At 36.4% G+C, this 57,671-nt stretch carries 53 protein-coding genes, 25 tRNA genes, 3 rRNA genes, 1 pseudogene and 1 riboswitch (2 of these 83 running past the window's edge); of the genes and pseudogenes, 17 read left to right on the plus strand and 65 right to left on the minus strand.

The annotated features are described in order from the left end of the window. From fumC to KPF49_RS05650, 3 genes are all read right to left on the minus strand, one after another. A protein-coding gene (gene fumC, locus KPF49_RS05640) for a class II fumarate hydratase (RefSeq protein WP_183675503.1) crosses the window boundary here: on the minus strand, positions 1 to 644 show its 5' portion. The gene continues 745 nt to the left of window position 1, outside the view; 644 of the gene's 1,389 nt are visible here — the first part of the coding sequence; its start codon is at positions 642 to 644; its stop codon lies off the left edge, out of view. Between the two features lie 76 nt (positions 645 to 720). Next, on the minus strand, positions 721 to 918 hold the full coding sequence (locus KPF49_RS05645; RefSeq protein ID WP_183675505.1) for a hypothetical protein: 198 nt from the start codon (positions 916 to 918) through the stop codon (positions 721 to 723). A 12-nt stretch (positions 919 to 930) separates the two neighbouring features. Next, positions 931 to 1,518 (minus strand): hypothetical protein, encoded by a 588-nt coding sequence (locus KPF49_RS05650; protein WP_183675507.1) that lies wholly within the window; start codon positions 1,516 to 1,518, stop codon positions 931 to 933. Between the two features lie 157 nt (positions 1,519 to 1,675). Here KPF49_RS05650 and KPF49_RS08130 point away from each other — a divergent pair, with 157 nt between their 5' ends. Then, positions 1,676 to 1,798 (plus strand): hypothetical protein, encoded by a 123-nt coding sequence (locus KPF49_RS08130; protein WP_257713864.1) that lies wholly within the window; start codon positions 1,676 to 1,678, stop codon positions 1,796 to 1,798. A 41-nt stretch (positions 1,799 to 1,839) separates the two neighbouring features. Here KPF49_RS08130 and nfsA read toward each other — a convergent pair whose 3' ends face one another. Genes nfsA through KPF49_RS05670 form a run of 4 tightly spaced genes read right to left on the minus strand, consistent with a single transcriptional unit; the run spans position 1,840 to position 4,587 of the window. Continuing rightward, the gene (gene nfsA, locus KPF49_RS05655) at positions 1,840 to 2,583 is read right to left on the minus strand and encodes an oxygen-insensitive NADPH nitroreductase (protein ID WP_183675509.1); all 744 of its coding nucleotides are present in this window, start codon (positions 2,581 to 2,583) and stop codon (positions 1,840 to 1,842) included. 10 nt (positions 2,584 to 2,593) lie between these two features. Next, complete coding sequence (trmL, locus tag KPF49_RS05660; RefSeq protein ID WP_183675511.1) at positions 2,594 to 3,061, minus strand: tRNA (uridine(34)/cytosine(34)/5-carboxymethylaminomethyluridine(34)-2'-O)-methyltransferase TrmL; 468 nt, start codon at positions 3,059 to 3,061, stop codon at positions 2,594 to 2,596. Positions 3,062 to 3,064: 3 nt separating this feature from the next. After that, complete coding sequence (queG, locus tag KPF49_RS05665; protein ID WP_183675513.1) at positions 3,065 to 4,192, minus strand: tRNA epoxyqueuosine(34) reductase QueG; 1,128 nt, start codon at positions 4,190 to 4,192, stop codon at positions 3,065 to 3,067. 47 nt (positions 4,193 to 4,239) lie between these two features. Beyond that, positions 4,240 to 4,587, minus strand: a complete 348-nt coding sequence (locus KPF49_RS05670; RefSeq protein WP_183675515.1) for a DUF6176 family protein — start codon at positions 4,585 to 4,587, stop codon at positions 4,240 to 4,242. A 120-nt stretch (positions 4,588 to 4,707) separates the two neighbouring features. On the opposite strand from KPF49_RS05670, the gene KPF49_RS05675 reads away from it, so the two are divergent. Together KPF49_RS05675 and KPF49_RS05680 are read left to right on the plus strand one after the other, a co-directional pair. Further along, a complete protein-coding gene (locus KPF49_RS05675; RefSeq protein ID WP_183675517.1) occupies positions 4,708 to 5,250 on the plus strand; it encodes a Maf family protein in 543 nt (180 codons plus the stop codon). A gap of 491 nt (positions 5,251 to 5,741) precedes the next feature. Beyond that, the gene (locus KPF49_RS05680) at positions 5,742 to 6,665 is read left to right on the plus strand and encodes a nuclease-related domain-containing protein (protein WP_219490083.1); all 924 of its coding nucleotides are present in this window, start codon (positions 5,742 to 5,744) and stop codon (positions 6,663 to 6,665) included. A gap of 553 nt (positions 6,666 to 7,218) precedes the next feature. On the opposite strand, the pseudogene KPF49_RS05685 reads toward KPF49_RS05680, so the two are convergent. From KPF49_RS05685 to KPF49_RS05700, 4 genes and pseudogenes are all read right to left on the minus strand, one after another. Next, a pseudogene (locus KPF49_RS05685) lies at positions 7,219 to 8,109 on the minus strand (IS3 family transposase); the annotation flags it as partial. Next, a complete protein-coding gene (locus KPF49_RS05690) occupies positions 8,091 to 8,633 on the minus strand; it encodes a helix-turn-helix domain-containing protein (RefSeq protein WP_183672582.1) in 543 nt (180 codons plus the stop codon). The pseudogene KPF49_RS05685 and the gene KPF49_RS05690, both read right to left, overlap by 19 nt. A gap of 95 nt (positions 8,634 to 8,728) precedes the next feature. Next, positions 8,729 to 9,643, minus strand: a complete 915-nt coding sequence (locus tag KPF49_RS05695; RefSeq protein ID WP_183675499.1) for a pseudouridine-5'-phosphate glycosidase — start codon at positions 9,641 to 9,643, stop codon at positions 8,729 to 8,731. Then, on the minus strand, positions 9,627 to 10,736 hold the full coding sequence (locus KPF49_RS05700) for a PfkB family carbohydrate kinase (protein WP_183675497.1): 1,110 nt from the start codon (positions 10,734 to 10,736) through the stop codon (positions 9,627 to 9,629). Before KPF49_RS05700 ends, KPF49_RS05695 begins: the two co-directional genes overlap by 17 nt. Positions 10,737 to 10,958: 222 nt before the next feature. Then, positions 10,959 to 11,103, plus strand: a riboswitch (Lysine riboswitch). 63 nt (positions 11,104 to 11,166) lie between these two features. Here KPF49_RS05700 and lysA point away from each other — a divergent pair. The 6 genes from lysA to KPF49_RS05730 are packed head-to-tail and all read left to right on the plus strand — an operon-like array spanning position 11,167 to position 17,197. Next, on the plus strand, positions 11,167 to 12,453 hold the full coding sequence (gene lysA, locus KPF49_RS05705; protein ID WP_183675495.1) for a diaminopimelate decarboxylase: 1,287 nt from the start codon (positions 11,167 to 11,169) through the stop codon (positions 12,451 to 12,453). 1 nt (position 12,454) lies between these two features. Further along, positions 12,455 to 13,630: an aspartate kinase gene (locus tag KPF49_RS05710; protein WP_183675492.1), complete on the plus strand. Its 1,176-nt coding sequence runs from the start codon at positions 12,455 to 12,457 to the stop codon at positions 13,628 to 13,630. A 12-nt stretch (positions 13,631 to 13,642) separates the two neighbouring features. Further along, the gene (locus tag KPF49_RS05715) at positions 13,643 to 14,599 is read left to right on the plus strand and encodes an aspartate-semialdehyde dehydrogenase (RefSeq protein WP_183675490.1); all 957 of its coding nucleotides are present in this window, start codon (positions 13,643 to 13,645) and stop codon (positions 14,597 to 14,599) included. Between the two features lie 12 nt (positions 14,600 to 14,611). Then, complete coding sequence (gene dapA, locus KPF49_RS05720) at positions 14,612 to 15,490, plus strand: 4-hydroxy-tetrahydrodipicolinate synthase (protein ID WP_183675488.1); 879 nt, start codon at positions 14,612 to 14,614, stop codon at positions 15,488 to 15,490. Between the two features lie 11 nt (positions 15,491 to 15,501). Next, complete coding sequence (dapB, locus tag KPF49_RS05725; protein WP_183675486.1) at positions 15,502 to 16,239, plus strand: 4-hydroxy-tetrahydrodipicolinate reductase; 738 nt, start codon at positions 15,502 to 15,504, stop codon at positions 16,237 to 16,239. Beyond that, positions 16,232 to 17,197: a diaminopimelate dehydrogenase gene (locus KPF49_RS05730; RefSeq protein ID WP_221265280.1), complete on the plus strand. Its 966-nt coding sequence runs from the start codon at positions 16,232 to 16,234 to the stop codon at positions 17,195 to 17,197. Before dapB ends, KPF49_RS05730 begins: the two co-directional genes overlap by 8 nt. 88 nt (positions 17,198 to 17,285) lie before the next feature. Here the strand turns inward: KPF49_RS05730 and KPF49_RS05735 are convergent, their stop codons facing one another. From KPF49_RS05735 to KPF49_RS05875, 29 genes are all read right to left on the minus strand, one after another. Further along, entirely contained in the window at positions 17,286 to 22,859 is a 5,574-nt protein-coding gene (locus KPF49_RS05735; protein ID WP_219490085.1) for a YPDG domain-containing protein, read from the minus strand. Between the two features lie 284 nt (positions 22,860 to 23,143). Continuing rightward, positions 23,144 to 23,223: transfer RNA gene (locus KPF49_RS05740), tRNA-Leu, on the minus strand. Positions 23,224 to 23,278: 55 nt separating this feature from the next. Then, positions 23,279 to 23,353, minus strand: a tRNA-OTHER gene (locus KPF49_RS05745). 15 nt (positions 23,354 to 23,368) lie between these two features. Then, positions 23,369 to 23,439: transfer RNA gene (locus KPF49_RS05750), tRNA-Cys, on the minus strand. 5 nt (positions 23,440 to 23,444) lie between these two features. Beyond that, positions 23,445 to 23,516, minus strand: a tRNA-Gln gene (locus tag KPF49_RS05755). 6 nt (positions 23,517 to 23,522) lie between these two features. After that, a tRNA-His gene (locus KPF49_RS05760) sits at positions 23,523 to 23,595 on the minus strand. Positions 23,596 to 23,602: 7 nt separating this feature from the next. Further along, positions 23,603 to 23,673, minus strand: a tRNA-Trp gene (locus KPF49_RS05765). A 6-nt stretch (positions 23,674 to 23,679) separates the two neighbouring features. Continuing rightward, positions 23,680 to 23,760: transfer RNA gene (locus KPF49_RS05770), tRNA-Tyr, on the minus strand. 6 nt (positions 23,761 to 23,766) lie between these two features. Continuing rightward, positions 23,767 to 23,839: transfer RNA gene (locus KPF49_RS05775), tRNA-Thr, on the minus strand. 4 nt (positions 23,840 to 23,843) lie between these two features. Next, a tRNA-Phe gene (locus KPF49_RS05780) sits at positions 23,844 to 23,919 on the minus strand. Positions 23,920 to 23,930: 11 nt separating this feature from the next. After that, positions 23,931 to 24,006 (minus strand) — tRNA-Asp (locus KPF49_RS05785). 20 nt (positions 24,007 to 24,026) lie between these two features. Next, positions 24,027 to 24,099, minus strand: a tRNA-Met gene (locus tag KPF49_RS05790). Between the two features lie 12 nt (positions 24,100 to 24,111). Next, a tRNA-Ser gene (locus tag KPF49_RS05795) sits at positions 24,112 to 24,201 on the minus strand. Positions 24,202 to 24,225: 24 nt separating this feature from the next. Then, positions 24,226 to 24,299, minus strand: a tRNA-Ile gene (locus KPF49_RS05800). A gap of 7 nt (positions 24,300 to 24,306) precedes the next feature. Beyond that, positions 24,307 to 24,380, minus strand: a tRNA-Met gene (locus KPF49_RS05805). Positions 24,381 to 24,414: 34 nt separating this feature from the next. Continuing rightward, a tRNA-Ala gene (locus KPF49_RS05810) sits at positions 24,415 to 24,490 on the minus strand. A 6-nt stretch (positions 24,491 to 24,496) separates the two neighbouring features. Next, positions 24,497 to 24,570: transfer RNA gene (locus KPF49_RS05815), tRNA-Pro, on the minus strand. 11 nt (positions 24,571 to 24,581) lie between these two features. After that, positions 24,582 to 24,655 (minus strand) — tRNA-Arg (locus KPF49_RS05820). 8 nt (positions 24,656 to 24,663) lie between these two features. Next, positions 24,664 to 24,752 (minus strand) — tRNA-Leu (locus tag KPF49_RS05825). A 12-nt stretch (positions 24,753 to 24,764) separates the two neighbouring features. Next, positions 24,765 to 24,839 (minus strand) — tRNA-Gly (locus KPF49_RS05830). Between the two features lie 16 nt (positions 24,840 to 24,855). Next, positions 24,856 to 24,940: transfer RNA gene (locus KPF49_RS05835), tRNA-Leu, on the minus strand. Positions 24,941 to 24,946: 6 nt separating this feature from the next. Then, positions 24,947 to 25,019: transfer RNA gene (locus KPF49_RS05840), tRNA-Lys, on the minus strand. A gap of 4 nt (positions 25,020 to 25,023) precedes the next feature. Continuing rightward, positions 25,024 to 25,099 (minus strand) — tRNA-Thr (locus KPF49_RS05845). A 4-nt stretch (positions 25,100 to 25,103) separates the two neighbouring features. Continuing rightward, positions 25,104 to 25,179: transfer RNA gene (locus KPF49_RS05850), tRNA-Val, on the minus strand. Between the two features lie 59 nt (positions 25,180 to 25,238). Next, positions 25,239 to 25,352 (minus strand): 5S ribosomal RNA (gene rrf, locus KPF49_RS05855). A 52-nt stretch (positions 25,353 to 25,404) separates the two neighbouring features. Then, positions 25,405 to 28,274 (minus strand): 23S ribosomal RNA (locus tag KPF49_RS05860). A 144-nt stretch (positions 28,275 to 28,418) separates the two neighbouring features. Beyond that, positions 28,419 to 28,494: transfer RNA gene (locus KPF49_RS05865), tRNA-Ala, on the minus strand. Positions 28,495 to 28,507: 13 nt separating this feature from the next. Next, positions 28,508 to 28,584, minus strand: a tRNA-Ile gene (locus KPF49_RS05870). A gap of 116 nt (positions 28,585 to 28,700) precedes the next feature. Further along, positions 28,701 to 30,257, minus strand: a 16S ribosomal RNA gene (locus tag KPF49_RS05875). The 16S, 23S and 5S rRNA genes sit together here with 25 tRNA genes alongside, the layout of an rRNA operon. Positions 30,258 to 30,672: 415 nt before the next feature. Between KPF49_RS05875 and KPF49_RS05880 the strand changes: the two genes are divergently transcribed. Beyond that, the gene (locus KPF49_RS05880; RefSeq protein WP_183674979.1) at positions 30,673 to 31,068 is read left to right on the plus strand and encodes a DUF2614 family zinc ribbon-containing protein; all 396 of its coding nucleotides are present in this window, start codon (positions 30,673 to 30,675) and stop codon (positions 31,066 to 31,068) included. Between the two features lie 15 nt (positions 31,069 to 31,083). On the opposite strand, the gene KPF49_RS05885 is transcribed toward KPF49_RS05880, so the two are convergent. The 3 genes from KPF49_RS05885 to bcp form a co-directional block, all read right to left on the minus strand. Further along, on the minus strand, positions 31,084 to 31,518 hold the full coding sequence (locus KPF49_RS05885; RefSeq protein WP_183674982.1) for a Fur family transcriptional regulator: 435 nt from the start codon (positions 31,516 to 31,518) through the stop codon (positions 31,084 to 31,086). Between the two features lie 72 nt (positions 31,519 to 31,590). Next, the gene (locus tag KPF49_RS05890) at positions 31,591 to 32,532 is read right to left on the minus strand and encodes an NAD(P)-dependent oxidoreductase (RefSeq protein WP_183674984.1); all 942 of its coding nucleotides are present in this window, start codon (positions 32,530 to 32,532) and stop codon (positions 31,591 to 31,593) included. A 9-nt stretch (positions 32,533 to 32,541) separates the two neighbouring features. Further along, a complete protein-coding gene (gene bcp / locus KPF49_RS05895; RefSeq protein ID WP_183674987.1) occupies positions 32,542 to 32,988 on the minus strand; it encodes a thioredoxin-dependent thiol peroxidase in 447 nt (148 codons plus the stop codon). Between the two features lie 137 nt (positions 32,989 to 33,125). On the opposite strand from bcp, the gene KPF49_RS05900 reads away from it, so the two are divergent. Beyond that, positions 33,126 to 34,418 (plus strand): glutamate-1-semialdehyde 2,1-aminomutase, encoded by a 1,293-nt coding sequence (locus KPF49_RS05900; protein ID WP_183674990.1) that lies wholly within the window; start codon positions 33,126 to 33,128, stop codon positions 34,416 to 34,418. Positions 34,419 to 34,429: 11 nt separating this feature from the next. Next, positions 34,430 to 35,536, plus strand: coding sequence for an FUSC family protein (locus KPF49_RS05905; protein ID WP_183674993.1), 1,107 nt, complete (start codon positions 34,430 to 34,432; stop codon positions 35,534 to 35,536). Positions 35,537 to 35,568: 32 nt separating this feature from the next. Here the strand turns inward: KPF49_RS05905 and KPF49_RS05910 are convergent, their stop codons facing one another. From KPF49_RS05910 to mutY, 4 genes are read right to left on the minus strand one after another with little or no spacing between them, the layout of a single operon-like run. Then, positions 35,569 to 36,177 carry a DNA-3-methyladenine glycosylase gene (locus KPF49_RS05910; RefSeq protein ID WP_183674997.1) on the minus strand — a complete coding sequence of 203 codons (609 nt, stop codon included), beginning with the start codon at positions 36,175 to 36,177 and terminating at the stop codon, positions 35,569 to 35,571. Continuing rightward, a complete protein-coding gene (locus KPF49_RS05915; RefSeq protein ID WP_183675000.1) occupies positions 36,174 to 37,916 on the minus strand; it encodes an ABC transporter ATP-binding protein in 1,743 nt (580 codons plus the stop codon). Before KPF49_RS05915 ends, KPF49_RS05910 begins: the two co-directional genes overlap by 4 nt. 33 nt (positions 37,917 to 37,949) lie before the next feature. Then, positions 37,950 to 38,492 (minus strand): nucleoside tri-diphosphate phosphatase, encoded by a 543-nt coding sequence (ntdP, locus tag KPF49_RS05920; RefSeq protein WP_183675003.1) that lies wholly within the window; start codon positions 38,490 to 38,492, stop codon positions 37,950 to 37,952. Between the two features lie 54 nt (positions 38,493 to 38,546). After that, positions 38,547 to 39,578 (minus strand): A/G-specific adenine glycosylase, encoded by a 1,032-nt coding sequence (gene mutY / locus KPF49_RS05925; protein ID WP_183675006.1) that lies wholly within the window; start codon positions 39,576 to 39,578, stop codon positions 38,547 to 38,549. Between the two features lie 31 nt (positions 39,579 to 39,609). On the opposite strand from mutY, the gene KPF49_RS05930 reads away from it, so the two are divergent. Continuing rightward, positions 39,610 to 40,581, plus strand: a complete 972-nt coding sequence (locus tag KPF49_RS05930) for a metal-dependent hydrolase (RefSeq protein WP_183675009.1) — start codon at positions 39,610 to 39,612, stop codon at positions 40,579 to 40,581. 25 nt (positions 40,582 to 40,606) lie between these two features. Here the strand turns inward: KPF49_RS05930 and KPF49_RS05935 are convergent, their stop codons facing one another. The 8 genes from KPF49_RS05935 to KPF49_RS05970 form a co-directional block, all read right to left on the minus strand. Further along, the gene (locus tag KPF49_RS05935) at positions 40,607 to 41,356 is read right to left on the minus strand and encodes a hypothetical protein (RefSeq protein WP_183675012.1); all 750 of its coding nucleotides are present in this window, start codon (positions 41,354 to 41,356) and stop codon (positions 40,607 to 40,609) included. Positions 41,357 to 41,364: 8 nt separating this feature from the next. Next, the gene (locus KPF49_RS05940) at positions 41,365 to 42,858 is read right to left on the minus strand and encodes a P-loop NTPase family protein (RefSeq protein WP_183675015.1); all 1,494 of its coding nucleotides are present in this window, start codon (positions 42,856 to 42,858) and stop codon (positions 41,365 to 41,367) included. Further along, positions 42,858 to 43,172 (minus strand): YfhH family protein, encoded by a 315-nt coding sequence (locus KPF49_RS05945; RefSeq protein ID WP_246562704.1) that lies wholly within the window; start codon positions 43,170 to 43,172, stop codon positions 42,858 to 42,860. Before KPF49_RS05945 ends, KPF49_RS05940 begins: the two co-directional genes overlap by 1 nt. Next, a complete protein-coding gene (locus tag KPF49_RS05950; protein ID WP_183675019.1) occupies positions 43,162 to 43,935 on the minus strand; it encodes a regulatory protein RecX in 774 nt (257 codons plus the stop codon). Before KPF49_RS05950 ends, KPF49_RS05945 begins: the two co-directional genes overlap by 11 nt. Before the next feature lie 9 nt (positions 43,936 to 43,944). Further along, on the minus strand, positions 43,945 to 44,448 hold the full coding sequence (locus tag KPF49_RS05955; RefSeq protein WP_183675022.1) for an acyl-CoA thioesterase: 504 nt from the start codon (positions 44,446 to 44,448) through the stop codon (positions 43,945 to 43,947). Between the two features lie 76 nt (positions 44,449 to 44,524). Next, on the minus strand, positions 44,525 to 44,701 hold the full coding sequence (locus tag KPF49_RS05960; RefSeq protein ID WP_168162127.1) for a hypothetical protein: 177 nt from the start codon (positions 44,699 to 44,701) through the stop codon (positions 44,525 to 44,527). A 76-nt stretch (positions 44,702 to 44,777) separates the two neighbouring features. Continuing rightward, complete coding sequence (locus KPF49_RS05965) at positions 44,778 to 46,010, minus strand: aminopeptidase (protein WP_183675175.1); 1,233 nt, start codon at positions 46,008 to 46,010, stop codon at positions 44,778 to 44,780. 10 nt (positions 46,011 to 46,020) lie between these two features. Next, entirely contained in the window at positions 46,021 to 46,218 is a 198-nt protein-coding gene (locus KPF49_RS05970) for a DUF1128 family protein (protein ID WP_183675025.1), read from the minus strand. Positions 46,219 to 46,361: 143 nt separating this feature from the next. Between KPF49_RS05970 and KPF49_RS05975 the strand changes: the two genes are divergently transcribed. The 3 genes from KPF49_RS05975 to KPF49_RS05985 are packed head-to-tail and all read left to right on the plus strand — an operon-like array spanning position 46,362 to position 48,496. Next, a complete protein-coding gene (locus KPF49_RS05975) occupies positions 46,362 to 46,682 on the plus strand; it encodes a YtxH domain-containing protein (RefSeq protein ID WP_183675027.1) in 321 nt (106 codons plus the stop codon). Between the two features lie 51 nt (positions 46,683 to 46,733). Then, positions 46,734 to 47,942, plus strand: coding sequence for a YihY/virulence factor BrkB family protein (locus KPF49_RS05980; RefSeq protein WP_246562707.1), 1,209 nt, complete (start codon positions 46,734 to 46,736; stop codon positions 47,940 to 47,942). Beyond that, a complete protein-coding gene (locus KPF49_RS05985; RefSeq protein WP_183675033.1) occupies positions 47,939 to 48,496 on the plus strand; it encodes a beta-class carbonic anhydrase in 558 nt (185 codons plus the stop codon). Before KPF49_RS05980 ends, KPF49_RS05985 begins: the two co-directional genes overlap by 4 nt. Positions 48,497 to 48,568: 72 nt before the next feature. Here the strand turns inward: KPF49_RS05985 and map are convergent, their stop codons facing one another. Together map and dinB are read right to left on the minus strand one after the other, a co-directional pair. Beyond that, positions 48,569 to 49,321 (minus strand): type I methionyl aminopeptidase, encoded by a 753-nt coding sequence (gene map / locus KPF49_RS05990; RefSeq protein ID WP_183675035.1) that lies wholly within the window; start codon positions 49,319 to 49,321, stop codon positions 48,569 to 48,571. A gap of 49 nt (positions 49,322 to 49,370) precedes the next feature. Continuing rightward, positions 49,371 to 50,441 carry a DNA polymerase IV gene (gene dinB / locus KPF49_RS05995; protein WP_183675038.1) on the minus strand — a complete coding sequence of 357 codons (1,071 nt, stop codon included), beginning with the start codon at positions 50,439 to 50,441 and terminating at the stop codon, positions 49,371 to 49,373. A 94-nt stretch (positions 50,442 to 50,535) separates the two neighbouring features. On the opposite strand from dinB, the gene KPF49_RS06000 reads away from it, so the two are divergent. Next, a complete protein-coding gene (locus KPF49_RS06000) occupies positions 50,536 to 51,534 on the plus strand; it encodes an NAD(P)/FAD-dependent oxidoreductase (protein WP_183675041.1) in 999 nt (332 codons plus the stop codon). Positions 51,535 to 51,558: 24 nt separating this feature from the next. Here the strand turns inward: KPF49_RS06000 and KPF49_RS06005 are convergent, their stop codons facing one another. From KPF49_RS06005 to rlmD (KPF49_RS06040), 8 genes are all read right to left on the minus strand, one after another. Then, positions 51,559 to 51,792, minus strand: coding sequence for a hypothetical protein (locus KPF49_RS06005; RefSeq protein ID WP_183675044.1), 234 nt, complete (start codon positions 51,790 to 51,792; stop codon positions 51,559 to 51,561). Positions 51,793 to 51,802: 10 nt separating this feature from the next. Then, positions 51,803 to 52,312, minus strand: coding sequence for a hypothetical protein (locus KPF49_RS06010; RefSeq protein WP_183675047.1), 510 nt, complete (start codon positions 52,310 to 52,312; stop codon positions 51,803 to 51,805). Positions 52,313 to 52,349: 37 nt separating this feature from the next. Further along, positions 52,350 to 52,649: a DUF4298 domain-containing protein gene (locus tag KPF49_RS06015; protein ID WP_183675050.1), complete on the minus strand. Its 300-nt coding sequence runs from the start codon at positions 52,647 to 52,649 to the stop codon at positions 52,350 to 52,352. Between the two features lie 542 nt (positions 52,650 to 53,191). Continuing rightward, entirely contained in the window at positions 53,192 to 54,103 is a 912-nt protein-coding gene (locus KPF49_RS06020) for a nuclease-related domain-containing protein (RefSeq protein WP_183675054.1), read from the minus strand. A gap of 387 nt (positions 54,104 to 54,490) precedes the next feature. Continuing rightward, positions 54,491 to 54,682: a hypothetical protein gene (locus KPF49_RS06025; RefSeq protein WP_183675057.1), complete on the minus strand. Its 192-nt coding sequence runs from the start codon at positions 54,680 to 54,682 to the stop codon at positions 54,491 to 54,493. 155 nt (positions 54,683 to 54,837) lie between these two features. Beyond that, a complete protein-coding gene (locus tag KPF49_RS06030) occupies positions 54,838 to 55,269 on the minus strand; it encodes a gamma-glutamylcyclotransferase family protein (RefSeq protein WP_246562709.1) in 432 nt (143 codons plus the stop codon). 195 nt (positions 55,270 to 55,464) lie between these two features. After that, entirely contained in the window at positions 55,465 to 56,853 is a 1,389-nt protein-coding gene (gene rlmD, locus KPF49_RS06035) for a 23S rRNA (uracil(1939)-C(5))-methyltransferase RlmD (protein ID WP_183675063.1), read from the minus strand. Between the two features lie 12 nt (positions 56,854 to 56,865). Further along, positions 56,866 to 57,671: the 3' portion of a 23S rRNA (uracil(1939)-C(5))-methyltransferase RlmD gene (gene rlmD / locus KPF49_RS06040; protein WP_183675067.1), read on the minus strand. It continues 520 nt past the right edge of the window; the window shows 806 of its 1,326 coding nt (coding positions 521–1,326); its start codon lies beyond the right edge, outside the window; the stop codon is at positions 56,866 to 56,868.

The raw sequence follows: 57,671 nt of genomic DNA on the forward strand, positions 1-57,671 counted from the left end.
TCATTAATCATTTCTAATGCTTTGTCTAAACTATATCTCCAACCACTGACTTCTTGACCGAGTGATAACGGTGTTGCGTCTTGTAAATGTGTACGACCAATTTTAATGCTGTCTTGGAATTTTTCCTCTTTTTCTTTGAACGTATCACGTAATTTTTTTAGTGCTGGAAGTAAAGTAACTTCAGCTTCAGTCATTAACGCCACATACATTGCTGTTGGGAACGTATCGTTAGAACTTTGTGATTTATTAACGTCATCATTAGGGTGTACGACTTCGTCAATTCCTTTTTCTTTTAAATAATCGTTCGCAACATGCGCGACGACTTCGTTTACGTTCATATTACTCTGTGTACCGCTTCCAGTTTGCCAAACAACTAATGGGAAATGTTCGTCTAACTCTCTTTTAATAATTTTATCAGTTGCGTATACAATCGCATCTTTTTTCGCTTCAGATAATTTACCTAAATCAAAGTTTACAATGGCTGCTGCACGTTTAAGTTGAGCGAACGCAACGATTACTTCAATTGGCATTTTTTCTTTACCCACTGGGAAGTTTTGACGACTTCTCTCTGTTTGAGCAGCCCAAAACTTATCCGCTGGAACTTTAATTTCACCAAACGTATCATGTTCTATTCTGTAAGACATTAAAAAAATTCCTCCTGAATTTCAATTTCGTATTTATACTAAGTATAACTGAAATTTCAGGAGGATTCACTTAAAATTAGTTATCATTTTCTTCATGATATTTGTCGAGATCTTTATCTTCTAAATCTGCACCGTGATTTGTGTGGTCAATAGAAGCAGTCTCTCCTTCTGAGATAGCTTCCATCTCCTCACCAAGTGCTTCGACGTCTTCTTCGTTAAATGTCATCGAGTTTTCGTCTGTATAATCGTCATATTTCTTATCTTTTTTAGTCATATTATCCCTCACTTATGCGAACTTATATGTGTAGAATTCACGAATATCTTTATCGAGTTTACTTGCTGCATCCTCATCTAAAATAACTGTCACCATTCGGTGATTTTTAACTTTTGATAATACTGAGTCTCTACTCATATCTGCATCGTATAATTTACGTACAGTTTCACTCGCATCTACACCACTCGCATAGATGAATAGCTCTTTAGCTCCAAATAATAAGTCGCTACTCTCTCCACTTTTAAACCCTTTAAAATCATGATCTAAATTTAATACTGCAACGTTTAGTTTTTCTTTTTTATCAAGATGTCTGTCTAAATCTTCATCTGATTTAACGTTACGAATTTGTTGATCTGGTAGGTCGAGTTGGTTAAATTTCGCTCCACCTTCAGAATTTGCTAAAAAGAGTTTAACGTTTGATAGACTTACTGGATGATTGTTAATTTCTCCAATTAAAAAGTCATATGCATCATCTAATTTTTCATTTAAATCTAACACTAACGTAGAATCAGTGTTTAAAGATAGTTGTTTTCTAATTTGATCTGCTAAAAATAAGTCTGCGTCGTGTTTTGTTTCATAAATTTTAAAATTTAAAGCCATAATCGTCGTCTCCTATCAAGAACAGTTTATTAATAATAGATTACCCTAATATATGTCTTTTAAACAATCATTATCCTAAAATTAAAATACTCTTTGTTTCAAAGACAAAATAGTTTATAATAATAATAACAACTAAATGCACTGGAGGATATTATAGATGAAGGCAATTCTTATCTTTATGGTATGTGCAAGTTTCCTAGTAGCAATCTTAACTGCAGGAAGAGAAAACAAACCTGGTTATGTAGATAACGGACCAGACCAAAGAAACGATGTTAGATAATAAAAACGCAAACTTATAAAAGTTTGCGTTTTTTGTTTCTGTTAATCTTTTAAATATCCTTGTTCGTTTAGGACATCTTTAATATCTGCACGTACTTCTCCCATTTTCGATAATTTTCGAATGACTTGTTCTGACCAGTTGTCTTCACGTTTGTTTTTATCGCGGTTTTTGTAGTACTGATTGATTGTTTCATCGTATTCATTTAATGATTCTTCAACCGCTTCAAACTCTGGATAAGAGTTTTCAAAGTAAACTGTGTCAAGTGGAAGTCTTTCTTTAAAGCTACCATTACTATTTTTGTAACCAACTGCCATACCAATTACTGGGAATGTGCCTTCAGGTAAGTCTAAAATTTCAATGATTTTTTTCGTGTTGTTACGAATTGATCCTAAATAACAAATTCCTAAATCAAGTGACTCTGCTGCAACCGCTAAGTTTTGTGCTGCAAGTGCTGCGTCTACAACACCGACGAGTAAACTTTCTGTCGTTTCAAAATTTACGTCGTATCCTTTACGTTTTGCGAGTTGTAAATGACGGTTATAATCCGCTACGAAAATGAATAAATGGCCGTTATCTTTAACATACGGCTGCGTACTTACTTCCATAATTGCTTGTTTTTTATCTTCATCAGTAACTCCGATAATTGAATACGCTTGAACGTAGCTTGATGTCGATGCTTGTTGTGCTGATTTAACAAGTGTTTCTACGACATCCTTTTCAAGTGGTCGATCTTCAAAATCTCGAATTGAGCGGTGGTTTTGTAGTAATTTAATTGTTTCGTTCATAATAATCCTCCTATATTAATCCTTTAAATCCTTGTTGACGAATCGCTTCATAAAGCACCATCGCAACTGTATTTGCAAGGTTTAAACTTCTAAAATCTTTATGCATCGGAATACGCATTAAGCGGTCCTTATATTTTTCTTTAATATAATCCGGGAGTCCTGCAGTTTCTTTACCAAAGATAAAATAATGGTTTTCTTCAGTATTACTGTAGTCCTCTTCATGATAATAATTTTCTCCAAATTTAGATATAAAGTACAGCATTCCGTCTGCTTGTTCTAAAAATTCTTCAATACTGTCGTAATATGTCACGTCTAACTGATACCAGTAGTCCATACCTGCACGTTTTAAATGCTTATCTGTAATTTCAAACCCGAGCGGTTTAATTAAATGTAATTTTGTTTTTGTTGCTGCACATGTGCGTCCGATATTTCCAGTATTTTGCGGAATATCTGGCTGAAATAATACGATATGATTCATAGTTTACCCCTCTTGAATACCTTTTAACATTTCTATTTTAACATCTTCGTCAGTTTCTTGTTTATATCTCTCACTAATATATTCAAGTGCCTCGTCGCCTAATATTTGACCGATCGCCCAGTATGCTGTTCCTTTAATCACAGGTCGAACATCGTTTTCAGCAACATCTTTCAATGTTGGAATCGCACTTTCTTCTTTAAAATGTGCGAGTGCGATAATCGCATTTCGTTGTAGTGGATTTTTACCACGCCATACACCAGCTAAATGTCCATATGTTTCTTTAAATTCTCGATTTGATACCTTTAATAGACTCGTTAATTCTGGCTTTAAAATTTCTGGCTCTAAAATGATATCGTCTTGCTGTGTGTTAATTCCAACATTTAACGGACATACTTGCTGACATGTATCACAGCCGTAAATTCTGTTACCAATCGATTTTCTAAATTCATCTGGTACAAAAGTTTTCGTTTGTGTTAAAAATGAAATACACTTTTTAGAGTCGAGTTGTCCGTTACCAACGAGTGCACCTGTTGGACATCTGTCAATACAAATTGTACAGTCACCACACGTTCCAACGAGTGGTTTATCTGGAGGAAAAGGTATGTTGATCAGCATTTCACCTAAGTACGTCCATGTCCCGAGTTCTGGATTGATTATAAATCCATTTTTACCTATAAATCCGAGACCACTTCTAAGTGCGACTTCTCTATCGGATAATACTCCCGTATCGACCATCGACATCATCTCTGCACCGTCGACTCTTTCTTTAATAAATGCTTCTAACTTATCGAGTCTTTTTCTTAAAAGCTGATGATAATCTACTCCCCAAGACGCACGAGCAAATATCCCGCGGCGCTCACCTTTACGTGATTTTGGGGCATCTTTAGGTAATCTGTTCGGGTACCCAACAGCAATCGCAATAATCGATTTCGCACTCGGTAGTGATAGTTTTGGATCTACACGCTCTTCTATCGTCCCTTTTTCGAAACCAGACTCATAATTGTTTTCATAATATGAGATGAGTTTATCTCTAAACTCATGAAACGGTTCAGCTGTTGTAAATCCGATTTCGTCGATACCAATTGAATGTGCGTACTCTATAATCTCTTCTTTTAACGCTTGATAGTCCATAAGACACCTTCTTTCCAGATTAAAAAAGAAGCCAATTAGGCTTCTAATTAATACTGCATTGCTTGTTTTATACGTTCAGGAATAATGAGTGCCTCTGCAACCATATCTTCCGGATGGAATGTGTGATCAATACAGTCTTCAAAAAAGTCTATATGTGTCTGATCGATATATGAAACTGTGTCGCTCTCAGCAGCTTCTTTATCTTGTATTGTATACCAATATAAATATTCGACATCGTTAAACGCTTCGCGGAAGATTGTTTCAACGTAAACTTTTTCTCCTTCAACGTTACGAATAACACCTTCCATATTGTTATGTATATACTCCATCCAACGATCGACTTTTTTAGTTTTTCCAGGTTTAACTCTAAATTTAGTTAACTCCACTTTGTACATTTATTTCACCTCTTGCGATATGCAAATAAACATTCTAAAATGATACTCAATACATTATTAGATTATACACTTATTTTTAAATAACTCCACACCTATATAAAGAAAGGTTTGAGACAATTTATGCTTATTTTAGCATCTGGTTCACCAAGACGGCAAGACCTACTAAAACAAGTTGAGATAAACTTTTTAACGATTATCCCAAATGTTGACGAATCATCTGTGACTGAGACAGACCCTAAAGAAAAAGCGATGACACTCGCACGCTTAAAATCTCACGCGATTGATAACGACGAAGACATTATTTTATCTTGTGACACACTGATCCACTATAACGGTGAAATTTTAGAAAAACCAAAAGACAAAAATGACGCACGACGCATGCTTAAAATGCTATCAGGAAATACGCATACTGTGATTTCAGCAGCATTACTCCGTAAAGGCGACGCTGAAATACCAATCGTTAGAGAAACAGAAGTCGAGTTTTTTGATTTAGACGATAAAACAATCGACCACTACTTAAACACAGACGAACCATATGATAAGGCAGCAGCCTATGGCATCCAAGGACTCGGCGCGATGTTTGTAAAACATATTTCCGGTGATTATAACGCTGTCGTCGGGCTTCCACTCGGAGATATATGTAGAGAACTAAGAGAATTGTAGGTGGTGTAGCGAGCACTTGTCATTTTATCGTAAGTGATAGTGTGATGTTACACTATCTTTTTGGTTAGAGTGCCTTTTATCATAAGTGATAGTATCCTTTTACACTATCTCTTCGGTTAAATCGCCTTTTATCGCAAGAGATAGTGTTCTTTTACACTATCTCTTCAGTTAGAGTGCCTTTTATCATAAGTGATAGTATCTTATTACACTATCACTTCGGTTAGAGCGTCTTTTATCATAAGTGATAGTATCCTTTTACACTATCTCTCCAGTTTGTAGTATCACCTACCTGTTATTTTTTCTATTTCATTATTATCAATCAATTCTTCTTTTTAAAATCTGTTGATCAAAAACACAGTATTTAAATTTCTTACTTCTATTTTTATCAGTTTTTTAATCATGTATTACAATTCATTAATTATTGTATTTTTACTCCTTTTAAGAATTTTATGTTGTATAATCATAATCAAATACTTATTATTGGAGGATATATGCAGATTAAAAAATCTCTTGTTCATCGTCAATTGATTGCCTTAAAGAAACGTGGCCATTTATCTTTTAAAACAATCAACTATTTGAAGCAATTAAATTTAGGTCACAACGGAGAAGTATCTTTTGCAAATATTTTCGATAGTGTGATGACAGATTACTGCGAGACGATTCATGATTTTCGATTTATTTTGGATGGTTCCGAACGTCAAATCGATACAGTGGCGATTTTTAATAATGCTATCCTAATTTTTGAAATTAAAAACCATCAGAGAAATCAAGTTTTTCATAATGGTAGTTTTTATAGCTACAAGACTAAAAAAGAAATAAAGTCTCCGCTTCATCAAATTAATGACACTGCTAATAAATTCTCAGAACTACTCTATTCTATAGATCAAAGAATTCCTATTCATAGCTACGTCGTCTATATAAACCGAAATTTCCAGCTCTATAACTTACCATTAAAAGAGCCAATTATCATGTATTCACAGCTCAGTAATTTTTTGAATGATCTAAAAAACCAACACACTCTCGTTAAACCGCATGTTCAAATGCTTAAAGATCAAATTATTCATTTAAATGATGAAATACCGCGATATTGTGATGTCGATTATACATTTGAATCATTAAATAAAGGGATATTTTGTGAAAATGATGGTAGTGAATTACTTTCTAATGGTTTAGAAAAATATATCTGTGGAAATTGTGGCACATTTTATCAGCAAAAAGATGTCGTGTTTCAGCTTGTTGAAGATTTTCGAGCATTATTTCCAGATGAAAAAATCACGTTAAACAAGTTATATGAATTTAGTGGAAAGAAAATCTCTCACTATAAGCTTCAGAAAGTATTGAACGCATACTATGAAAAGATTGGTGTGCGTCGTGGAGCATATTATGTAGATAAAAAGCCTTATAACGATAATTAAAAGAATTAAACGGCAGTTTAATAGAAGAGATATCATATTATTACACTTTATTTGCGGTTAGCATGTTCTTATCGTAAGTGATAGTGTGATGTTACACTATCTCTTTGGTTAAATCATCTTTTATCGTAAGTGATAGTATCTTATTACACTATCTCTTCAGTTAGAGCGGCTTTTATCACAAGTGATAGTACCCTTTTACACTATCTCTTCGGTTAGAGTGCTTTTTATCGTAAGTAATAGAGTCCTTTTACACTATCTCTTTAGTTAGAGTGCCTTTTATCATAAGTGATAGTATCCTTTTACACTATCTCTTCAGTTAGAGCGCCTTTTATCATAAGTGATAGTGTTCTTTTACACTATCTCTTCGGTTAGATCGCCTTTTATCATAAGTGATAGTATCCTTTTACACTATCTCTTCAGTTGCCCACAATTTATCACCACTCATAGTTACTTATTATACTATCTTTAACGATAAAAAGCCTAAAATACTCTTCCATATCAAAAAAGACTCCTACTTCTCTTGATGTGCTACCCAAAAGTTGGACTTTTGGAATTAAGCAGATTGTAAGGTATGTTTCCTGAATTCTTCAGGAGACATGCCTTTTAATTTTAGCTTAATTCTATCTTTATTATAGTATCTAATATATTCATGTACTGCGATTTCTAATGCTTCATATGTTTTGAAAACTTCTCCATAAAACATTTCTTGCTTTAATAAGCCAAAGAAGTTCTCCATCGGTGAATTATCTAAACAGTTTCCTTTACGTGACATACTCATTGTTGCACCAAATTCTGTTATGGTATTTCCCCAACTACTATGTTGATAATGAAATCCTTGATCCGAGTGAACAACTAATTGTTTTAGATTGTGATGGTGTTCCTCAAGTGCTTTATTTAAAGGATTTAGAGCGATTGCTAGGTTCGGTGAACGACTGACCTTATATGCGATAATTTCAGAGTTATAACAATCCATAATTGTTGATAGATATAGTTTCTTTCCTTTGATAGGTAACGCAAACTCTGTGACATCTGTGACCCATAGTTGATTAAATGTTTTCGGCTTAAAGTTACGCTTTACCTTATTTGGAGCGACTGTTCCAACTTGTCCTTTATATGAACTATAACGCGTTCTCGATTTGTTTTTGAATTTTTGACACAGTAAATTATAGGTCTTCATAATGCGTAACAAGCGCTTATGATTCACCACAATTTGTTCTCTGCTTTCGAGTATCGCTTTGATTCTTCTGTAACCATATCTACCTTTATGTTTTGAGACGATTTCTTTAATTTTTTCTACTAGCCATCGATCTTTCTGTTTCTGATCATCCATATGTTTTATCCAGTAGTAATATACAGACTTTGGTAGCTTCAACACTGTTAAAATCTCTTTTAGTGTATAAGTCGTTTCTTGCCTTACCTCAAGCGCTACTTTCGTTTTTTGTCTGTTGGATCTGTCGGTAAGGCGTTTAACTTTTTTAGAATGATATTTTCCAGTTCTTTCATTCTGAGTTCTTCTCTTAGACGTTCTAACTCTTCGCGTTCTGTTTCATTCAGAGGCTCACTCTTCGATACTTGTTTTTGGTTATTTTCTTTCTTAGACATATATTTTATTGGTCTCCCTTGTTTACCCTCTAGAGCAGCTGGACCACCTTCTTGGATCTTGCGATTCCAGTTAGCGATTGTTGTAAAATGCTTGATACCAAAGTATTCCGCTGTTTCTCTATAGGACAATTGATTCTCTTCTCTATATTTTAAAACAGCCTGCTTAAATTCACTAGTATATTGAGTATTACTAAGAGATTTAGTGAGGCCCTGATAGCCATATGTGTTATATTGTCTTACCCATTTTTGAACAAGCGATCTATCCACATTATACTTTTCACCTAAAACTCTATATCCTCCTGATCCATTTAAATATTCATTAACTACTTTTACCTTAAATTCAAAGCTATGCTTTTTATACTTCATACAAAAACACCCCTAAAGTTGGATTTCCATGTCCAACTTTAGGGGTGCACCTCATCTTTGTAGGAGTCTTCACATAGGACTAGTACTACCAATAATTACAGTTTGTAGTAATCCACCGCGATTTGTGCACCGACTTTTGCGTTGTTATATACAAGGTTGATATTTGCTTCTAAGCTTTTTCCGTTTGTTTTTTCAACGATTGCTTTTAATAAGTAAGGTGTTGCTTCTTTACCACCAACACCATCTTTTTCCATTTGATCGACCGCTTCTTGAATTACACCGTTGATATGGTCTTTATCGAGTGCTTCATCTTCAGGAATTGGGTTTACGACACTTGTACCACCTGTTAAACCTAAGTCGTGTTTTGCTTTAATGACTTTTGCGATATCTTCTGTCGTATCGAAGTGTGACGCAAGTTTAAGTCCACTTTCTCTCGTAAAGAATGCAGGTAGTTCATCTGTTTGATATCCAATCACTGGTACACCTTTTGTTTCAAGGTATTCTAGTGTTCTTGGTAAGTCTAAAATAGATTTCGCACCTGCAGAAATTACAACGACGTCTGTTTTTCCGAGTTCGTCTAAGTCTGCTGACACATCCATATGCTCTTCAAATCCGCGGTGTACACCACCGATTCCACCTGTGACGAAGAATTTGATACCTGCTAATTCTGCACATAACATTGTTGATGCAACTGTAGTTGCACCAAGTGTTTTCATTGCAACAACTTCTGCTAAGTCTCGGCGAGATACTTTAGTAACGTTACGCCCTTCTTTTGCGAGTAATTCAAGATCATCTTCAGTAAGTCCAACTTTAATACGACCGTTCATAATTGCAATAGTTGCTGGTACCGCACCATTTTCTCTAATAATTTCTTCAGTTTTTTTAGCCATTTCAACGTTTTGAGGATATGGCATCCCGTGAGAAATGATTGTCGATTCTAATGCAACGACCGGTTGATTATTTTCTAATGCTTCCTTAACTTCAGTTGTTAAATCAATTAATTGATTCATTTTTATAAGCCTCCAAATCTAGTTTTAACTGTTGTTCTGATAAGTCTTGTCGTACTGTATAGTCTGTTTCAATCGTTTTTGTAGAGTTGACCATACCTAATTCTATACAGTCATCAATATTATACCCATTTAGCCATCCGTAAATCACAGCGCTAGAAAAACTATCACCAGCACCTGTCACGTCCACGACACGCGTCGATTGTTTAATCGGATAAATTTTTTCATAATCATTAGATGAATATGCTAACGATTTTGATCCGTTCGTTACGACAACGTTCGACACTCCACGTGCATTCCAAAGTCTCGCACCTTTTATTAAATCGTCATCTGTTTTAATTTCCATATTAAACTCTGTTTCTGTTTCATCACGGTTTACAATTAACCAGTCGACGGGCTCTAAATAATCTGGTAGACGATTCATCTTTGGTCCAGATACAGGAATAAACACAAGCTTAATATCGTGTTTTTCCGCATATGCGGTTAAAAATTCAAGCGTCACTTTCGGTACGTTTAAATCTGCAACAATACACTTCGCGCGCTTTAAAATATATGTCTGGCGAATCAGTACTTCTGGTGTGAATTCATCATAAATACTCATATCAGCAAAACCATATTCCATTTCACCTTCACGGTTAATTAACGCAGTATATGCACCTGTATTTTTCCCTTCGATAATTTCAGTAAAATCTAAGTTAATATACGCCTCAGATGCTTCTTTAACTTTCAACCACTCCGCATCGTCTCCTCTTGTCGTAATGAGCGCTACATTTTGGCCTAAACGACCTAAATTCTCAGCGATATTACGTACAACTCCCCCGACAGAGTGTGCTGAGTCAATCGGATTAGATGTCCCATGAATGAGTGTCTGATGAACAAAAAACTTCTTATCGATATTTGCTGCACCGACACAAACAATTGGGAACTCTTCATTTAGAACGTAAGCTTGACCTTGAATAAATTCCTTATGTACAAGTTCAGCAACAATTCTCGATACACTAGAAGCAGTTAACCCAAGTTTTTTAGATAATTCCGACTGAGAAATAAACGGATTCTCTTTAATGAGATTTAATACTTCAGCCTCTCTTTGATTCAACAGCTTATCTCCTCTCAAACGATTTTTAACTTTATTATACAACACAATTTATAGAAACTTTATCAGAATAATATTGTGAAAAATCATTCATTGTTTTCCTATTTTATCATGTTAATCGATAATTATCTATAAATTTTTAATTTGTATTTGACCCTTTCAAATTTGTATGATATATTTTGTCTAATCAAAATTTTCAGATTTTAAATACAATTTAATATTCAATGTAACAAGAGGCCGCGGTGCGCTAATAGTAGACTTTTCGAAAGGAGCCATCGCCGAAACGATATTTTCGTTGGGACTATTTCTGAATAAGGATAGTACTGTCACTATAAGACGCCCAATCTTATAGTGGTGAGCAGTTGCATTGAGGGCACCGAACTCATGAGTGCCATTTGTACTCATGAGTTTTTTATTTATAAGGAGGATAATGATGAGATTATTTGGTACTTCAGAAGTGATTGATAACGAATTAGTAATTGGTGGTGTAGCAACTTCTACTCTAAAAGAAAAGTATGGTACCCCACTTTACGTGTTTGATGAAACAGGAATCGATGAAAAAATTAATACATTTAAAAATCATTTTAAATCAAGATTCTTTAACACAAATATTATATACGCTGGAAAAGCTTTCCTATGCAGTTATTTAGTAAAGCAATTAAAATCTCATCAACTGTCACTTGACGTTGTGAGTGGTGGCGAACTCTTCGTTGCGAAGCATTCAGGATTTGATACTGAAAATATTTACTTTCATGGTAATGCAAAAACTTATGAAGAACTCGAATTCGCAGTAAGAGAAAATGTCGGTACGATTGTTTTAGACAATTTAAGTGAAGCAACTATATTAAACAATATTTTAAGTAAATCAAATAAAACACAACGTGTCTTGTTAAGAGTCAACCCAACGATTGAAACAGACACTCATAAATATATTCAAACGTCTAACGACGATTCTAAATTTGGAATGACATTTCAAGAGGCTTTACAGTTTTTAGAAGAACTTAATCATTTAAGTCATTTAGATTTTAAAGGGTTTCATTGTCATATCGGATCACAAATTTTTGACTCTAAGTCTTATTTTACTGAAGCAAAACGTATGATTGAATTTTATAGCGACGTTCAAAAAGAGTTCAATTTAAAACTTGATGAATTAAACTTAGGTGGCGGATTTGGTGTTTACTACACTAAAGGTGATCAGCCGCTTCAACTCGAAAATTTTTTAAATGAATATATAGATGTACTCGAAAATTATATCCGTGAATATGATATTGATGTTGAAACGATCTCTATTGAACCTGGTCGATCATTAATTAATGATTTTGGAACTACCTTATATAACGTCTCTCATATTAAGCCGTCAAGTCACTTTGACTTTTTACTGATCGACGGTGGTATGAACGACAACTTACGTCCTTCTTTATACGAAGCAAAATACACTGCGGCAATTGCTAATAATATGAATGCTAATAAAACAACCGATTACCGAATTGCCGGTAAGTTATGTGAAAGTGGCGACGTCTTAATAGAAAATATTAAGTTACCAAAAGCTAACATTAACGATACGTTAGCAGTACCATCAACTGGTGCGTATACAGAGTCGATGGCGTCAAACTACAACAAAATCCCGCGAGGCGCAGTCGTATTTGTTAAAGATGGTGACACGCACCTTGCGGTAGAAAGAGAAACTTACGAAGATTTAATAAGAAATGAGGTCTTTTAAAATGGAACGACTCGTCATGAAATTTGGAGGCTCGTCGCTAAAAGATTTAGAAAAGATAAAAAGTGCGAGTGACATCATACTAGAGAAAAGTAAAACGCAGCAAGTTGTTGTCGTCGTTTCAGCAATGGGAGACTCAACGAATGAATTATTAGATATGGCACATGCCCTATCTACGACACCGTCTAAACGTGAACTAGATATGCTCGTTTCAACTGGAGAAAACAAAAGTGCTGCACTCCTCGCGATTCACTTAAATGAATCAGGACACCCTGCTGTCGCGTTAACTGGATTTCAAGCTGGATTTCAAAGCGACGGTGTTCACGGTAAAAATAAAATTACTGACGTTAATATCGAACGTATAGAAAATCATTTAAGACAAAATGAAATCGTCGTCGTGACTGGATTCCAAGGTATAAATCCTTTAGGAGATATTACAACGTTTGGTCGCGGAGGATCGGATACGTCAGCTGTTGCCCTCGCTGTAAAATTAAATGCGAAATGTGCAATCTATACGGATGTTTCCGGCATTTACTCTATTGACCCGAGAATTTATAATGACGCAAAAAAATTAAACGTCGTCACATACGAAGAACTCATGGAAATGGCACATCTCGGCACAAAGGTCATTGAACCAAGAAGTGTTGAACTTGCATATAAATTTAATATACCGATGGAGATTTTATTAAACGACGGTAAAACAAAAGGCACAAAAGTACTGGAGGCTTATGATATGGAAGATACAAAACTAACAAGTGTCTCAAAATTAGATGACGTTGTACTCGTTATTATTCACGATACAAAAGACGTCAATATTTCAAATATCTTTTTAGAACTCGCTAAAGAAAACGTCAACGTAGATATTATTAGTCATACAAGATTAAACGATAGAAAAGAAGTCACATTTACGAGTGAAAAATCATCCGTTCAAGAAACAACGGCAGTTTTAGAAAACTTAGGACTTGAATATGAAATTAAAGATAACTTGTCAAAAGTCTCTATTGTCGGTACAGCAATGCGTAGTCAAGTCGGTATCGCCGCACAAGTATTTGAGCTATTCGTAAAAGAAGATATTTTTTTCTATGAAATCGCAACTTCAGAAATTAGTATTTCATATGTTGTAGATAGTAGTGTTGCTGATGAAGTCGTTATAAAACTTGGAAAACATTTTGATCTTTAGGAGGAATTTACAATGAATATTGGAATTATTGGTGCAAGTGGTACAGTAGGACGAATAATTTTACAAGTGTTAGAAGAAAGAAATTTTAATGTCGATGAACTTTATCTATTTAGTTCAAAAAAATCCGCAGGAGAAACAATTACTTTTAATGGTAAAGATTATACGTTAGAAGAATTAGAAGAATCAGTATTTGATAGAGACATCGACGTACTATTCTTTGCCGCTGGTGGCGCAGTTTCAGAGAAATTTATCCCCCTTGCAAAAGAAAAAGGTATTGTTGCGATTGATAATAGTAGCGTGTACCGAATGAATGAAAACGTGCCGTTAATCGTCCCCGAAGTGAATAGAGACGATTTAAATGATGAAACTCTCATTGCAAATCCGAACTGCTCAACAATTCAATCAGTCGTTGCGTTAAAGCCGCTTCAAAAATTTGGTATTAAACGCATCACATATACGACGTATCAAGCCGTATCAGGATCTGGTGTCGGTGGTATTGAGGACTTAAAAAACGGTACGACGAATACGTATCCGTATAACATTCAACAAAGTGTTTTACCACACATTGATGTATTTTTAGATAACGGCTATACAAAAGAAGAAATGAAAATGATTGAAGAAACGAAGAAAATTTTAAATGATGATCAATTAAAAGTAACCGCAACAACGGTGCGTGTCCCTATTGAAAATGGTCACGCAGTCAATATCGACATCGAATTTGAACAAGATTTTGATATTAAAGATATTTATAAAGCACTAGAAGAAGCTGAAGGTGTTGTTATTAAAGACGATATTGAAAATTTAGTCTACCCGATTACTGAAGACGCAAATGGTACAGATGACGTATATGTCGGTAGAATCCGTAGAGACTATAGTACAGATAACGGTATTCATATGTTCGTCACCGCAGACAACATCCGTAAAGGTGCAGCGACAAATTCTGTTCAAATTGCAGAAATTTTAAATTAAGGAGAGATTAGTATGTTATTTAAAGGTTCAGGTGTAGCGATTATTACACCATTTACAAACACAGGTGACATTGATTTTGAAGCACTCGGTGAACTTATTGAATTTCAAATTAAAGAAGGAATCGATGCTATTATTTCAATCGGTACTACTGGTGAAGCAGCAACACTATCTAAAGATGAAAAACTTGAAGTCATTAATTTTACAATCGACAAAGTAAATCGACGTGTACCAATCATCGTCGGTACAGGAAGCAATAACACTAAAGACGCAGTCTCATTTAGTAAAGAAGTGTCAGAATTAGACATAGACGGACTTCTCGTCGTCTCCCCTTTCTATAATAAAGGGACAGACACTGGTTTAATTGAACACTTTACTGAGATCGCAAACGTCAGCAAGGTCCCTGTAATGCTCTACTCAGTTCCAGGACGTACAGGTCATAACATTCCACTAAACGTTGTTGTTGAATTATCTAAACATAAAAATATTTGTGGTATTAAAGATGCATCCGGTGATTTATCGTATACGATGAATATTAGAAATAATACACCTGATGAATTCCAAATTATCTCAGGAAATGATGATCTAACTGTGCCGATGCTAGCTGTCGGTGCTGAAGGAGTAATCTCAGTCGTTGCAAATGTTTTCCCGAAAGAAACGAGTGAGATGGTCCATAGTTTCTTAAACGGTGACTCTAAAAAATCAAAAGAGTTACAGCTAAAATTATTACCATTTATTGAAGCTGCATTTTCTGAAGTCAGTCCAGTACCAATTAAATACGCGACACATTTACTCGGGTTTGGTACACCAGAGTTAAGATTACCTCTTACAGTCGCAGAAGAAAGCGTACAGCAAAGCATCCATCAAACATTAAAAAATTTAAATAAATTATAAGGGTGAATTCTATGAATATACTAATTGTTGGAATTACCGGTCAAATGGGACAAGTATTAGTTAAAACAATTGAGGATTCAAATCATACAGTTGCTGCTGGTATTGGTCATAGTAATGAAGATCATATATACGATGATTTTAACGATGTGACGGAAAACATTGATGTAATTATTGATTTTTCATCGCCTGATTTACTCTCTCCTCTACTCGATTTCGCAACAACTAAAAAGATTCCAGTCGTTATTGCAACGACTGGAATTGACAGTATGGAAGAGATCAATAAAGCATCAAAAGAAACTCCTATCGTTTATGCTGGTAACTATAGTCTCGGTATTAACATATTAGAAAAACTTGCTGAAACAGTGTCACGAACGTTACAAAATTTTGATATTGAAATTACCGAAACGCACCATAATAAAAAGAAAGATGCACCAAGTGGTACAGCTCACATGTTATTTGATGCGGTAAATAATGGTAGAGATAATACTTTATCAGCAAACTACGGTAGAGAGGGTATGGCAAAAAGAGAAAGTAATGAAGTCGGTATCCACGCCCTAAGAGGTGGTACAGTTGTCGGAACACATACCGTTACCTTCTTCGGTGAAGATGAAGTACTAGAACTAACACATACCGCATATTCTAAACGAATATTTGCTGAGGGTAGTTTAAAAGCTGCAGAATTTATCGTGACAAAAACTCAAGGATTATATGATGTAAATGACATTTTAGAGGTGAATTATAATGAGTAAAATTAATGTTGGTATCGTTGGATACGGGAATTTAGGTCAAGGTGTAGAGACGAGTCTTTCTTATAATGACGATTTTAATTTAGTCGGAGTGTTTACGCGTCGTGATCCAAAGTCTTTAAATACGAAAGCATATCATGTTGACGATATATTAGACTTTAAAGAAGATATCGATGTGCTTATATTATGTGGTGGATCTAAAAATGACATCCCAGAAACAAGAGAATTTTACAGTACTCACTTCTCTACAGTCGATTGCTATGATAACCATAAAGATTTACTCAATCACTATAAAATTTTAGATAGTATCACAAAGGAAAATGAAAACGTCTCAATTATTGGGACAGGTTGGGACCCTGGTGTGTTCTCTGTACAAAAACTATATAGCGAATCATTTTTACCAAATGGTGAATCATATACATTTTATGGTCCTGGTCTATCCCAAGGGCATAGCGATGCAGTAAGACAAGTCAACGGTGTTAAATACGGTGCACAGTATACACTTCCAAATGATCACCTCGTCAAAGAAATCGAAGACGGTAAAGAAGTGAATTATACAAAAGAAGCAGCACATATTCGTGACGTATATATCGTGAGTGACAACACAAGAACTGACGAAGATATAAAAGAAGAGATTATTAACATGCCAGACTACTTTAAAGGCTATGAAACAAACGTCTACTTCATCTCTGAAGATGAATTTAAAGAAAATCATCAAAACTTAAATCATGGTGGATATGTATTAAGACGTGGATTTACGAACAACAATCAAGCAACCTACAAAATAGAATTAAACTTAGACAGTAACCCAGAATTTACAGCATCTGTCGCAGTTGCCTCTGCACGTGCGGCATATAGATTTTTAAAAGATAAAAACTTCGGTGCAAAATCATTATTCGACGTTCCACCAAGCTACTTATCAAGACGCACAACTGAAGAAATGATTCAATCATTACTATAAGTCCTACATATGTAGGACTTTTTTAATACAAAAAAAACACCACACATTGCTGTGTGGTGTAAACTTCGATCAATAATTACTTATTCAATTATTTTTCTTCGTTTTCTTTACGTCTTCTTCCAAGTACTAATGCACCCATTCCTGCGAATAATGCTGCAGTACCTGCAACTAGACCTTTATTATCTTGAGCTTCACCAGTGTTTGGTAATACTTTTTCTGAGTTAGTAGTTGTAGCTGCATCAATTTCTGCTGCTTTTGCAACACCTGACTCAGTTCTAGAAACTTCTTTACCTGATTCTGGAGCTGAAGCATTTCCATCAGTTTCATTATCTAAACCTGCGCCTACAACAATTTGTACTGGTTCAGAAATATTACCATCTTTATCTACTTGAACTGCTGTAATAATGTCGCCTGGTTTAAGTTCTACACCCTTAGGTACATTAACCGTCCAGTTACCATCATTGTCAACAATTGCTTGTCCTGTAGATCCATCTGGGAATTCAACAATAACCGTATTTCCTGGTGTACCTTCACCAGTCACTTGTTTATCACCAGCATTTGGCTGATTGATTGTTGGTTTGTCAACAACAACATCTGGTTTTTCTACAGTTACTGTAACTTCAACTGTATCTTTAGAACCATCTGGATAAGTCACATCAACTGGAACAACAATCTTGTCTCCTGGTTTTGCGTCTTCAGGAACTTTAACTGTTACTGAACCATCTTCATTTACAGTTGCGCCGTCTGGTGCGCCTTCACCTGGTTCGAATGTCGTACCATCTGGTACTTCAACTGTGTTACCATCATTATCTTTGAACTCTGGTGCTGGTACAGTTACATCTTCACCTGGGTTACCGTTACCTTCTTTGTACTCAGGCTCTAGTTCGTCAGCTGTCTTAGCATCTGGTTTTTCAACAGTTACTGTTACGTCTACATTATCCTTAGATCCATCTGGATAAGTCACTTCAACTGGAACAGTAATCTTGTCACCTGGTTTTGCGTCTTCAGGAACTTTAACTGTTACTGAACCATCTTCATTTACAGTTGCGCCGTCTGGTGCACCTTCACCTGGTGTGAATGTCGTACCGTCTGGTACTTCAACTTCGTTACCATCTTTATCTTTAAAGATTGGTTTATCGACAGTGACATCTTCACCTGGGTTACCGTTACCTTCTTTGTACTCAGGCTCTAGTTCGTCAGCTGTCTTAGCATCAGGTTTTTCAACAGTTACTGTTACGTCTACATTATCCTTAGATCCATCTGGATAAGTCACTTCAACTGGAACAGTAATCTTGTCACCTGGTTTTGCGTCTTCAGGAACTTTAACTGTTACTGAACCATCTTCATTTACAGTTGCTCCTTCTGGTGCACCTTCACCTGGTGTGAATGTCGTACCGTCTGGTACTTCAACTTCGTTACCATCTTTATCTTTAAAGATTGGTTTATCGACAGTGACATCTTCACCTGGGTTACCGTTACCTTCTTTGTACTCAGGCTCTAGTTCGTCAGCTGTCTTAGCATCAGGATTTTCTACAGTTACTGTTACGTCTACTTTATCCTTAGAACCATCTGGATAAGTCACATCAACTGGAACAACAATCTTGTCTCCTGGTTTTGCGTCTTCAGGAACTTTAACTGTTACTGAACCATCTTCATTTACAGTTGCGCCGTCTGGTGCGCCTTCACCTGGTTCGAATGTCGTACCATCTGGTACTTCAACTGTGTTACCATCATTATCTTTGAACTCTGGTGCTGGTACAGTTACATCTTCACCTGGGTTACCGTTACCTTCTTTGTACTCAGGCTCTAGTTCGTCAGCTGTCTTAGCATCTGGTTTTTCAACAGTTACTGTTACGTCTACATTATCCTTAGATCCATCTGGATAAGTCACTTCAACTGGAACAGTAATCTTGTCACCTGGTTTTGCGTCTTCAGGAACTTTAACTGTTACTGAACCATCTTCATTTACAGTTGCGCCGTCTGGTGCACCTTCACCTGGTGTGAATGTCGTACCGTCTGGTACTTCAACTTCGTTACCATCTTTATCTTTAAAGATTGGTTTATCGACAGTGACATCTTCACCTGGGTTACCGTTACCTTCTTTGTACTCAGGCTCTAGTTCGTCAGCTGTCTTAGCATCAGGTTTTTCAACAGTTACTGTTACGTCTACATTATCCTTAGATCCATCTGGATAAGTCACTTCAACTGGAACAGTAATCTTGTCACCTGGGTTCGCATCTTCAGGTACTGGTACTGTTACTGAACCATCTTCTCCAACTTCAACACCTTCTGGTGCGTCTTCACCTGGTTCGAATGTCGTACCGTCTGGTACTTCAACTTCGTTACCATCTTTATCTTTAAAGATTGGTTTATCGACAGTGACATCTTCACCTGGTTGACCACTACCGTCTTCATACTCTGGTTCATAAAGATTACTGTCTTCTGGTGATTTAGGGTTTGTACCATCTTCTTTTTCTTTCTCATCTGATACGCCGTCTCCATCATCATCTTCATCTTCGATATCTGGAGTGCCATCACCATCTGTGTCTAATTTGAAGTTCGCTTTCGCTTCATCAGTTGACTCATCTGGATAAGTCACTACAACTGGTACATCAAATTCTTCTTCAGTATCTCCATCTAATTCTTCTGGTGCCTCTACCGTTACTACACCTGTTGTTTCATCAACAGTTACTGTGTAACCTTCTGGTGCAGTGAAGTTTTCATCAATTGTAAACTTAGTACCTTCTGGTGCGTCTACTTCCTTACCATCTTTATCTGTGATTGTTGGTGTAGATTCCGCTGGTTTACCTGGTACTACTAATTGATCTTCGTACTCTGGTGTGTATTCCTCAGATTGTGGATTACCTACTGTAACTTTTACTTTAACTTCATCAGTTGTTCCATCTGGATAAGTTACTGTTGCAGGAACATCAAATGTACCTTCTTTTGTTCCGTCTGGTAAATCTTCAGGATTATCTACTGTAATCTCTGGTGCGTCTTTGTCTTCTGGATAGTCCGGAACTGTAATCGCATCTTTAATATCATCTTCAGTTGTTGGTTGACCGAAATCTTTATTCACATCTTCAACTTCTGGTTCATAAAGATTACTGTCTTCTGGTGATTTAGGATTTGTACCGTCTTCTTTTTCTTTCTCATCTGGTACGCCGTCTCCATCATCATCTTCATCTTCTGTATCTGGAGTGCCATCACCATCTGTGTCTAATTTGAAGTTCGCTGTTGTTTCATCAGTTGACTCATCTGGATAAGTCACTACAACTGGAACATCAAATTCTTCTTCAGTATCAGCATTTAATTCCTCTGGTGCTGTTACCGTAACTACACCTGTAGTTTCATCAATTTCTACTGTATAACCTTCTGGTGCAGTGAAGTTGTCATCAATCTTAAACTTAGTACCTTCTGGTGCGTTTACTTCGTTACCATCTTTATCTGTGATCGTTGGAGTAGATTCTGCTGGTTCACCCGGTACTACTAATTGACCTTCGTATGATGGCTCGTATTTATCTGCATCTGTAAACGGAACAGCTACAATTGAATCTAATGCTAACGCTTCTGTTGTAGATGAAGTATCCTCATTTTGAAGGAAAACACCTGAAGTATAAATTGTTTCTTTATCTAAATCTTCAGGAACAGTTAGCGGTACAGAACCAACTCTACCCTCATTGTCCGACGTTACAGTTACAGGATCTCCAACAGGAACTCCGTCTTTAAACCATTGGATTTGATATTCACGATTTGGGAATAATCCACCAGTTTCAGAAACTAAAACATCCCCTGGTTTTGCAACTTCTTCATTAGAATCTTCGATTGAAATATCGTGCATTGGGTTAGTTACTAATAAAGTAAAGTTCTGTCTCTGACCATTATAAGAGGCTAACATTTTAGAATCCTCTTGTACTGAGCCTTGTGCAATATTATCAAACATATTATAGCGAGAATTATTAGCATACACTACTGTATTATCAACTAGTGGTGTAACGTACATGTAATCAGAGTTTATATGACGTTTTTTATTATGAGCTAGGCTCGTATTACCATTCCATAGAACTAAATCATTATGAGATATATCTGCGTCTTTAACTAGTTGACCGTATTCTTCTTCAGTAACTCGATTATTTCCTTTTTCGTAAGCATTCGCACCATAAAGACCTTTAAATGGAATGTAATAATTACCATCTTTATCAACAGTCCCTACTACTGTTTCTGCTATATGAGAACCAACTCCATGTTCTGCTTGATAATCAGCTACAATTTTTGCTTGAGCATCTCTAAAATCATCAAGTGTTGCATCAGGATTATCTTTTTTCCATGCATCGAATATACGAGTTACTTCATCATTTACATATGAAGCAGCCACTTTAACGCCAGTTGCATTAACATCTTGTTTATCTTTCTTTAGCCATCTAGCATCTGATCCAGAAAGTTCGTGTAATTCGTACCAAACTTTACCTTCAACTTTACCGTATGCTCCATTGTCAGCCCATATACCATCAGAAGTCCCAGAGGTTGTCCATTCATCTTCAGGTTTATGAAGCCAATCATTTAAGTTTTTCTTTTCTTGAACTAATACTTCACTACCTACTATACGATTTATTCCAGCAGTAAAGTCCCAAGATTCATTTGTTCTCTGCAATCTTTTATGGAAATTCTGTTTACCATCTCCACCTTTAACGACCTCATATCGTTCTTCATCTTCTAAAGTAACCCAAGTTCTAATTGCAACAGAACTATCTCCTGCTATTTTAAACTTATGACTGTTTCCAGCACCATCTTCAAATGGTTTAGACAAGTCAATAACGAAACGACCATCCGCTCCTGATGTTGTGTAATATACTGGTGAAACTACTCCATCTTTATTTGTCCATTGTAAATAAACTTTAGCATTCGCTACTGGAGAATCTCCACTTTTAGGTTGATATTGAGTACCATTTTTTTGTAGTGAAATAGTTCCTTGATAGCCTTCTTTTTGACCCCATGTCCCTGGTGAATAAACTGCTTTTTCTTCTATTTTATTTTGTAGATCTTTGTTAACATCATCAGTGTTAACTTCTCCATCAGTAGCTGCTCTTGTAGCAACTTTTGTTTCTTCAGTTGCTGCTTCGTCTTCAGTTGCTGCTTCGTCTTCAGTTGCTGCTTCGTCTTCAGTTGCTGCTGCATCTTCTTCTGCTGCATCCTCTTCAACTGGTGCTGCATCCTCTTCAACTGGTGCTGCATCCTCTTCTGCTGGTGCTGCATCCTCTTCTGCTGGTGCTGCATCCTCTTCAACTGGTGCTGCATCCTCTTCAACTGGTGCTACATCCTCTTCAACTGGTGCTGCATCCTCTTCAACTGGTGCTGCATCCTCTTCAACTGGTGCTACATCCTCTTCTGCTGGTGCTGCTTCGTCTTCAACTGGTGTTACATTTTCTTCAGCTGGTGCTGCTTCATCTTCAACTGGTGCTACATCACCTTCAACTGGTGCTGCATCGCCTTCAGCTGGTGCTTCCTCACCAGATACTGGTGTATTATTTGTTTCTTCTTCAGCTGCTTTTGCATCATGTCCTAAAAATACTAATGAACCGATTAAAATACTAGCGGTTCCTACCGTAAATTTACGGATTGAGTACTTGTTTAATCGATTCGGTAAAAAATCTAATTTTTTCAATAAAATCGACTCCTTAATTAACAATAATTTAAGTAGTAACTGATGACTAATTAACATGTTGAACTCTACTGTATATTATTTTATATGTTTGTGAAAAGTTATTCAAGACTAAAGTGTATTTTTTCTGTATTTTTACATTATATTCTTTGTAAAATCTTTGTAAACCATAACAGTGAATATCTATTAAAGCCTTTCGTTTACACGAATACACTAAATTTTATGAATAGTATAAGAGAACATTTAAATACAAAAAAAACCACTAACTCTATAGTTAGTGGTTTGTATACTCCCGGCCGGGATCGAACCGGCACTCCGAAGAATCGGATTTTGAGTCCGACGCGTCTGCCTATTCCGCCACGGGAGCTTTGTTTTATTTATTTAAGCAAAAAAAATAAGACTTTTTAGTCTTAACAAAAAATTGGAGCGGAGAGCTGGATTTAAACCAACGACTTGCTTCAGGAAGAAGCATGTTATAAACACTTAACTATCTCCGCATATATTATTAAAGAAGGCGCCTACCGGATTTGAACCGGTGGTAAAGGATTTGCAGTCCTCTGCCTTACCACTTGGCTAAGGCGCCAATAACTGGGCTAAAAGGATTCGAACCTTTGCATGACGGAGCCAAAATCCGTTGCCTTACCGCTTGGCTATAGCCCAATAAGGGGCGACTGATGGGATTTGAACCCACGCATGCCGGAGCCACAATCCAGTGCGTTAACCACTTCGCCACAATCGCCAACATACAGGGGTAGTAGGAATCGAACCCACATCAAAGGTTTTGGAGACCTCTATATTACCATTATACGATACCCCTATCAAATGGAAGGGGGCAGATTCGAACTGCCGAACCCGAAGGAGCGGATTTACAGTCCGCCGCGTTTAGCCACTTCGCTACCCTTCCAAAATATGCCGGCCAGAGGACTTGAACCCCCAACCTACTGATTACAAGTCAGTTGCTCTACCAATTGAGCTAGGCCGGCAAAATGGTGGTTCTGGACGGAATCGAACCGCCGACACTCTGATCTTCAGTCAGATGCTCTACCAACTGAGCTACAGAACCAAATATTAAAATGGCGGTCCCGACGGGAATCGAACCCGCGATCTCCTGCGTGACAGGCAGGCATGTTAACCGCTACACCACGGGACCAAATTATATGTATAAAAAAATTGCGGGAAGTGGATTTGAACCACTGACCTCCGGGTTATGAGCCCGACGAGCTACCAACTGCTCCATCCCGCGATAATTAAAAAACGGAGGAAGAGGGATTCGAACCCCCGCGAGCTGTTACGCCCCTGTCGGTTTTCAAGACCGATCCCTTCAGCCAGGCTTGGGTATTCCTCCATAGTATGAAATTAATAAATTCGATGGACCTTGCAGGACTCGAACCTGCGACCAAACGGTTATGAGCCGTTTGCTCTGACCAACTGAGCTAAAGGTCCACTTTAGTGGCGGTGGAGGGGATCGAACCCCCGACCTTTCGGGTATGAACCGAACGCTCTAGCCAGCTGAGCTACACCGCCTGGTATACTCATCAAACTTATTTTTATTTTATAATGGTGGAGAGTAGCGGGATCGAACCGCTGACCTCCTGCGTGCAAGGCAGGCGCTCTCCCAGCTGAGCTAACCCCCCATTATATCGGGAATATAGGATTCGAACCTACGACTCCTTGGTCCCAAACCAAGTGCTCTACCAAACTGAGCTAATTCCCGGTGGTTATTTACGCGCCCAAGAGGAGTCGAACCCCTAACCTTCTGATCCGTAGTCAGACGCTCTATCCAATTGAGCTATGGGCGCATTAAAAATGGTGCCGAGGACCGGAATCGAACCGGTACGGTAATCACTTACCGCAGGATTTTAAGTCCTGTGCGTCTGCCTGTTCCGCCACCCCGGCGCAACCATTTAATGGAGCGGAAGACGGGATTCGAACCCGCGACCCCCACCTTGGCAAGGTGGTGTTCTACCACTGAACTACTTCCGCATGTATTTAATTTTGATGGTGCGGGTAAAGGGAGTCGAACCCCCACGCCCGAAGGCGCTAGATCCTAAGTCTAGTGCGTCTGCCAATTCCGCCATACCCGCTAAGAGTGAGCCGTACAGGAATCGAACCTGTGACCCTCTGATTAAAAGTCAGATGCTCTACCGACTGAGCTAACGGCTCTAGATGGTGCCGGCCAGAGGACTTGAACCCCCAACCTACTGATTACAAGTCAGTTGCTCTACCAATTGAGCTAGGCCGGCAAAATGGTGGAGAATGGCGGGCTCGAACCACCGACCCCCTGCTTGTAAGGCAGGTGCTCTCCCAGCTGAGCTAATTCTCCATGTCATTAATTATGCCATAAATAGTTTATTTATGCAATAACTTTTTTTAAAAATGTAAGCCTAGCGACGTCCTACTCTAGCACGGGCAAACCGAACTACCATCGGCGCTGGAGAGCTTAACTACTGTGTTCGGCATGGGAACAGGTGTGGCCTCTCCGCTATCGTCACTAGACAATACACTCAAAACCAAATAGAAGCAATTCGTAGATACACGCTTTATCATATTGAATAAGTCATCGATGAATTAGTATTTGTCCGCTGAGTATGTCACCATACTTACACGCCAAACCTATCAACCAGATCGTCTCTCTGGCATCTGTAGGGAAATCTCATCTTGAGGGGGGCTTCATACTTAGATGCTTTCAGTATTTATCCCGTCCATACGTAGCTACCCAGCTATGCCGTTGGCACGACAACTGGTACACCAGTGGTATGTCCATCCCGGTCCTCTCGTACTAAGGACAGCGCCTCTCAAATTTCCTACGCCCACGACGGATAGGGACCGAACTGTCTCACGACGTTCTGAACCCAGCTCGCGTACCGCTTTAATGGGCGAACAGCCCAACCCTTGGAACCGACTACAGCTCCAGGATGCGATGAGCCGACATCGAGGTGCCAAACCTCCCCGTCGATGTGAACTCTTGGGGGAGATAAGCCTGTTATCCCCGGGGTAGCTTTTATCCGTTGAGCGATGGCCCTTCCATGCGGAACCACCGGATCACTAAGTCCGTCTTTCGACCCTGCTCGACTTGTTGGTCTCACAGTCAAGCTCCCTTATACCTTTACACTCTTTGAATGATTTCCAACCATTCTGAGGGAACCTTTGAGCGCCTCCGTTACACTTTAGGAGGCGACCGCCCCAGTCAAACTGTCCACCTGACACTGTCTCCGTACCGGATCACGGTACCGGGTTAGAACCGCAAGTACACCAGGGTGGTATCCCACCAGCGTCTCCACATACACTGACGTGCATGCTTCTTCGACTCCCACCTATCCTGTACAGGTGTACTCGAGATTCAATATCAAGCTACAGTAAAGCTCCACGGGGTCTTTCCGTCCTGTCGCGGGTATCCAGCATCTTCACTGGAACTATGATTTCACCGAGCCTCTCGTTGAGACAGTGCCCAAATCGTTGCGCCTTTCGTGCGGGTCAGAACTTACCTGACAAGGAATTTCGCTACCTTAGGACCGTTATAGTTACGGCCGCCGTTTACTGGGGCTTCGATTTGTACCTTCGCTTACGCTAAGTACGCCTCTTAACCTTCCAGCACCGGGCAGGCGTCAGCCCCTATACGTCACCTTTCGGTTTGGCAGAGACCTATGTTTTTGATAAACAGTCGCTTGGGCCTATTCACTGCGGCTCATTTTCATGAGCACCCCTTCTCCCGAAGTTACGGGGTCATTTTGCCGAGTTCCTTAACGAGAGTTCGCTCGCTCACCTTAGAATTCTCTTCCCAACTACCTGTGTCGGTTTGCGGTACGGGCAGTCTAACACTCGCTAGCGGGTTTTCTTGGCAGTGTGAATATCGATCTTCGGGTCATTTCCCTCCGCATCATGACTCACCTTACACTCATGCCGGATTTGCCTGGTATGACAGCTTGTCACTTGCACGCACGTCCATTTGTGCGATTCGATTCTCCTCCTGCGTCACCACTTCACTCATACGTGTTACACCGGTACAGGAATTTCTACCTGTTGTCCATCGCCTACGCTATTTGCCTCGGCTTAGGTCCCGACTTACCCAGAGCGGACGAGCCTTCCTCTGGAAACCTTAGTCATTCGGTGGACGGGATTCTCACCCGTCTTGCGCTACTCACACCGGCATTCTCACTTCTATACGCTCCACTTTCCCTCTCGGTTTGGCTTCAATGCATATAGAACGCTCTCCTACCATCCTTACGGATCCACAGTTTCGGTAATATGTTTAGCCCCGGTACATTTTCGGCGCAGCGTCACTCGACTAGTGAGCTATTACGCACTCTTTAAATGATGGCTGCTTCTAAGCCAACATCCTAGTTGTCTGTGCAACGCCACATCCTTTTCCACTTAACATATATTTGGGGACCTTAACTGGTGGTCTGGGCTGTTTCCCTTTCGACAATGGACCTTATCACCCACTGTCTGACTCCCATACATCTCATCGATGGCATTCGGAGTTTGTCTGAACTCGGTAACCCGGGATGGGCCCCTTATCCAAACAGTGCTCTACCTCCACGATGATAATATGAGGCTATACCTAAATATATTTCGGAGAGAACCAGCTATCTCCAGGTTCGATTGGAATTTCACCCCTACCCACAACTCATCCGGTCATTTTTTAACATAAGTCGGTTCGGTCCTCCATCCAGTGTTACCTGGACTTCAACCTGGTCATGGGTAGATCACCTGGTTTCGGGTCTACACACACATACTATTCGCCCATTTCAGACTCGCTTTCGCTACGGCTCCACATTCCCTGCTTAACCTTGCATGTATGCGTAACTCGCCGGTTCATTATACAAAAGGCACGCCATCACCCACTTAGGGCTCTGACTACTTGTAAGCACACGGTTTCAGGTTCTCTTTCACTCCCCTTCCGGGGTGCTTTTCACCTTTCCCTCACGGTACTGGTTCACTATCGGTCACCAAGGAGTATTTAGCCTTAGGAGATGGTCCTCCCAGATTCCGACGGAATTCCTCGTGTTCCGCCGTACTCAGGATACTTCTAGTGCACTTCAATTTGTCGTGTACGGGACTGTTACCCCCTATGGTTAATCTTTCCATATTATTCCACTAAATCGTCGTGTCACACGTTGAAGTCCTACAACCCCAGTCTATACTGGTTTGGGCTCTTCCCACTTCGCTCGCCGCTACTACGGGAATCGTGTTTACTTTCTCTTCCTCTGGGTACTAAGATGTTTCAGTTCCCCAGGTCTACCTCTCATATACTAATCAGTTCATATATGAGTGACATTATTAAATGCCGGGTTCCCCCATTCGGATATCTTCGGATCACAGCTTACTTACAGCTCCCCAAAGCATTTCGGTGTTTGTTCCGTCCTTCGTCGGCTCTTGGTGCCAAGGCATCCACCGTGCGCCCTTCACTACTTAATCGTAATGAATTTGTGAGAGAGTATTTCTACTCTATCGCGCGTGTATTTTGAACTTGTCGTTCTCGGTTTCTACGCTTGAAATCATATTTTTATATATAATCTTTGCTTCTATTTGGTTTTCAATGTACATAATTTAAAAAACTAATGGTGGAGAGTAGCGGGATCGAACCGCTGACCTCCTGCGTGCAAGGCAGGCGCTCTCCCAGCTGAGCTAACCCCCCGTTAGTTTTAAAATGGTGGGCCTAGGTAGATTCGAACTACCGACCTCACGCTTATCAGGCGTGCGCTCTAACCAACTGAGCTATAGGCCCTTATTTAATTGAACGAATTCAATATTATATAATAATGAATTCATTGTCAAGAGCAATTATTAAGAATCACTCAAAACTGAATACAATATGTCAACTTTCCGTTCCATTATCCTTAGAAAGGAGGTGATCCAGCCGCACCTTCCGATACGGCTACCTTGTTACGACTTCACCCCAATCATCGGTCCCACCTTCGACGGCTCCCTCCAAATGGTTAGGCCACCGGCTTCAGGTGTTACCAACTTTCGTGGTGTGACGGGCGGTGTGTACAAGACCCGGGAACGTATTCACCGTGGCATTCTGATCCACGATTACTAGCGATTCCAGCTTCATGGAGTCGAGTTGCAGACTCCAATCCGAACTGAGAACAGTTTTATGGGATTCGCTTGACTTCACAGTTTCGCTGCCCTTTGTTCCTGCCCATTGTAGCACGTGTGTCGCCCAAATCATAAGGGGCATGATGATTTGACGTCATCCCCACCTTCCTCCGGTTTGTCACCGGCAGTCACTCTAGAGTGCCCAACTTAATGATGGCAACTAAAGTTAAGGGTTGCGCTCGTTGCGGGACTTAACCCAACATCTCACGACACGAGCTGACGACAACCATGCACCACCTGTCTCTCTGTCCCAAAGGGAAAATCATGTCTCCATGACGGTCAGAGGATGTCAAGATTTGGTAAGGTTCTTCGCGTTGCTTCGAATTAAACCACATGCTCCACCGCTTGTGCGGGTCCCCGTCAATTCCTTTGAGTTTCAGCCTTGCGGCCGTACTCCCCAGGCGGAGTGCTTAATGCGTTTGCTGCAGCACTAAGGGGCGGAAACCCCCTAACACTTAGCACTCATCGTTTACGGCGTGGACTACCAGGGTATCTAATCCTGTTTGATCCCCACGCTTTCGCACATCAGCGTCAGTTGCAGACCAGAGAGCCGCCTTCGCCACTGGTGTTCCTCCATATCTCTGCGCATTTCACCGCTACACATGGAATTCCACTCTCCTCTCCTGCACTCAAGCGAAACAGTTTCCAATGACCTTCCCCGGTTGAGCCGGGGGCTTTCACATCAGACTAATCTCGCCGCCTACGCGCGCTTTACGCCCAATAATTCCGGATAACGCTTGCCACCTACGTATTACCGCGGCTGCTGGCACGTAGTTAGCCGTGGCTTTCTGGTTAAGTACCGTCACACAGTAAGCAGTTACTCTTACTGTCGTTCTTCCTTAACAACAGTGCTTTACGATCCGAAGACCTTCTTCGCACACGCGGCGTTGCTCCGTCAGGCTTTCGCCCATTGCGGAAGATTCCCTACTGCTGCCTCCCGTAGGAGTCTGGACCGTGTCTCAGTTCCAGTGTGGCCGATCACCCTCTCAGGTCGGCTACGCATCGTCGCCTTGGTAAGCCGTTACCTTACCAACCAGCTAATGCGCCGCAGGCCCATCCTTAAGTGATAGAAATCCACCTTTCAACTTCTATACCGTTGTATAAAAGTATTATCCGGTATTAGCCACGGTTTCCCGCGGTTATCCCAGTCTTAAGGGTAGGTTGCCCACGTGTTACTCACCCGTCCGCCGCTCGATGATTACGGTGTTCCGAAGAACGGTGTAATCAGTCGCGCTCGACTTGCATGTATTAGGCACGCCGCCAGCGTTCATCCTGAGCCAGGATCAAACTCTCCATAATTAAGAGTTCTCTAGCTCTTTTATCGCGTTTTATACTAGTCGCTCTAGTTGTGTTACTTCTTCATTTAAAAGTAACCTATTTATCGGAATTAACGTTGACATATTGTCATTCAGTTTTCAATGTTCTGTTTCGTGGTTGCTCTGTCTCGCAAGCACTACTCTAATATATCAAGTGCGTTTTTCTTTGTCAACACTTTTTTAAAATATTTTTTAAAAAGTTTTGTTGAAGAATGTTTTCACTTGATTTTTTCTCGGCTCATCGAACCGACTACTCTATATTAACACCTAGAAAAATATAGTCAAGCATTTTTATAAAGTTTTTTAATAAAATTTTTGTAAAGTTTCTGTGAAGAAACACTTTCTATATAATACAATATAAACTATCTTTTGTATATAATAAATTTTGAGGTGAAATTATGCGATTACCAGGCAATAAGATATTACGCATTCGTGGTTGGGCACTTGCACTTATTTTTATAGGAATGATTGTTATGTACGCGGGGATGTTTTTTAGAAACATTCCATGGTTAATGCTCATCTTCTTAATACTCGGTATTATTCCTATTTTACTTAGTTTTGTTATTTACTTCTATGTAGGAATGATTAGTGCACGTGCTGTTAGAGTACAGTGTCCAAACTGCGGTAAACATACAAAAATTCTCGGTACAGTCGATTATTGTCAGCACTGTAAAGAACCTTTAACGTTAGATAAAGATCTTGAAGGTGAAGAGTTCAATATCGACTACAATGTTAAACACCGCCGAGAAAAATTAAAACAAGAAATGGCAGAAAAAAAGAGTAGAAGCAATTAATTGCTTCTACTCTTTTTATTTACATGAATGACATCGACCATATAATTCTAATCTATGTCCATCAACATCCATTCCAGTAAGTAGACTTGCGAGTTCTTCTACTTCTTCTAATGCTGGATACTGGAAATCCATTATTTTTCCGCAATCCTTGCAAATTACGTGATAATGCGGAGTCGTTTTAAAATCAAAGCGACTCGACGCGTCACCATATGTCAATTCAGTAACGAGTCCAGTATCTTTAAATAACTTTAAATTATTATACACTGTCGCAACACTCATATTTTTATGATTATGTGATAATGCTTTAAATATTTCGTCAGCTGTTGGGTGTGTTTCAGTATGAATTAAATACTCTAACACCGCTTTACGTTGAGGTGTTATTCTAACACCTGTCGCTTTTAACTTTTCAATAGACTCCTGAAATGTTTCATCATAGTCTAAGATCGCCATAGAACTTAACCTGCTTTCATAACACAATATATAGTATAAGTGTACAAACCCTATCTATATATTGTCAAATGTCTAGTATCCTTTCTCATATGAAACTGTGTTAAATAATTCTTTATCGTTTAAATAGTTCTCTAGATTTTCTAAAAACATGTCGAGTGCACGCTCAGTGTAGAGATCAGTACGAGCACTTGCATGCGGCGTTACTGTAATATTGTCATATTGATATACAAATGAATCTGATTCTAAAGGCTCGTTATTAAAGACGTCTAATATTAAATGATTAATTAGTTTATTATCTAATACATATTTTAATGTCTCATCTGTAATTAAATCCCCGCGACCGATGTTTAAGAACACTGATTCATCGTTCATATTTTCAAAGAAATCTTTACCAACTAAACCTCTTGTTTCTGTTGTACTTGGTAAAATACTTACAACAAAGTCCGCTTCTTTTAAATGATTATTTACGTCATCAATTTTATATGTTTCGTCAAAGTATTCAACATCGCGACCTTTTGTGTTAAAGCCGATCACTTTTACATTGAATGCTTTTAATAATCGCGCAAGTTCTTTACCAATTTCTCCAGTACCTAAAATGATTCCTGTCTTATTATATAATTCGTCACTTTTCAGTTTTGAATCCCACTGTCCTTCTTTTTGAAGGTCATAAGCAGTGAGTAAGTTTTTATAATATGAAAGCAGTAAACCAATCGTATATTCAGCCATTGGAATTTTGTGAATACCACTTGCGTTCGTGATTATCTTTCCTTCATATATTTCTTTAGGTACATTGTCGACACCTGCACTCATTACGTTAATCCATTTTACTGATTTTAATAAGTCGACCGCTTCCTCATCTAAATTTTTACCATACGTATTAAAAATATCTACATCTTTTAATAGTTCTTTACTTAAAGGTTCTTCATTGCTGACATACGTAAATTCTACATCTTTTTCTTCTAATGCTTTTAAATCTTTTTCATTAAGTTCTGCATTTGAAACAATTTTCACCATATATTATCATTATCCCTCTTTTAAAAATTCAAGTACTTGTTCGACGTGTTTTTTGGGGCTTACTTTATCAAAACGTTTTAAAATTTCGTTATTTTCATCGACGATAAATGTCGTACGTACAATACCTCTTACTTTTTTACCGAAAACATTTTTGTCTCCAATAACATCCGCTTCAGCCGCAAGTTCATTATTTTCATCAACTAATAAGTCAAAGTTTAAATCTTTTTTCTCTATAAATTTTTGGTGTGATTCTTTACTATCACCACTTACACCGTATACTTTTACGTCTAATGCATTAAATTCTTCTATATTATCTCGAATATCACATGCTTGAGTTGTACAACCTGGTGTATTATCTTTCGGATAAAAATAAATAACCGTCTGACCAGTTAAATCTTCGTTAGTTACAATATCTCCATTTTGATTTTCTAATTTAAATTTTGGAAATTGTGCCATTATTTATCTCTCCTATTATTTACTTAACTTATCTATACCTTATTTTTAATCTATTTAAACCTACAGCGTCATAATTAAAGTGTCGATTTAAATATGTTACTATATTAATAATAAATTTATAATAAAGGATGACAAAGATGTATAGTCATAAAGAGTCAGAACAATTTAGAAATCGCGCAGAAAATATCATTTTAGGTGGTGTAAACTCTCCATCAAGATCTTATAAAGCCGTTGGTGGTGGTGCACCGGTTGTTATGGAAAAAGCACAAGGTGCTTACTTTTACGATATCGATGGCAACAAATATATCGATTACTTAGCAGCATACGGACCAATTATCACAGGGCACGCACACCCACACATTCATAAAGCAATTACTGAGCAAAGTGAAAAAGGAATTTTATATGGTACTTCAACTAAAGAAGAAGTATTATTTGCTGAAAAAATTCAAGAAGCGATGCCGAACTTAGAACGTATTCGTTTCGTTAACTCAGGTACTGAAGCAGTCATGACGACAATTCGCGTTGCAAGAGCTTATACAAATCGTAATAAAATCCTTAAATTTGAAGGTTGTTACCACGGCCACTCAGATTTAGTGTTAGTCGCTGCAGGAAGTGGTCCGGCTCAACTTGGTACACCAGATTCTGCTGGTGTCCCTAAAGCAGTTGCTGAAGATATGATTACTGTTCCTTATAACGATATTGAAGGTTTAAAACAAGCATTTGAACGTTTTGGCGATGAAATTGCTGGAGTATTAGTTGAACCAATTGTCGGTAACTTTGGTATCGTTGAACCTAAAGACGGCTTTTTAGAAGCAGTGAACGAAATTACTCATGAACACGGGGCTCTCGTTATATACGATGAAGTTATTACAGCATTTAGATTTATGTATGGTGGTGCACAAGATTTACTCGGTGTAAAACCAGACTTAACAGCGCTTGGTAAAATTATTGGTGGTGGTACACCAATTGGTGCTTACGGCGGACGTAAAGATATTATGGAATCTGTTGCACCGCTTGGACCAGCTTATCAAGCAGGTACGATGGCAGGTAACCCGTTATCAATGGCAGCAGGACTCGCATGCTTAGAGGTTCTAGAAAAAGACGGTGTATATGAAGAATTAGAACGTAAAGGTAAACGTTTAGTTGAAGGTATTGAAGAATTAATTGAGAAATACAATATCAAAGCAGTTGTAAACCGTAAAGTCGGTGCCTTCTCTATCTACTTCACTGATAAAGACGTTACTGATTATATTGGTGCTGAAGATACAGATGGAGAAGAATTTAGTAAATTCTTTAACGGTTTAATCCGCCGCGGCATTAATATCGCTCCATCAAAATACGAAGCATGGTTTATTACAACAGCACATACTGATCAAGATATTGAAGATACGTTAGAAATTATTGAAGCAGTCTTTAAAGAAGACTTTTAGGAGTTGTTGTTATGAAGTTTGGCGCCCGAATATTAAAAACGGGAATAGCAGTTGTTTTAGCTTTACTTGTTGTACAACTACTCGGCTTAACTCCAGGGTTAATCGCTGGGATTGCGGCAGTAAACGCTCTCCAACCGAACGTGCACCGAAGTTTTTCTCAAACGTGGAATCAGTTTAGAGGAAATATTATCGGTGCAGTCGCAGCGATTGTAATGGTGTTATTATTCGAAAGTAACTTAATTGTCGTCGGTTTAACAATTATTTTAGTGTTATCGATTTTAATGTTTTTCAATTTACAAAGTGTATCAGGACTTGCGGTCGTTACTGTTATTGCAATTATGGATGAACCACTCGGTGCTGAAATGACAACAGGAGATTTCTTACAAACAGCAGCCGTCCGTTTCTCACTCGTTATGATTGGGGTATTATGTGCATTAGTTATTAATCTCCTCATCATTCCACCTAAATATGAAGATAGATTATATAACCACTCAGTCGTAATCACAAATGATATTTTTAAACTCATTCGTTTAGAACTAAACGGTGCGAGTGATGCAATCACAATTCGTAAAGACGTTAAAGCATTAGACCAACGCGTCAATAAATTAGAAACACTTTATGATTGGTATAAAGAAGAACGCCCGTACTTTAGAAAATCTACAGTCGGCGACTTAAGAAGTAAAATATTATTTAAACATGTTGTCATATTAACGCGTGATGCGTTCATCGTTTTAGAAAGTTTAAATCAATTAGAAAATGACTATAAATATTTAAGAGAAGACTTCATTAATCGACTCCGTTACGAAATGGATCAGTTAATGGCGTATCACGAACAAGTACTTTTAAAAATCTCTGAAAAAATTCCACCAGAGACGTCAGAGTATTATCAAGATAATTTATATCATTATGAAAATACGCTAATCGAACACTTTTTAGAAGATTATCACGAACTCATCAATGAAGATGTACGATTAAAATATGAAAATATATTAAATAGTATTACAGCAATTAATGAGTATCACCACTCTATTAGACAAGCTGATCGTATTACGAATAGTTACTTTAAATATCACGAAGCTGATGAAGAGTTATCAATTACAGAAGAAACTTTAGATTAAAAAAACGTTCGATGGAATCCATCGAACGTTTTTTACTGCCAGCCATTATTTTCAGCTTGTTTTCCTTTAAAACGACTGACATGCTTATTTCCTTTTACGATGAAGCGGTATAAATAATCTACTGCTTCTTTTTTATTGTCGATACCGATTCGCTTTGTTGCAACTATCTCCTTAGGCGTTTTTCCTTCGTAAATATCAACATAACCTTCGTTTAATCGTTTACCGTTATGCGTATCTCTTTTAACTCCGAGTGCTTGTGTGAGTTTACCCGGCCCATCTGTTAAATTCACCTCTCGACCACGTCGAGAGATCATTTCATCAATACCTTCAGCAGGTTCAATTCCGCGAATTAAAATTCCTTCTGGTAAGTCTTTAGTCGTCACGAAGTTCATACAGTGATGTCCATGCATCGTATAAACATATATATGACCGTATGGCTGAAACATCGTGCTATTCTTTTTATTTTTCACACCACTAAACGTATGAGCTGCACGGTCTTTCGTACCTAAATACGCCTCGACTTCTGTAATATACCCACTCGTCTTTACACCGTTTGTGTACGTTACAATTTTTTTACCGAGTAATTGTTTTGCCGCTTCAATCGTATTTTCTGATAAAAAATCAATGTTTAAATAACTCATATTTCAACATCCTGAATGCTATATAATCGATAGTATGCGTCACCTTTATTCAGCAGTTCTTCATGTGTACCACTTTCTACAATTTCACCATTTTCAATCACGTAAATCGTATCTGCATGAGTAATTGTAGATAATCTGTGTGCAACAATAATTGTCGTTCGGTTATGTGCGAGATCTTCAAGCGTTTCTTGAATAATTGCTTCACTTTCTAAATCTAACGCACTCGTTGCCTCATCTAAAATTAAAATTGGAGGGTTTTTTAAGAATACTCTCGCGATTGCGATTCTTTGTTTTTGTCCCCCAGATAATTTCACCCCACGTTCACCAACTTCAGCATCGTATCCGTTTGGTAAGCTATTTATGAAAATATCAGCATTCGCGCGTCTAGCTGCTTCATAAACTTCTTCGTCTGTCGCATCTGGTTTTGCCATTAATATATTATTTTTAATCGTGTCTGAAAATAGTATATTATCTTGCATGACCATACCGATATTATCTCTTAGCGAGTGAAGTGTAACATCTCGAACATCTGAATTATCTACTTGAATGTTTCCATCAGTGACGTCATAAAATCTCGGAATTAAGGAAACAAGTGATGATTTACCGCCACCACTCATACCAACAAATGCAACTGTTTTTCCAACATCAATATTCATATCGATACCGTTTAAGACAAGATCATCTGCTTCATTATATTTAAACTTCACATCATTAAAGCTAATTTCTCCACGTACATCTTTTAACTCGTATGCATTTTCATTATCAGTAATATCGTATTCTTCGTCGATTAGCTGAAATATTCTGTCCATTGATGCAATACTTTGCGTTAGCATTGTTGAAGATGACACGAGTCGTCTTAACGGACCATATAAACGATCTAAATAAGCAATAAACGCTGCAAGAACACCGACAGTTAAATTACCCTCGATGACTTGATATGCACCAAATCCTATAACGAGTAATGGTCCAATGTCTGTAATTGAATTCACAGTCATAAAACTATATGCTGTCCACTTTGCGTGTTGTGTCGCTTTTGTTAAAAAGTTGCCATTGACTTGATCGAAACGTTCTTGTTCATAATCTTCAATTGCAAAACTACGAATAACGTTAATGCCTGAAATTCTCTCGTGTAAAAAGCCCTGTACTTCTGCAACTGCTTGAGAACGTTCACGTGTTAATTTACGGAGTCTAGAAAAGAAGTACCATACTCCGAGAATATAAAACGGGAATATAATAATCGACACGAGTGTTAACTGCACGTTCATAGAGAACATAATTGCTAAAGCAATTAAAATCGTTGCAAAATCTAACCATAAGTTCATAAGCCCTGTTAAGATGAAGTTTTTCGTTTGCTCTACGTCGTTGATTACTCGTGAGATAACTTCTCCAACTTTATTATTTGAATAATATTTTGAACTTAACTTTTGTAAATGATTATATAAATAATGTCTAATATCATAAAGAATTTTGTTACTTGTCCACTGTGCTAAATATTGTCTGAAATATTCGACTGGCGGACGAATTAAAACGAATATAACACTGAATAACAGAAGTACGCGCCACATCTTGTCTAAACGTTCAGCATTCGTCAACCCTTCAGCCAAAATAACGTCGTCAATCGTATAGGCGACAAGTAACGGAATAAGTAATGGAATACCGAATTTAATGATCCCAATAATAATCGTTAAAATCACTTGCCACGTGTACGGTTTAACGAACTGTAAATATCGCTTAATCAACTATTTTCCTCCTCAAATAAATAAAACCAATCTTTATGATTGGTTTAACTCTTTGTAACGCTCATACCATATGTGTACAAAATCTTCCGCAAACGGGCCTCTTTTTTCTTCAATCCATTCTTGAAGAATATCCACTTGTGAATGAAGAATGTCGTCGATGTCTTTACTGTATTTCATCTGTTTTTTATGTTGAATATATTCATCTTCATCAAGTAAATAATATTTACCATCTGGGAATAATTTAATATCTAAATCATAATCTATATATTTGATGGCTTCTCCGTCATAAACATATGGTGATGCTAAGTTACAGTAGTAGTAAATACCATCTTCTCTAAACATACAAATGACATTAAACCAAGCTTCTTTATGAAAATAGACAAGTGCAGGCTCTCTAGTGACCCACTTTCTATTATCGCTTTCTGTCACTAACGTATGATTATTAGCCCCGATAATAATATCACTCGTCGCTTTTAAAATAAGAGTTTCATGCCACACTCTATGAATTAAACCATCATGTTTATAACTTTGAATTCTAATTGTTTGACCCGTTTTTGGTATGGTTTCCTGAATCATTCGCCACACCTCTTTTTCCTTTGTAAGTATATCATATTGTACATATTAACTTTACTAAATCGTTTCGTCGATATACTTATAAACTTTTTGCATCGCAACACTCATTGGTAAGTCTCTAACATTAGATAGTGGTACAAAATGGTCATTTTTGTCTTTCGTATAAACGACGTAAATATTCATGTACCAAACTTTATGCGTAAATACATGCTTTTCTTCTCCAATTGGTTCAGTTAGACTCGACAATGTTAAGTTTAATTTATCTTCAATATTTTCGATACTCGTATCGATGTCATACTTCGGAAACTTATACATGCCTTGAAGTAAATCATCTGTCTCTTTATAGAGATAAACTTCATTGTTATCATTTAATATAAGGTAAATATTGTAGTAGTATTCTTTTTTAGCTTTAGATTTCTTCTTAAACGGGTATTGATTAACAGTGTTATTTTTAAAAGATTCACAGTATGATTGTACGGGACATGTCACACATTTTGGAATACGTGGTGTACAAACTGTAGCACCGAGTTCCATCATCGCTTGGTTAAAATCTCCTGCGAAGATTGGCATAAACGTTTCAATATGTTCTTTGATTGAAGTAATCGTTTTTTGTTTAGAAATATCCCGGTCATCTTCAGTGAGTCTTGTCATAACTCTTAACACATTACCATCCACTGCTGCCACTCGGTGGTTAAAAGCAATTGACTGAACAGCCCCACCGATATAAGGGCCAACCCCTTTTAATTTTAAAAATTCGTTTAAATTATCTGGTACTTTTGAATGGTAAGAAGATTTAACTTCTTTGACCGCTTCATGGAAGTTACGAATTCTATTGTAATACCCTAACCCTTCCCATTCCTTAAGTAAGTTTTCACTACTTTCATCTGCGATGGAGTCTAACGTTGGGTATTTATCTATAAAACGATTATAATAAGGAATTACAGTTTTTACTTGAGTTTGTTGAAGCATCACTTCTGATAACCATATTTTATATGGATCGTTCGTCTGTCTCCACGGCAAATCACGACGAACTTCGTAATACCAACTAAGAAGTGATTCGTTAAATGATTTATAGTTCAAAACATTCACCTATTCTATTAATTAAATGAGGAGTATATATATGGATACTGTAACACATGGATTAATGGGCGGCACGCTCGTTGGATTAGCAACGGTTGACCCACAAGTTGACGCTGTCACTGTTGGGTTTGCTGCAACGATTGTAGGTGCTAGCCTTATTCCGGATATCGATACGGTATTAAAATTTAAAGACAACGCAACATATATTAAAAACCACCGCGGAATTACTCATAGTTTACCATTTACGTTTGTCATATGGCCGTTATTACTTGCGACATTATCAAACGTATTATTCGGTTTAGATTTTTTCCATATGTATTTATGGAGTTTACTCGCTGTGTTTTTACACGTGTTCGTCGATATATTTAATATGTATGGCACCCAAGCACTAAGGTTCTTTGATAACCGGTGGATTCAACTTGGTCTTATTAACACTATTGATATCCCAATTATGACATTACTTATATTACATTTAGTATTATGGGGATTTGGATTTAACCCGGTCACTTGGTTTTTCATAATTTACGGTATTATTGCTATTTACTATGTCGTACGCGCTTTATATAAACAGATGCTTATGAAAAAAGTCAGTCGACTACTACCTAACGATGAAATTTTACGACTCTTTGTCATGCCGACTTTAAAATTCTTTGAGTGGCGTATTGCACTTGTCACTAAAGATAAATTTATCGTCGGACGTGCATTTAAAACACAAGTCGTGATTTACGATGAATTTGACAAAATTGGACCACTTGAAAAAGATTTATATCAAATCGTTAAGGATAATAAAGATTTTAGAGCATTTAGTTATTTTTCAAGTATTTATAGATATGAGATTACTGAAATTGATGAATCACGAATTGAAGTAAGATATATCGATTTAAGATATTTAAAAAACGGTCATTATCCGTTTGTTTGTATTCTTATATTAAATAAAGATAACCAAACAATTGAATCTAGTTTTACAGGTTGGGTATTTACTGAAGAAAAACTTCAACAAAAGATAGCTTAAAATAACGATCCCATTGAGATAAATCTCAATGGGATTTTTCTTTTTTCATATAAATATTTGATTTTGTATATAGTCTATAAAGTGCCATATATATTAGTGTCACTTCAGATAAAAATAATATATCATTTGGAATTCTATTTGTAGACCAAGATACTTTTACTGCTGATAACTCAATACCATACACGATATAATAAAACGGGTTTAGCACAAGTATATTTTCTAATACACTCGGTAAGTTTTCGCTAATATAAAATACCGGTGTTAACAATATTAAAAGTATAAAGAGTATCACATCAATATATTTATATTTAAAATGTTGACGAAATTCAATATAAAATATTGTGAACGGAATTATTAAAATCATACCAAGTAATACGTAATATCCTAAAGAAATGATACGTAACATAAATTCTGTCGTTTTAATCGATAAAATCGCACTATATATAATAGTAAATAATAAATAAATGACTGTTTGAAATACGATTGTTGGAATGACGCGTAAATATATCGGTATATAGTTCATCTTAATAATCGAATCTTTTCTATTAATCTCATAGTAGTTTAAAATTGTTGAACTATATAGCCAAACCGCAGCAGTAAGTCCTATAACGACATACGTCATTCTAGTCATTTGACTCGCACTTAAAAATGACAGACCGACTGCTAGAATAATCGCAAAGAAGATATAAATAAATGTCGGAATTAAACTTTTTACTACATTACGGCCTTTAAATGTAAATGTTTTTCTCCATAAGTAACTTATTTTGTCATTCATATACTCACCTATCTACTCACATAGACCCATGTATTATTTGGTGCGTCATATAACACAAAACCACCATCTGTTTTATAAATTTTATAATCTTCTTCTATATTAAACGCTTTTTTAATTTCTTTTTCGCCGGATCCACTCGTTATAATTCCAATTACAGTATCTTTATCGATTAAAAACGTAATATCTGTATTATCGACAGTTGCTTTATAGTCGTTAATATCTGATAAAGTAAAGTCACTCTCAATGTTTTCTACTGGTTGATTTAAATAATTCGCATAAAATAAGTGGTTGTCTAAATAATCGTCACTCATATACTGAATCATCGCGTCATAATCGATCGTTTCAAACATACTCGACGGATTAAATAATAATACATCATCATTAGAAACCGTTTCTTCGTTACTACCTATACGAACATTCAGTTTGTTTTTCTTAGTTTCAGTCACTTGAACTAACGCATATTTTGGTAATGTTTGATCTTGTAACTTTAAATCATCGTTTAGCACAAAACCATAACGTAGTCTTTCAACTTGAACGTCTTCTTCAGTATCTTCAGCAACTTCTACAAATGGGTGTTCTTCTTTTGTAAATTCAAAATCCATAATGACTAATAAATATGACAGAACCATTGTAAAAAAGACAACGAACGCGATAATTAATTGCTGAATGTTTAATTCATCAATAAACGATTCGTTTTTACGGTTTCGTCGTTTTAAACCATGTTTAAAATTCGATGGTTCATACATTCGTTCTTTCCATTCTAAATCAAACAGCGCTTCCTCGTCGACGCTGCGAATTTGCGAACGTTTTTTCATATAGTCATTATATACTTGACGTCCCTTTTGAACTGTTCCTTCAAATCTCATTTGACCATAACTGAGCCAAACAAAATGATTGGCGAGCTTTTCAATCGGCTCAAATTTAGATTCTAATAAAAACACACCATGCTCTTTTTCTTCTAACGTGTTAATGATTGATTTTAAACGATTAAATCCGTCATCGTTTAAATATCTGAAAAAGTTATTATATAGCGTAATATCCGCTTGAATCTCTGAAGAAATTTCAAGTAAAACAACAGCAATGTCTTGTCTAGATAGCTGATCCACTGACTTTTCCCAGTAGTTAAAAAAGATAGGATGTCTCTTTAAAATATCGAGTGAAACTTTCACATCTTTTTCATTCATAAACTCTTCTAATATTTCTACAACAAATATATGTAATGGTTTTTTGTTTAATATATGATCTTCAACGTCTAAGCTTAAAAAAGATACATCATATTTCACCCGACCGTGGTCAGGCTTTAAGTGTCCGGCAAACACATTTTTAAGATATTTTAAAGTGGAATATTCACCTAGTATACCAAGGACTTCTCCTCGATATAGCGTTGTATTTACATCTTTTAAAATAAGATGTGTTGGCTTTAAAAAGAACTTCGTTTCTTTTGTACGTTCTTTTTCCTGATAAACGAGCCCTGTAGATTTGTGGAGTATGATATCTTGCATTATTTTTTATCTAGCTGTAATAGACTGACTGGAATCGCAGTCTCTGGCTCGTCTCCACCAATATAAAAGCCCCACGCAAAAATCCCTTTTAAATATTCCACTTTAAAGTAATGATCTTCGTTTGAAATCACTTTGTAGATTTTACCTGGTTGAATTAATGATAAATCGACCATATAACATTCTGCAATTAGCGCTTGGCGCTCTAAAACATGATACTCATTAACAACGCCCATCATTTCAGCTTTACGCATTTTTTCTCGTGTTTCTTGAATATAGCGTTCTAATTCAACCCTAGTCATCGTACTAAAATTCATCTTCAATTCCGCCTATCTTCTCATTGATTTGGTCGTAACTAAACCCTCGTCTTAATAGTGCTGCCGTCACTTTTTGTTTTAATTGAAAGCCTTCGTGCTTTCTTTTTAATCTATTATAATATTTTTCAAATTCTTTCTCAAAATAATCTGTGTCATCAAAGTATATATCATCTGGAATAAATTCAAAATTTTCACTTGTATATCCGTCACGTAATAACTTTTGCTTTAACTTCATGGTGAAGTGATTTGACGAGCCTTTATATTTTTTTAATTCTTTTTGAGTAATTCTTTGAATTCTTTCATTATCGACTTTTTCATTGAAATACTCAACTTCATTTATAATAATATTTTCATCGATATTTTTTTCAAACAATTTTCTTTCAAGATGTTTTGGACCTTTATCAGTCGTGTTAAATATCGTATTATTTAAACTTCTCGCATAGTGCTTGTCGTCGATATACCCTTCTTTTTCTAAACGATCAGTTGTTTTTTTAATGACATCATTACTATAAAATTCACTTAAATTATCAATAATCTCTTGTTTTGATCTTATTTTATACGATATATATTGAATCGCTCGAATATATGCGCGGTCGTATTCAATAGAAGTTTTAATTTCTTTTAATGTTTCTTCGTCAATTTCACGATTAGGTAATAACTCGTATTTTACGAGTGATTCTTCGTGTACTTTTAGTCTTGACTGGTCACTAAAATATACATCGTAAAAATTATTTTTTAATTGAACGACACGCTCTACTTTCATAATTTCCTCCTAAAAGAGTTGTTTTTCAATATATTCCGCAAGTTCTTTCGTATGTTCAAGTCTTTCTTTACGTCTATTGACACGTATTTCAGCAGTATCATATAAGAATTTTAATGTTTCTGAATCGCATTCAATTTCTGGTACTTCTAACGGCTTACCATTCTCGTCAACCGCAACAAATGTCATAAAGCAAAATCCTGTTAAAATTTTACCTTCTTCAGAATGATTCTCACGTGACACTTTCACCATAATTTCCATTGAAGATCGACCAGTATAAGTTACAACACCTTCTAATATGACAATATCACCGAGTTCAATTGGTCTTAAAAAGTCCATTGAGTCAATTGAAGCAGTAACTGTCTGTGCTCCAGAGTGACGTCTTGCGGTAATTGCTGCGATATCGTCAATTTGAGACAGTAACATTCCACCAAACATCGTATTGTAGTTGTTTGTATGTTGTGGGAAGACAATTGCTGACTTTACTGAATATGATTCTGACATTTTCTTTTTCATCGTTACACCTCTAAATGATTTAAATGAATTAAGTAAAAAAAGAGGAGATCATCATCTCCTCTACTTTTTTGTATTATTAAATTTTACGATTTAATGCTTCTTCTCTTGTATCTACAACTAGTGCGTCTTCACTATTGAATGCTTGTGCTAAGAAATAGAAAACTACACCGCCGAAACCTAATACAGCGACGAGAGTAATCGAAACAGCAATTAAAATACTTAACGTCATTCCAAAAAATCCGAATGAGAACATAGCTTTTACCTCCGAATCATTACTTTCCTATACTACTACTATAATACCATACTTTAAATAGTGTGGGATAGACTTTTTAAATACTCCAGTCCCCATTTTTAAAGATTTGAATCTCTTTACCGTCTTCAGTAATACCTATAATATCCGTATCGCTATTACCAATCATAAAGTCAACATGCGTAATTGAATCATTAATACCAATTTCACTTAACTCTTCACGTGACTTTTCTTTACCGTCTTTTACGTTAAATGCATACCCACTACCGAGTGCGATATGACATGACGCGTTCTCGTCAAATAACGTATTGTAAAATAGTGTATTTGTATTACTGATTGGTGAGTCATAAGGAACGAGTGCGACTTCACCTAAGTAGCGTGAACCTTCATCAGTCTCTAAAATATTTTCTAAAATTTCGTAACCAACTTCCGCTTCAAAGTCGACAACTTTTCCATTTTCAAACGTTAACTTAAAGTTATCGATAATATTCCCGCCGTGTGATAATGGTAACGTATTACTGACATAACCATTAACATTATTTCTGTCTGGTGCGGTAAATACTTCTTCAGTTGGCATATTTGCCATAAATTTGCGACCTGTCGAATCGATACTTGACGCTCCAGCGAATAAGTAGTCTTTAGGTAAGCCAATTGTTAAATCTGTACCTTCAGAAACAAATCTTAATGATTTTAAATTCGCATCGTTTAAAATATCAACTTTTTCATGTAATGTTTTATCGTGCGTATCCCATGCTTCTACTGGATTGTCTTGATCAGCACGAACTGTATAAAGAATAAGATCTAATAACTTTTCAAATGCGACTTCTTCTGTTTCATCTGGATATACAAGTTTTGCCCAGTCGACTGATGGATATCCAGCCACGCACCATGAGTGGAAATCCGATTGAACACGTGCTGAGAAATCTTTCATCGCTTTACCTGAAGCGATTTGCATTTCTCTAAGTTTCATCGGTTCAATTCCTTTAAGTAACTCTGGTGAACTTGAAATGATGCTTAAAAATCCTGCGTGCTCATCACTATAGTGCATACGTTCTTCAACAGTCCATGGATGAATAGTTGCAAGTTCTTCAGCTGTACGATTTTCAGCATGTAATCTCGTTAATTTATCATCTGTTAACTTTACAACAACTTCACTAGCACCTCGGTCATACGCGACGCGTGTGACTTCACGTACGAGTGGTAACGCATCTGTAGAAGCGGATACAAATAAACGTTTACCTTCGTTAATATTGACACCAACATCTACGAGTAATTCAGCATATTTTGTAAGTTTTTCTTCAACTGCCATTATAGATCCTCCTTTATTTTTTTAATTTACCAATTTCATCGATAATCATCGTTTGTTCTTTTGGTGAAATTTGCTTTTGCTTTGTAATATAACTATGATATTCTTTCAATTCTTCAAGCTTATCATCTGGAAACTCTTCGTTACTTAAAATACCTTTATTAACGACGTTAAGTCCTTCTTCGATTTCTAGTAACATTTGTTTTTTATCCATAAATCTGTCTCCTTAGTATTAAAGGTTATAACGTTTAGTTTACCAAATTTAAGTGAAACATGTCGATTTATATTTTATTTCGTTTAAAATTTCGCTAAAATGGATATATCTATTATTGATAAGAAAAAAAGGAGACGATTTATATGAAAAACAAGCTTGTTCCTGCGATTCTTTTAGGCGCAGTTGTCGGTGGGCTTGTCAGCCTTGCTGATAAAAATACACGTAACAGTGTAATCAACACTTCTAAAAAAACGATTGATTATGCAAAAAATCCAGATGAGTTAAAAAATCAATTTTCTTCAAACTCTAACGAGCCATCTAAGTTCGATGAAATTAAAGAAGAAATTCTTTTCTGGAAAGATACGTTCGAAGAAATTCGTCGTAATAACCCAGAATTAGAAGAGTCATTAAAAAATGCTAAAGAAATTTTTGATAAAAATAGAGATCAAAAACATTTACAATAATGCGTAAGGGCGTCTCTAGACGTCCTTTTACTTTATAAAGGGGGAATGTTTGTGAGTAAAGAATCAAATCGCGAACGTAATACAGATTACTTAAACGAATTAAAACACGGTGACGAGTACAACAAAGAACATAAGTCACAAGGTAATAAAGCTGAAGAAGCATATAAACAAGACGATTATAGAACCGAACAAGAAGACAGAGAAAAAGAATACGAAGACAAAAAAGAAACAGATGAAAAATCTAACGAAAAGAAACAAAAGGAACTTGTTAAGGACCTAAAAAAAGAACAAAAAGAAGATAACAAAAAACACGAATATTTCGTTGGATATCAAACATTCCAGTCCATCGTTCCAAAACCAGGAGAAAGTGTATATGTTTCTAAAATTAACAAACCTGCGAAAGTGAAAGATGATGCTGGATTCATTGGTAAACTTTTATTCCAGTTTAATAAAGACAACACGACAGGGATGGCTGCACAACTGGCATATTATTTATTATTATCTATATTCCCAGCGTTAATCTTTTTATTAACAATTGTACCATTATTTAATGTCGATCAATCTCAGCTTACAGATCTAATTAATGAATATGCACCTTCAGAAATTTCTGGAATGCTCACAGGAATTTTAAATGACGTGCTATCGAGTAGTTCCGGTGGTTTACTTTCTATTGGTCTATTATTAACACTTTGGTCTGCGTCAAACGGTATGAACCAGTTAATGAGTGCATTTAACGTTGCGTATGATATTGAAGACAACCGTAACGGTATCGTATCACGTCTATTATCAATTCTATTTACACTTATTTTAGCACTAGGGATTGTTGGTACTTTCGTATTAATGATCCTCGGTAACCAAATTGGAGAATTAGTTTTTGGTAGTATAGGAGCTACTGGTCAGTTTAAATTTGTGTGGAATTTAATTAGTAACTTATTACCAGTCATTCTCGTATTTGTATCGTTCTTAATCGTGTACATTTTCGCTCCAAATATTAAAACAAAAATAAGATCAGTGTTGCCAGGTGCAATTACTGCAACAATTCTTTTCATTGTTGCATCTATAGGATTTAGCTTCTACGTTTCTAACTTCAGTAACTACTCTGCAACTTATGGTAGTATTGCTGGGGTAATCATCTTAATTTTCTGGTTATATATTACGAGCGTTATTTTAATTTTAGGTGCACAAATCAACGCAATTAAACATAAAGAACATTTTGATGTTAATGAGAATGGATATAAGGATAAGGTTGAAAAAGCATGAATTTATTAGAAACATTATTAAAAAACAACGAAGAATTTGTAAGCAACAAAGATTATTTGAACTATCAAACGTCCAAAACACCAGATAAAAAAGTGCTGATCGTGTCTTGTATGGACTCTAGACTAACTGAACTCACGTACAAAGCACTCGGACTTAAAAATGGTGATATTAAACAAGTAAAAAATGCAGGAGCGATGATTACACATCCGTATGGAAGTACGATGAGAAGTATACTCGTTGCGGTATATATGCTCGGTGTTGAAGAAGTTATTATTATGGGCCATACTGATTGCGGGTTCGGTGCATTAAAACCAGAACCAATTTTAAGTGAAATGAAGTCACGTGGTATTAGTGATGACGTCATCAACACGTTAATGCATTCAGGTATAGATGTTGTCGACTGGCTACAAGGATTTGAGAGCGTCGAAGAAAGCGTCAATGAAAACGTAAAAGTCGTCAAACAACATCCCTTAATGGATAAAAAAGTACCAGTACATGGACTCGTCATGAATCCGGATACTGGTGCAGTTGAAGTAGTTCATAAAGACTATTAATTTAAAACACTTAAGGAAATTTCCTTAAGTGTTTTTTTATCTCTCAAATTATTAGAAAGTATATTTAAATCATTATTCAACTTCAGTAAGTAATACTGGACCTTCTTTTGTGACCATAACTGTATGTTCTTTTTGAGCAACATAACTTCCGTCTTTTGTTTCAAATGCCCAGTCATTTTTTCCTTCAGAAACAAGTGTTGCTTTTGTTGAAATAAAAGGTTCAACGGCAATTACCATACCTTCTTTAAGGATTGTCTTATCTGACGCATCGTAGTAATTGAGTACGTGTTGTGGTTCATCATGTAAACTATATCCAACCCCGTGTCCTGTTAAGTTCTTAATTACTGTCATATTATTTTTTCGTGCCGTATTATGTACTGCACGACCAATTTGAGATAGTTTCGCGCCTGGTTTTACTTTTTTCATTGCCGCTTCAAATGCCATGTCTGCAACATCGATCACTTTTTGCTTGTTTTCATCATCTACTTCGCCCGCTACAAATGATAAACCAGTATCTGCGTAAAAACCATCTTTCATTGCAGAAACATCAACGTTTACAATGTCACCGTCTTTAATAACACGTTTACCTGGAATACCGTGCGCAACTTCTTCGTTAATACTAATACATGTATAGCCAGGGAAGTCGTATTCAGTAATCGGTGCACTTTTTGCGCCATATTTTTCGAGTAACTCACCTGCAAAATTATCGAGTTCTTTTGTCGTCATTCCAACTTTTGCGTAATTAATTGTCTCTTTTAATACACGTCCACAAATTTGACCGATTTCTTTTAAGCCTTCAAGTTCTTTATCAGTTTCAACTATCACAATAAACCCTCACTTTTTTCGATATTTATATAGTATAACAAACTACACTCTATTTTAAAAAATCATAAATTGTCATATTTCGATATGCCCGCTTCTCAAGCTCTGACACAGTAACTCCTATTAAACGAATCGGTATTGATGGATTTTTTAATTCATAATATAAATGATGCGCAACTTCATATATTTCATCAGTTCTATAAATTGGATTACTCGTACCTGTTTGTTTTGTATGAATTGAAAAATCTTCATGTCGAATCTTTACAGTGACAACTCTGCCGCAGAGCTTTTTATCATCTAACCGGTTGGATACTTGTTCGGCTAAATTTTTTAACACTCTAATCATTTCCTCGTCGTCATTCCTATCGTAACTAAACGTTGTTTCTTTACCAATTGACTTACGTTCACGATCATAATCGAGTTGATTTGTTCCGATACCTCGTGCTTTTTCGTAAAGACTTCTCCCTCTTTTACCAAAATGATGAATTAAAAAGTTTTCATCTTGGTCATATAAGTCTTGTCCGTTAAAAATTTTAAGTCGGTGCATTTTTTCTTCAGTTACTTTACCGACACCTGGAAAATCTCCAATATCTAGATCCATTAAAATATCATGAACATTTTTATAATCAATGACGGTCGTACCACTTGGTTTATTCATACCAGAAGCGAGTTTCGCAAGATATTTATTGTATGAAATACCGCTACTTGAAGTGAGTCCAGTCTTTTCAAAAATATCGTGCTGGATGTGTAAGGCGATTTGTTTAGCAGGACGCTTTTTATTGACGAGATGCGTAATATCTAAATATGCCTCATCTAAGCTTAATGGTTCAACAATATCCGTATACGATAAAAATATATCCATAATTTGACTCGAGACTTCACGGTAACGATCAAATCGTGCCCTTAGATAAATACCATCTGGACACAGTTTATGTGCGCGACTAATTGCCATCGCACTATGAACACCGTATTTACGTGCTTCATAACTCGCGGTCGACACAACACCACGACTAAAAGACCGACCACCAACGATGACCGGTTGACCTTTCAGTTTTGGGTTATCATGTTGTTCAACTTGTGCATAAAAAGCATCCATATCAATATGAATAATACGCCGCTCCATTTTTATCACCATTATTATTATATCAAAAAACGAACATTTGTTCTAAATTTAAATTCTCATACTTCTCGCTATAATAGTATTAGGAGGAATCACTATGATTATTATTGGTGGTGGTATTATGGGCATGTCAATTGCCTACCACTTACAACAACATATAAATACTATTGTCTACGACAGACAAGATGAAGGACAAGCTACCAAAGCATCTGCAGGTATTATTTGCCCGTGGGTCAGTCAAAGACGAAATAAGCTATGGTTAGAAATGGTCACTAAAAGTGCTGCGTATTATCCGAAATTTATAGAAAAATTATCAAGAGAATCAAATATCGATCCAGCATTTAAACAAAATGGTGCATATATATTATTTGATGACGATAAAAAATATCGTAAAGCACTAAAGAGAATTAAAAATAATAATGAAATTTATCGTGAAATGATTTCTGTTTCAGAAAACAAAGATGTTAAAGATTTAAATAATGAGTACTATAATATATTCGTTAAAGGCGGTGGCCAAGTTAAAGGTGAATCGCTACTTGAAGCATTAAAAGACGCTTATTTAAAGTCTGGTGGCACAATTAAATATGAAGAATATAAAGGTAAAGATGATGATTTTAAAATTTATGCAACGGGTGCTTACGGCCGAGAGCAATCGTTTGAACCAAAAGTGAGTCATCAAAAAGCAGAAATTTTACATGTAAAAACGAATGGAGATTACGAGAATTTACCAGTCGTTATGCATAGAAGTCACTATATCGTAAATCTAAATAAAAATCATTTCGCAGTTGGTACAACACATATCGATACAGAAAGTTTTGACGTTACACCTACAAAAGAAAACATGGAGTATTTACTTAATGTATTTCATGAATTTTATCCTCAAATTGAAATTGTCGATCAGTTTATGAAAGTTGGTTTAAGACCATATACGAGAGACTTTTTACCATTTTTAGGATATATCGATGAAAAAACATTTGTCGCAAATGGTCTCGGATCAAGTGGTTTAACGGCTGCACCATTTTTAGGTAAAGTAATTTCAGATACACTTCTATTTAACGACGCAGAGTTAGATATCGAAAAATATAGTTATTTATAAATAAAAATGAGCTGATAATTTTTATCAGCTCATAAAAAATTGAGTCGTCACGATTGCTGCGTATATAACTGCAGCTATATTTAATAGTAAGGCACCGATAGCCCACTTATCTTTTCTTTCTCTAAAGCTTGTCCAACTAAATAATAGTCCAAGTACAACGATTAAAATAGTTAGAATCCAGCCATAATCATTTCCCATAATGATTGGTAAAAATATTCCGGTAATTGGGATTATAAAACTTAAAATTAATAAATACATGATGACACCCCTAAATCTTGTACAGATATTTTTTCAAAGTCACGTATTCTCTCTTATATAACTTGAACATAAAGTACATCATAAAAAATAAGCTTTCTTCAATTTCTAATGTATGATCATTAACTACAATCTCATCTTCAGTAATACGTCCGATAGTCACACCATCTTTGACCATTTCAAGCGTATTTGCCATACGTTCTGTAAGTGAATAATTAGAATTATGAATGATACCATCTACTCTAAAATTCATAAGGTTATGTATTTTTCGTTCTTTAAATTTAAATTTTTCATTATCAGTATAGAGTTCATAATGTGCGATATTCATATCTCTAAAACGACGTTGTCTTAAGCCTAAAAAATATGAATTCCCATTTTCATATTGAAAAAGAAAACTATTTTCATTATCAAAATTTTTTCTTGGATTAAATAATAATTCCCCAACCTTTTTGCCCGCTTCATTGCAAATATAGACGTGACTCTCGCGGTGACGTCTCTCAACTTCAAAATAATAATGCTTCATGAACGCCACTCCTTATTTTTAATTTAAATAATTAATCTTAGTGTGTTCTTAAATACTTCGTAGCGATTTCTAACATATCAACATTTAAGTGATACATCTCACCAATTAAATTGAATACTGCATCTTCAGACAGTACACCTTGTTCAATGTCATCGTACTCATCAGTCATATTCGAAACTTTAAGATCATCGAGATATTCCTGGCTGCCATAATAATCTTTCAGTGCATTATAATCCTCTAAATTCTCTTCGAATTTTTGAAGTATTTCTTGCATCTCTTCTTTTAAGTCTGCACTACGATTTAAAACCTCTTCAAAACGAACGACATCTTTTTTCATAAAAAACACACCTTAAATAATAGAATTAATTTAAGTATACCATTTAGATTGAGAGAATTCTTCAATAAATTCGGGTAACTGATTAGCTTTTTTATTCGTTCGTTAACGCAAATCGTGTTTCTGTTAAAAGAGAGATGTGTTCGTTGACAATTAAGACGCTTGTGTCAACTTATCACCTAGCCCGTTTACGTAAAATGCGTTTTTGTTAAATTAAATTTATTTCGTTAATACAACTGGCCTTTGCGTAAAAGTACTTCTCATTATTTTAACAAGATGAAATGACCTACGACTCTTAAACTTATTCAAGTAGTTTATCTACAGTTAGTTCGAAGAGAAATTTCTTTCGTTAACGCAAATCGTGTTTACGTTAAAAGGGAGGTGTGTTCGTTGACAATTAGAGCTTTTCTGTCAACATATCACCTAGCCCGTTTACGCAAAATACGTTTTTGTTAAATTAAATTTATTTCGTTAATGCAATGAACCTTTGCGTAAAAGTACTTCTCATTATTTTAACAAGATGAAATGACCTACGACTCTTAAACTTATTCAATTACTTTATCTATAGTATAATGAACAGATCGACCATTACCTAAACGCTTAAAATTTTTCTTTAATAATTTTCTATAGTGATATTTTGATATCTTGCCACCAGTAAAATTATATAGACTAGAAATCGTTAATTTCTTCTCGGGAAATAGCGTATAAAAGTCAAGGATTGCTTGAAGAACTACATCTTCGATAGAGGTTTTCTTATTACATTTCGGACATTTATAGTATGTACGGTTATTTAAAACAAGCTCCCCACCATCATCACTACAAAATAGAGACTTTTTTAGACTGTCGTATGAATAATCGATGTGAAGTCTGCGCTCTTCGAGATGCTTAAATTCGTTTAAAGTGTCTACAAATTTCATTGTATTTTCATCTGTACGACGGTACATTAGGCGTAATTCATTTAAAAAGTTTGGAAGCTGACTCCTCATTACGATATTTAAATCTCGTGGTGCTTCATATAAATGAAAATCTTCACCAATAAATACAACGTAGCTTTTTATCGGTATATGTATGCCTATTCTCTTAAATAACCGATTCAAGAGAATTACTGTATGATCTAGTTGATCAATTGGTGATTTGATTTTGTCTCTATACTTCGTGTTATAAAATTCACCCTTTTTAAATAGATAATCTCCTTGATAATTTTTCACTTCAAAAATGATGACTGCATCATTAAATATTATGAATGCATCGATTTGGCGGACCGTACCATTCACAGAAAATATAAAATCTGTGATTGTCACTGCACCCTCGCCGATATAACTATCAACAAACTTTTTAAACTCCCGCTCACCTTCATATCCTCGTTGTAAATGATCCAAATAATATAACTGCTCTCTTGCTAAAGGCATTCTCCATTTTAAAGCTTCTAGTTGACGATGCGCCGTCGATTTCACCATAAAAACCTCCTTTTAGACATACAATAATGCATATTCAACCTTTATGGAAAAATCAATATTTAACAAATTACGAATGATTTCTTAAAATCTGTACAGTCAATTGATTAATCATTTTTAAAAATGAATAAAAGCCCCACCATATTTTAAAAGTAGTAATATTGATAATTTCTTATTTACAAATCACAAATAAAAAAACCTGAACTCAAAAAAGTTCAGGTTTCATTCTTTAACTTAAAAATACTTGTAATAAATACTACTATGAACAAAAGCAATACTACAAATAAAAACATTTTTCTGTATGGAATTAAAATATCAATATTTGAAAATAGAATCGTTCCACCGAATGCGACAAACAATAAAACGAATAGCCATTTAAATTCCATATTATCAATCCTCATCAAACGTTTTATACAGACCTCTAAATCCGAAGACGAGTATAACGATAATTACTACAAACGTAAAAACATAATAAAACGGCTTTAGTGGACGAAGTGCTTCATAATAACTAAACACAAATCCACCTAAAAATATTACGAGTGATGCAATAAATAAAATTGCGAAGAACTTTTTAACATTCATACTTACACTTCCTCATAACTCATCCATCCAACTTTAATTATACATATGATAATCATCCGTTTCACCTTTACGTTCCACGGTTCTTAATATCTACTTTTTGTTATGAATAACTGATGCAATTTTTTATAGATATTATACGAGAATAGGTATTCATTTTATAATGAACATTTAGCTGCTCTACGTAAATACTCTAAATCAAATCCTAAACTTTTATATCCTTCTGTAATTGTTGAATAATATTCTTTACTTGGCTGATTCAGTGGGCTTTCTTCGTTCATAATATAGACCATCGCATTGACTGGCTGATTATCTACGATAACTTCCATCATTTCTTTTCTATATAAATCTGGATATTCTTCATAAATATCAAGTTCTTTTTCATCACTTGGTGCAATCTGCCACACGAGAACTGGAACACTTTCACCTTTACACGGTTCAACTGTTGCAAAAACACGATCATGTTCTCCTCTAAAAGTAAGTGTGTAATCTTTAATTTCACTTTTACCGATCACCTTGGCAGTTGGACATCTCTTTCTCATTTGTTCAAGGTGTAAATTAGAACCATATGCAATATAAAATTTACTCATCATTTCAACCCTTTCACATGAATTATAATTCACCGAATATCTTTAATTATCTTGAATAAGTTTATCATCGACTTCAATCGAATTATTTTATTTAAATTTTACCATAAGAATATTTTAATTTTTTACTTAAATAAAAAAAGACGTTCAATATGATTGAACGCCCTACCTCATTTTATTATTATCCTACGAGGAGCTTTATATAGGTTTTCTCTCTAACAGCGCCACCAACTCCACATGCACCGTATGCGGGAATAAGTCCACAGGTTGTACGATTTTTAGTTCATAGCCAAAATCTCTGAGCCATGTGATGTCTTTTGCGAATGTTTCTGGGTTACATGAAACGTATACTACTCTATCTGTTTGAAGGCGTCCGATTCTACGCATTACTTTTCCACCTGCACCTGATCGTGGTGGGTCGAGCATGATGACGTCTGGTCTGCCCCAGTTTTCTAGTACTTCGTCAATACCGCGTCTAGCGTCTTTTGCGAGGAAATAAGTATTCGCTATATCATTTTCTTCAGCATTTTGTTTTGCTGATTCTATTGAGGTTTCAACAATTTCAATTCCAGCGAGTCTTTTGACGCGCGTTGCGAATGGTAATGAGAATGTTCCTACTCCGCAGAATAAGTCAATCATCGACTGATCTTTCGTCGGTTTTGCAAATTCTATTGCGAGGTCTACTAATTTTTCAGCTTGTCTTGGATTTGTTTGGAAAAACGTGTCAAACCATAGACGATAATTAAATCCATACATTTCGTCGTGAATATAATCTCTACCGTGAAGAACGACAGTGCGTTCAGATTGCGTCATATCTGCTAAATCTGTGTTTTTTGACCACGTAATGCTTTCGATATTTTCGACTTCAGATACTAACGTTTTTAATAGCTGATTAATTTCTTCTTCATACGGTTCTGGATCATCTGCAGCAAATATTGCACACATCACTTCTCCAGTATGTTGAGACTCTCGCACCATTAAGTAACGTAAAATCCCTTCTTTTGTATCTTTGTTATATGTTTTAATGCCACTTTGTTTTGCCCATTCTGAAACGATATTCATGACTTTTTCTGTTTCAACACCAGCAATTAAACATGAATCAAGGTCAATAATATTTCTAAAGTTATCCATTTCATGAAGACCAAGTTCACCATTACTACCAAATGTAAACTCCATTTTATTTCTATAGCGCCATTCATTTTCAGCACCTATAATTGGTTGGATGATTGATTCATCAAATCCTTGATTTTTAATATGCATTCTAACCGCATTTTCTTTTGTTTTTAACTGTGCATTATAATCAAAATGTTGCCACTGACATCCACCGCAAATATCAAAATATTTACACGGCGCTTCAATTCTATTTTCATCTTTTTCAATAATTTTTTCAGGTGTTACAAAGGCACTTTTACGGTTCATCGCGTTTGGTACATTTACACGGACAACTTCTCCAGGGATTGTACGTGGTACTGTTAAACGTAAGTTTTTACCTTTACCTTCCCAGTCGTCGCGGCGATACTTTGTAACCCCTTGACCCTTTTTATTAAAACTTTTAATTGTAACATCGTATGTACGTGATTCTGACATAACTTTCACCTTCTATTTTTTCGATAAACTAACGACACACTCTACATGATATGTTTTTGAAAACATATTATACGGTGTCACTGTTCCGACGTTGTATTTTTCACTTAGTACTTTTAAATCACGACCAAGAGTCGCTGGATTACATGAAATATAAATAATCCTTTCAGGTTCAACTTCTAAAATCGTATCTAAAAATACTTTGTCCGCACCCTTTCTCGGCGGATCAATAAATAAAGTATTAATCGTTTTTTCTTTAACAATTTCTTTTATTTTATCTTCTGCTTTACCTAAAACGTATGATGCATTTTTTATACCGTTTAACTTAGCGTTATCTTTCGCATCATCAACTGCACTCTCGACAACTTCTATGCCGATGACTTCTTTAACCTTTTCACTTAACAATTGACCGATTGTCCCGATACCTGAATATGCATCTATAACGACATCTGTTTCTTTTAATTCCGCTCGTTCGATTGCTTCATTGTACATTTTTTCAGTAATTTCATGATTCACTTGATAAAAGGATAAATCTTTGACTTTAAATTTACGTGACAATAATTCATCTTCTATAAATTCATTACCATAACGAACAACCGAATCAAAGCTTGTCACGAGATTCGTCTTTTCTGTATGTATATTTTGTACGACACTCGTAATACGCTCATCTTTTACAAGTTCGTTGACGAGTGGCTTAAACGAATACTCTTTACCGTTTGTAACAAATATTACTTGAATATCACTATCATCGTAATTTGAACGAATAATTAAATGTCTTAAAAACCCTTTATGCGCGTCCTCGTTATAAATAGAGATGTTAT

This window comes from Nosocomiicoccus ampullae (genome assembly GCF_019357495.1).
Classification (GTDB): Bacteria; Bacillota; Bacilli; order Staphylococcales; family Salinicoccaceae; genus Nosocomiicoccus; species Nosocomiicoccus ampullae.

Bases quoted from the DNA above. Each gene is read 5' to 3' on its own strand.
- KPF49_RS06005 (WP_183675044.1), bottom strand. From the start codon at position 51,792: ATGTATTTATTAATTTTAAGTTTTATAATCCCAATTACCGGAATATTT.
- KPF49_RS05885 (WP_183674982.1), bottom strand. From the start codon at position 31,518: ATGGCGATCTTAGACTATGATGAAACATTTCAGGAGTCTATTGAAAAG.
- KPF49_RS05975 (WP_183675027.1), top strand. From the start codon at position 46,362: ATGAAAAACAAGCTTGTTCCTGCGATTCTTTTAGGCGCAGTTGTCGGT.
- KPF49_RS05935 (WP_183675012.1), bottom strand. From the start codon at position 41,356: ATGAATGACAAAATAAGTTACTTATGGAGAAAAACATTTACATTTAAA.
- KPF49_RS05900 (WP_183674990.1), top strand. From the start codon at position 33,126: ATGTATAGTCATAAAGAGTCAGAACAATTTAGAAATCGCGCAGAAAAT.
- KPF49_RS08130 (WP_257713864.1), top strand. From the start codon at position 1,676: ATGAAGGCAATTCTTATCTTTATGGTATGTGCAAGTTTCCTAGTAGCA.
- KPF49_RS05890 (WP_183674984.1), bottom strand. From the start codon at position 32,532: ATGGTGAAAATTGTTTCAAATGCAGAACTTAATGAAAAAGATTTAAAA.
- KPF49_RS05715 (WP_183675490.1), top strand. From the start codon at position 13,643: ATGAATATTGGAATTATTGGTGCAAGTGGTACAGTAGGACGAATAATT.
- KPF49_RS05960 (WP_168162127.1), bottom strand. From the start codon at position 44,701: ATGTTCTCATTCGGATTTTTTGGAATGACGTTAAGTATTTTAATTGCT.
- KPF49_RS06025 (WP_183675057.1), bottom strand. From the start codon at position 54,682: ATGAATGTTAAAAAGTTCTTCGCAATTTTATTTATTGCATCACTCGTA.
- KPF49_RS05970 (WP_183675025.1), bottom strand. From the start codon at position 46,218: ATGGATAAAAAACAAATGTTACTAGAAATCGAAGAAGGACTTAACGTC.
- dapA (WP_183675488.1), top strand. From the start codon at position 14,612: ATGTTATTTAAAGGTTCAGGTGTAGCGATTATTACACCATTTACAAAC.
- KPF49_RS05650 (WP_183675507.1), bottom strand. From the start codon at position 1,518: ATGGCTTTAAATTTTAAAATTTATGAAACAAAACACGACGCAGACTTA.
- KPF49_RS05905 (WP_183674993.1), top strand. From the start codon at position 34,430: ATGAAGTTTGGCGCCCGAATATTAAAAACGGGAATAGCAGTTGTTTTA.
- KPF49_RS05645 (WP_183675505.1), bottom strand. From the start codon at position 918: ATGACTAAAAAAGATAAGAAATATGACGATTATACAGACGAAAACTCG.
- KPF49_RS05985 (WP_183675033.1), top strand. From the start codon at position 47,939: ATGAATTTATTAGAAACATTATTAAAAAACAACGAAGAATTTGTAAGC.
- KPF49_RS05950 (WP_183675019.1), bottom strand. From the start codon at position 43,935: ATGAAAGTAGAGCGTGTCGTTCAATTAAAAAATAATTTTTACGATGTA.
- bcp (WP_183674987.1), bottom strand. From the start codon at position 32,988: ATGGCACAATTTCCAAAATTTAAATTAGAAAATCAAAATGGAGATATT.
- KPF49_RS05680 (WP_219490083.1), top strand. From the start codon at position 5,742: ATGCAGATTAAAAAATCTCTTGTTCATCGTCAATTGATTGCCTTAAAG.
- trmL (WP_183675511.1), bottom strand. From the start codon at position 3,061: ATGAATCATATCGTATTATTTCAGCCAGATATTCCGCAAAATACTGGA.
- KPF49_RS05675 (WP_183675517.1), top strand. From the start codon at position 4,708: ATGCTTATTTTAGCATCTGGTTCACCAAGACGGCAAGACCTACTAAAA.
- KPF49_RS05695 (WP_183675499.1), bottom strand. From the start codon at position 9,643: ATGAATCAATTAATTGATTTAACAACTGAAGTTAAGGAAGCATTAGAA.
- KPF49_RS05930 (WP_183675009.1), top strand. From the start codon at position 39,610: ATGGATACTGTAACACATGGATTAATGGGCGGCACGCTCGTTGGATTA.
- KPF49_RS06000 (WP_183675041.1), top strand. From the start codon at position 50,536: ATGATTATTATTGGTGGTGGTATTATGGGCATGTCAATTGCCTACCAC.
- ntdP (WP_183675003.1), bottom strand. From the start codon at position 38,492: ATGATTCAGGAAACCATACCAAAAACGGGTCAAACAATTAGAATTCAA.
- KPF49_RS05690 (WP_183672582.1), bottom strand. From the start codon at position 8,633: ATGAAGTATAAAAAGCATAGCTTTGAATTTAAGGTAAAAGTAGTTAAT.
- lysA (WP_183675495.1), top strand. From the start codon at position 11,167: ATGAGATTATTTGGTACTTCAGAAGTGATTGATAACGAATTAGTAATT.
- KPF49_RS05945 (WP_246562704.1), bottom strand. From the start codon at position 43,172: ATGAATTTTAGTACGATGACTAGGGTTGAATTAGAACGCTATATTCAA.
- KPF49_RS05670 (WP_183675515.1), bottom strand. From the start codon at position 4,587: ATGTACAAAGTGGAGTTAACTAAATTTAGAGTTAAACCTGGAAAAACT.
- KPF49_RS05955 (WP_183675022.1), bottom strand. From the start codon at position 44,448: ATGAAAAAGAAAATGTCAGAATCATATTCAGTAAAGTCAGCAATTGTC.
- KPF49_RS06015 (WP_183675050.1), bottom strand. From the start codon at position 52,649: ATGAAAAAAGATGTCGTTCGTTTTGAAGAGGTTTTAAATCGTAGTGCA.
- KPF49_RS06030 (WP_246562709.1), bottom strand. From the start codon at position 55,269: ATGAGTAAATTTTATATTGCATATGGTTCTAATTTACACCTTGAACAA.
- KPF49_RS05710 (WP_183675492.1), top strand. From the start codon at position 12,455: ATGGAACGACTCGTCATGAAATTTGGAGGCTCGTCGCTAAAAGATTTA.
- KPF49_RS05880 (WP_183674979.1), top strand. From the start codon at position 30,673: ATGCGATTACCAGGCAATAAGATATTACGCATTCGTGGTTGGGCACTT.
- KPF49_RS05910 (WP_183674997.1), bottom strand. From the start codon at position 36,177: ATGAGTTATTTAAACATTGATTTTTTATCAGAAAATACGATTGAAGCG.
- dinB (WP_183675038.1), bottom strand. From the start codon at position 50,441: ATGGAGCGGCGTATTATTCATATTGATATGGATGCTTTTTATGCACAA.
- dapB (WP_183675486.1), top strand. From the start codon at position 15,502: ATGAATATACTAATTGTTGGAATTACCGGTCAAATGGGACAAGTATTA.
- rlmD (WP_183675063.1), bottom strand. From the start codon at position 56,853: ATGTCAGAATCACGTACATACGATGTTACAATTAAAAGTTTTAATAAA.
- KPF49_RS05730 (WP_221265280.1), top strand. From the start codon at position 16,232: ATGAGTAAAATTAATGTTGGTATCGTTGGATACGGGAATTTAGGTCAA.
- KPF49_RS05940 (WP_183675015.1), bottom strand. From the start codon at position 42,858: ATGCAAGATATCATACTCCACAAATCTACAGGGCTCGTTTATCAGGAA.
- queG (WP_183675513.1), bottom strand. From the start codon at position 4,192: ATGGACTATCAAGCGTTAAAAGAAGAGATTATAGAGTACGCACATTCA.
- KPF49_RS06020 (WP_183675054.1), bottom strand. From the start codon at position 54,103: ATGGTGAAATCGACGGCGCATCGTCAACTAGAAGCTTTAAAATGGAGA.
- KPF49_RS06010 (WP_183675047.1), bottom strand. From the start codon at position 52,312: ATGAAGCATTATTATTTTGAAGTTGAGAGACGTCACCGCGAGAGTCAC.
- nfsA (WP_183675509.1), bottom strand. From the start codon at position 2,583: ATGAACGAAACAATTAAATTACTACAAAACCACCGCTCAATTCGAGAT.